Genomic DNA, 57,655 nt, shown 5'->3' with positions numbered 1-57,655 from the left:
TGTTACCGAAGTAACTGTTACTACCTAAGTAATAACGTTTTGATATTCATCAACGAGTGCCCACACAGATTGATAGGTTTAAATTGTTAAAGAGCTCTAGCGTTTTGTGACTTACATCTCAGTCGCTAGGGGTGCGTACTATACCTGCACCACTTAGAGAGTCAAGGGTTATTTTCAAACTCTTATTCTCTACCGATTTCGCAGCGTGACTTTCGTCTCACTCCTTGTCGGTGAGGCGGCATTATAGAGAGTTCGATATAGAGCACAAGAGCTTTTTTAAATAAAAGTTTTGTTCGTCTAAAAAGCCACCACATCCGCATTTTTCGAATAAAAACTAAACATTTGAGACGTATCACAGCAATACATTGGCAAAATGGAAGCCATGAACGTAAGATTCATGTGTCTATTTTGTTAATGGTAGATGCGTATATTTCGTTTATTAATATGTAGTATTCCGATATGAACTCAAAAAAATCGATGTTGTTAATTGTCGCGCTAGCTGTATTGGGCGGCATTGTTTTCTCTCAGGTAGATATATCGCCTGCAATTACCTTTATCCTTGGTGTCTTGGCTTCCGCTTTTGTTGTTAATTTTTCAAGCACCAACTCAAAATCAGAGTCAGAACCTAAGGCTTCAACAAAAACACTTTATGTGGGTAACCTTCCATACAAAGCGAATGAATCACATGTACGTGAATTGTTCTCTGAATATGGTGAAGTATTTGCTGTACGTTTAATGAAAGACAAACGTACTGGTAAAAGAAGAGGTTTTGGATTTGTTGTTATGGCAAGTAATGATGTGAATCATGCTATTTCAGAACTTAACGATAAAGATTACATGCAACGTACTTTAAAAGTACGCGTTGCAAACGATCCTAAACATCCAGAAACGGACGAAGCTGAGCTGAGCTAAACCCTAACTGCTTCAGCATACTATTTAGTGCACTTTCTTTTTTAGGAAGTGCACTACAAAAAGCCTCACGCACTCCCCCTTCTTCAGTACTGCTCTCTATATCCAATAAATCTTGAACCCGCTTAGCAATAGCCTTACCTGAATCAATCAACATCACGTTTTTACCTAGCACTTGCTGAATCTCTGATTTGATCAGTGGGAAATGAGTACACCCTAAAACAGCCACATCAATTGTGTTGATCATTGGTTGAAGGATTTGCTGCAGCTCTTCAAGGTTAATCGCCTCTCCTCGGAGTTTATCTTCGGCCATATCCACCAGCTGAGTAGAACCTAAAAGCTCAACTCTTTTATTACTAGAGAAGTTTTTGATGAGCTCGTGTGTGTATTCACGAGTAATCGTTGCGGGTGTCGCAATAAGACCAACGGCTTTATTGGCAAGTAGCGATGCTGGCTTGATTGCCGGAACAACCCCGACAATAGGGATTGGGTTATTTGCCCTTAGTGTAGGTAACACAATTGTACTTGCTGTATTGCAGGCTATCACCACAATATCAATAACGTGGCTAGCCACAAAACTGGCGACGATGCTTTGAACTCTGTGGATAAGGACTTGCTGGTCTAGCTCACCGTATGGGTAAGCCTCATTATCGAATACATAAGTATAGTTATGATTCGGTAGTAACTGGCTTATCTCTTTATATACGGACAGACCACCAACTCCAGAATCAAAGATCAATATGTTTTTTTGCATGCTTTCCGACACAACCATTACCTGTAATAATTTCCGTTACAATGATACCCCTTCACTTAGTTTTCGCCAATCATCACTCTACATAATGCAAGCTCGGTAGCGTTGATGCACAAAGCGCTCACCCTGCTCTACATTTTCCAGCTCTATCTTAAGCTTTCCTTTAAAGCATGGCGCTGACGTGACTAAAGTATGGAACTCACCATCTTCGCCGCATGGGTCGACGTGACTCGGTAAACTGCCGATTAGCTCAAGTGTGTATTCTTTCCCGCAATAGCTCATGTCTAATGCATCGCTATCGACCGTGACGAGAAAGGTTTCGATTCCTCTCTCTATTATTTCACTCGCAAGTGCCTGACTGCTCTCTCCCATTAGGGGAAACACACACTCCCAACCAGCTGGCTCTATATAACTTCTTCGGTAATCGGCAATGCCATTACAGAACATATCTCCAAACGCGACCGCATCGATTGATAAGCTAGAATCTTTAAGTGCCGAGACAATCGTACTTTGGTAAACCTCATTACTTGGGAAGACTTCCGGTAGCTCAATCATGATTAATGGTAAACCGACCACTCGAGCTTGCATTGCAACGACCTCAATAGGAGTTACCTGGAAAGGAACTTCACCTCCAACATACGTCGTATACAGAGCAACAACTTCATACTCGGTGCTTTCAAGTAGGCGCTCTAACGTTAACGTAGAGTCTTTACCTGACGACCAACTTATGACGACTTTCTTTTTCATTGATATATCCAATAAGAAAAAACCGCCCGAAGGCGGTTTGCATACCAGTTAGAACTGGTATGAAGCATTTAGGTAGTATGCTTGATCTTGCGTTTCATACTTATCCACCGTTTGGTATTGAGTATTAAACAAGTTTTCAACTTTAGCTCGTAGTTTCCATTGTTCGGTCAACTGGTAAGCTAGTGTAAAGTTCACGAGGCTATACGGTTCAAGTTCCACCGTATTTTTTGCATCGTCATAGCGTTTACCTTGATACTGATAGCTCAAATCACCACGCCAGTCATTGTGTTCATAGCTGACCAACCATTTCGCTGCAAAGTTTGCTCTACGAGACAGCTCTTTATCTTGAATGTCTTCTGGTTGACCATAACCAGCAACATTGATTTTGTTGTTATGGTCTAGGAAGTCTAGCGACACTGAGTGTGAAATCACGCCAGTCTCAAACTGCGAGCTTACTTCAATACCACGTATTGTCGCATCAGAATTCTTTAAAGCTTCACCTTTTGACTGATAACTTACCAAATTAGTAATTTTGTTTGAATAACCTACAACGCGTATATCTGATACGTCAGAGAAGAACTCAAATCCAGCCTCAAAACTCAAAGACTCTTCTGGTTTCAAGTCACTCTTACCATAGCCAGGCCAGAATAAGTCATTGTATGTCGGAGCTCGAAAGGCAGTACCACCAGACGCAATCAAACGCCAATTCTGATTAACAAGATAACCAGTTCCTAGCTGCCATGTCGACTTTCCGCCATAGACTTCGTTGTCATCATGACGAACACTTGCTTCAATTTGCAGACCTGAATTGTCATAGAAAGCCGAAGCGAATACTGCATTATTCTTACGACTAGTACCGTCATATTTCTGGTAACTATTGCTGCTCCAAATTTTGGAATCAGCCACGGTGTCTTTAGTTAGGTCAACGCCTGCATTAAGTACAAAGATCTCAGATAACTGATAAGAGTTCAGCCAGTTAAGAGCATGGCGATCAGTGATTAAGTGGCTACCCGGAACTTGACCGCCTTTATTGTTACTATCGTCGCGGTTAGTTGATACAGACAAAGATGAACGATACTTCTCACCATTATATGCAACAAGCGCTGCGTAGTTGAAAAGAATAGATTCTTGCTCATCAGCTGATAGCTTACCTGTTGAAAAGTCCTTATAACTTTCATATTCAGTCACGCCTTTATGATAGAAGCCCATCACTTTGGCAGACCACTCAGGTGAAAAGTTTGTCCCAACCTCAAGCGTTAAGTCTTGACGGCTATAGCCATCTTCATCAGGTTGAGCCGGGCCAGTGCCTACGACATCAAAACCATCTGACGCTTCAGTGTTTACAGACATATTGATCCAAGAGTTCTGACCAACTTTAGAGCTCACACCAGCTGCGCCTTGGCGATAGTTATCAGTACCAGCACCAACTTGAACAGTACCAGAGTCAACATCAGCCCCTGATGAAGTAATAATGTTAATTACACCACCTATTGCATCAGCACCATATACCGCAGCACGAGCACCTTTTACTAACTCGATACGTTCAACGCCGCTTAGAGGAATAGCTGAGAAGTTCGCACTACCAGTTGTCGCACTACCAATTCTCACCCCGTTATAGAGGACAATGCTTTGATTCGATGAGGTACCGCGAACAAAGACTGAACTGTTTTGTCCACGTCCGCCATTTTGCGTTACTTGCACACCAGGTAATAATGCTAAAGCTTCCGTTAGAGATTTGATTTGCAGGTTATCAATTTGCTCTTTAGTCACAATATCGACAGTTGCTGTAACTTGACCCACAGACTGCTCAAAACGGTTAGCCGTAACGACCATGGTTTCGTCAGCAGATGCTTCTTGTGCGTGTAAATTGGAGATAGGTGAAAGCAGCGATGCTACAGCAACCGCTAAAAGGGATTTGTTCATGTTGTGATCCTAAATCGCGTAAAGTCCTACCAAACCACATTGTATGGCTTAGCCGCTGGCAGGTATTCGGACTTAAGAGCACAACCTTTCGGTTACCTAATATTCGACTTCCCACAAAATGCTATTTGCAGTGTCTATGAATACTCGTTCTCTTTTACCGCTGCGCGTCAGTTCTGGATTTTCACCAGATTCCCTCTTCAGCCATCTATACATCCACATGGCACCAGCTTGCCGGAAATAGTATTGACCTATGAATCATTTGTCTAGTCTAAGATAGTTATAAGCTATAGTTTTCGTCGTCTATTTAGACTGAATGGCTCTCAACACTGGACAAGCGCCTGTGATTGAATAAAATCTGCGCTCTTGATTTAAAAGCACGATAGCAAAAGGCATAACAATGGCGAATTTAGAAGTAAACCCGCAACGCTACCAAGAACAACTGGCAGAAAAGACTGAGCGTCTTACTGAAATGTTCTCAGAATATAATGTGCCTGAGCTGGAAGTGTATGAATCTCCAGAACAACACTACCGCATGCGTGCAGAGTTCCGCGTGTGGCATGAAGGTGACGATATGTATTACGTCATGTTCAATCAAGAGACCAAAGAAAAATACCGCGTAGACCAGTTCCCAGCGGCTAGCCGCCTGATCAACGACCTAATGCCTCTATTAACGGATGCAATGAAGGACAACCACTCTCTACGCCACAAACTATTCCAAGTAGACTTCCTTTCTACATTAAGCGGCGAGATTTTGGTGTCACTGCTTTACCACCGCCAATTAGGTGAGCAGTGGATTCAAGATGCTAAAGCACTTAAGCAGCAATTAAACGATGAAGGTTTTAACCTAAACCTGATCGGCCGTGCGCGTAAGATGAAAATCGTGCTGGACCGCGACTACGTTATTGAAAAGCTAGATGTGAATGGTGATAGCTACATCTACCAGCAAGTTGAGAACAGCTTTACTCAACCAAACGGTAAAGTAGCAGAAAAAATGTTGGAGTGGGCAGTCGACTGTACTCAAGACAGCAAAGGCGACTTGCTTGAACTTTACTGTGGTAACGGTAACTTCTCACTAGCACTGGCACAGAACTTCGAACGTGTACTGGCAACAGAACTAGCGAAGCCGTCAGTAGAATCTGCGCAATACAACATCGCAGCCAACAAGATTGAAAATGTTCAGATCATCCGCATGTCTGCGGAAGATTTTACCGTAGCAATGGAAGGCAAGCGTGAATTCCGTCGTCTACAGCAAGCGAACATCGATCTTAAGAGCTACAACTGCAACACTATCTTTGTTGATCCACCGCGTTCAGGTATGGATGTTGACACTTGTAAGATGGTTCAAGGCTACGAGCGCATCATGTACATCTCTTGTAACCCTGAGACATTGAAAGAGAACCTAGACATTCTAAGTGAAACACACGACATCACTCGTTTTGCTCTATTTGACCAGTTCCCTTACACGCACCACATGGAAGCCGGTGTATTCCTAGAGCGTAAAGCGTAAGCCTCGCTCTCTAGGTCGAGGTCGAAGCTAAGCAGCAGATACAAAAAAACGAGCCAATTGGCTCGTTTTTTTATTTATAGATTGGTTTAAGCGGTTTTACCGATAAAGCCTAGCTTCTTACCTACCCAAGCGAGCAGTAGCATCGCGACGATAATCGCAAAGAAGTTTGACCCGGCATCAGGGTGTTGTGCTTTCACAAAAGCCGAGTGGCCAAATGCACCTACAAAGAAACAAGCTAAACCCACTAACGGAATATCTTCAGATACTGGATTTGTTAGGTATTCTTGGTATAGCGCTTGTACAGCCAACACTAAAGCAATCAGCGGGAAAATAGAGAAGCCCACTTCGCTCATTGTTACCCAAGATAACAGTGCATCACCACATACACCAGCTACAACAGCAAGTACGAGTGTCTTTCTTTCAGAACCACGGTTTACAGTATTATTTTCATTCGACATTATTCAATCCCGCCTTTTAATCGGTTACGTTCACGTTCTTTACGATACCAAAAAGCTCCTTTGGCCATCATTCGCAATTGCATGATCAAACGCTCAGCCAATTCATCTCGCTGACGTCGATCTAAATCTAATGCTTCTGCCCCTGAGTTAAAAACCAAGATGACGGAGGCTTCCGCTTGAGTAAAAGCTTCGTCTCTTGTCATTCCTGTTGTAATTAAATATTCGGTTAACTCAGCAGAGAAATGCTGTATCTCACGAGCTACCGCTGCACGAAACTCAAATGAAGTTCCTGAGCGCTCCCGCAATAACAGTCTGAATACGTTTGGGCTGCTTTCAATGAATTCCATAAAGGTTTCAACCGATGTGCGAATCACGCTGCCTTCTTTTACTATGCGTTGCCTAGCTTGACGCATCAACTGACGCAACAATAAGCCACCTTCATCTACCATGGTTAAGCCAAGCTCATCCATATCTTTGAAATGGCGATAAAAGGAAGTCGGAGCTATTCCAGCCTCACGAGCGACTTCTCTCAAGCTTAGATTAGAAAAACTACGATCGGCACTGAGTTGGCTAAATGCCGCATCGATTAAGCTACGACGAGTCTTTTCTTTTTGCTGTGCGCGAATGCCCATTGGTTTCATACTTTATCAACATCTTCTTTTACAGCCTAAACAGGCATGTCTAATACTCTATTCAATATAACGCGAATCACTTACTTATATAAGGCACTCTGGTTATATAAGACACTAAACATACCTCTTTGTTCACGTATCGAAGTAAATACGTTCAAAGAAAACATTTCAATATCCGCACCGTCATTTGGAGACATACGACATACCAAATATTATTTTTTCAGTAGCATGACGTGATCTCACCGACTCTCTGATGCCCTTTTCATGTACCCAAGAACAGAATCAGTTAAAATCTCGCTAAAGCAATGTTAATCAAATATAACAAGGAAGATATCTATGTCGCACTCCAACCACTTTGATGTAATCGTAATTGGTAGTGGCCCCGGAGGAGAAGGGGCAGCGATGGGATTAACCAAAGCCGGGTTGAACGTTGCTATCATTGAAAAAGAGAGCAGCGTTGGGGGTGGTTGTACCCACTGGGGGACCATTCCTTCCAAAGCACTGCGTCATGCCGTAAGTCGTATTATTGAATTCAACAGTAACCCTCTGTTTTGTCAGAACAATAAAAGTATCCACTCAACATTTTCCAATATTCTGGGGCATGCTAAATCGGTCATCGACAAACAGACTCGCTTGCGCCAAGGTTTCTACGATCGCAACCAATGCACGTTAGTCTTCGGTACTGCACGTTTTATCGATACCCACACGATCTCCGTAATGCAAAGCGACGGTACTGAAGAACACTACAGCGCAGACAAATTTGTTATCGCGACAGGTTCTCGTCCTTATCAGCCAGACAACGTCGACTTCATGCATGAACGTGTCTACGACAGCGATTCGATTCTTTCTCTTAAACACGACCCTCAACACATCATCATCTATGGTGCTGGTGTTATCGGCTGTGAATATGCCTCTATATTTCGCGGTTTAGGCGTGAAAACCGATCTCATTAATACTCGCGATCGCCTGTTGTCCTTCTTAGATAACGAAACCTCAGATGCACTTTCTTACCACTTCTGGAACAGTGGCGTTGTTATTCGTAACGATGAGACCTTTGAGAAAATTGAAGGAACAGATGATGGTGTAATCATTCACCTAGAGTCAGGTAAAAAAATGCGTGCCGATTGCCTACTGTATGCCAATGGTCGAACGGGTAATACTGATAAACTGAACCTTGGTGCGGTTGGCTTAGAAGCGGACTCTCGTGGACAAGTATCAGTCAACAGCAACTACCAAACCAGTGTTGAACATGTTTACGCTGTCGGTGATGTGATTGGGTATCCTAGCCTAGCAAGTGCTGCTTATGACCAAGGTCGATTTGTGGCCCAAGCTGTGATGAAAGGTGAAGCAGAACGACACCTTATCGAAGACATCCCAACAGGTATCTACACCATTCCTGAGATCAGCTCTGTCGGTAAAACCGAGCAAGAGCTTACCGCAGCTAAAGTGCCGTATGAAGTGGGACGTTCTTCATTCAAGCACTTAGCTCGCGCTCAAATTGCAGGTAAAGATATTGGTAGCTTGAAGATACTTTTCCATCGTGAAACTAAAGAGATTTTAGGTATCCACGTGTTTGGTGAACGTGCCGCTGAAATCATTCACATTGGTCAGGCGATCATGGAACAAAAAGGCGAAGCCAACACCATCGAATACTTTGTGAATACCACCTTTAACTATCCGACGATGGCCGAGGCGTATCGCGTAGCAGCGCTTAACGGACTTAACCGTTTGTTCTAAACAAAGAACCAACAGGACTATTTGACCACCTGTAGGCCAAGTACATAAACAGCAAGCCAAGAGCTTGCTGTTTTTATTTTTCGTTCCCTGAACTAAGCTATGCAAGCTAAGCGAGAAACTCCCCCTTCTTCCACTGAGAAACAAACAACACTCCAAGACCGATGCCACGCATCGCCATAAAACTCAACATTGCTAGCCACAGCGCATGGTTTTCTAAACCTGAGGCCAAGTAGAAAATTACAAAGAAGCAGCAGGTCGCCACGAACATGCTATTGCGCATATCCTTGCCTTTGGTTGCCCCAACGAAAATACCATCCAATAAGAAGCACCACATCGAAACCAACGGCATTGCAATCAACCATGGCAGATACACCTCAGCCTGGCTCTTCACTGCTGGGATTGTGGTGATCATGTTAATCAAGCTAGACCCCGCAATCGCGAACACAATGGTGAGCACCAAGCAAATGTTGAAGCTCCAAAAAAAGGTGCCAATCAAAGACTGATTTAGCTCATCTTTATCTTTCGCGCCGATCGCTTTACCGACCATGGCTTCCATTGCGTAGGCAAAACCATCCATCCCATAAGAGATGATCATCAAGAAACTCATCAACACTGCATTGGCCGCAACAACATCATCGCCAAAGCTTGCACCTTGGAAGGTCATGAAAGTGAAAGTCGCTTGTAGGCATAGTGAACGAAGGAAGATATCGCGATTCAGTTTTACGAAACGACTCAAACCTTGGCTGGTTTTCTTAAGCAGCTCCCATGGCGATGGTAACTGCTTCTTCACCCAGATCCGGTAAACACAAATCAGGCCAAATGTTAAACCGGCATAATCAGCCATTACAGATGCCAATGCTGCGCCTTCCACTTGCCAGCCGAGGCCAATCACAAATACGATATCTAAAACGATGTTGGTGATATTAGTAATGATCACCATCCACATGGGTGCTTTGGCATTTTGGGTTCCGAGTAACCAACCTAACAGCACAAAGTTAGTCAACGCAGCAGGCGCACTCCATGCTCGGATAGAGAAATATTGCTGACCATAGTGTTTCACTTGGTCACTGGCACTACTCAGAGAGAAAACCGCATCCGCAACAAAGCTATGCAATAGCAAGAAGAAACCAGCAAACCCTAGTGCCATGGTCACGCCTTGCACAAAGACTAAACCAAGTTGCTTGCCATCGTTCGCCCCATAAGATTGCGCGGCCAGTCCCGTCGTCGACATTCGTAAGAAACCGAGCAGCCAAAAGGTCACGCTGATCATTGTGCCACCCAGCGCCACACCACCTAAATACCAAGAATGCTCTAAGTGACCGATAACCGCAGCATCGACTAAGCCCAACAGTGGAACCGTAATATTAGAAAGAACCATCGGGATCGCGAGTAACAGCACTTTTTTGTGCATCGCCTGATTGGATAACGTTTGAAAAATAGTTTGGGGATTAAATAACTTCACGATCACCTCTTAGATTAGAGGCGATAGTTTAACCTAGTGAGTGGGCTTTCACTATGTTGTGGGGAGGTGCTTGCCTTTTATCGATAACGAATACCTCTAACGAGGCAAGCATTCAGATATCTGCCAACAGAACCGCTAGCACTACCACTTAACAAGCACTAACTGCGGCGTTAAACGCTTTTTGACCTGAGAGATTTTACAAAGAAGTCGCTGCCACAATTTCCAACGATTACACTGCTGGTCAAGTGGAGAAAACACTTTTACCCATTGAGCCCATGGCAGCCAATTAAGGACGCTGTCTATCGGAGAAGATAAGCCATGTGCGTATTTTCCAGAACCAAGCTTTTGTCCCAGAGCACTAGAGCTTTTATCTCCAGCTAACACTAAACACGCATGTGCGTGGGTAAAATAACGGCTCAAAGATTGAATAAAGTTCGCCGTCTGTTGTTCATTGCAATCCAACAGAGCATGTTCACACACCACCATCACCGAAGCTTGTTCTGGAATATTAAGTTCATCCAACCAAGTCAGGTCATCCACCGAGCCACACTCTAGACGATAGCGTTCATTCTTGTGGAACAGGCGTTGTCGCCAAACTAGGTTCTCGGTTACATCTAGCTCAACCCAATGACAGCGGCCGTTATCTAAACGGTAGAAACGGGTATCAAGCCCTGCTCCTACGTTAATAATCCAAGCATCTGGGTTATGAGATAAAAACTGTTGAACTTGAGAGTCACAAAGTTGAGTCAGTGTCGCGTAAAGGAGTTGTTGTTGGTCGAGTTCGCCGGTAAGGCATTCAGGTGCGAGTTGGCAACGCTTGCAGGCTTGTGCTGCAATAGGGTCATAAACAAGACCGTCATCGGCTAGACTTTCGCGGCTGCGAAACCAAAGGTGTTGAACAAGATTCGTCGGTACTTGGAATTCTTGATGTGCTGACCCGAGATCAGAAGAAGCCTTTTGATCATAGGTGTGCGACTTACGAATAAGCGGCTTCATTTGAGGTTTGGTTGGGTTTGGCATCATCATCTTCCTTGTATCTCGACAAAGAAGATGATAATGAATATCAATTACAATAACAAGTTATTGAGAGTAAATATCAATAAGCTGTTTGCACTGACTACATCCAGTCCGTGTTACGAATAATACCAACCGCAAGTCCTTCAATAGACAAGTGTTGGGATTCTAAGTCCACGTGAATTGGAGAAAACTCTTCATTTTCAGCATGTAACAGAACGGTAGAACCTTTGCGCTCTAGGCGTTTTACCGTTACATCATCGTCGACACGAGCCACGACAACTTGTCCATCACGCACGTCTTGTGTTTTATGCACGGCCAGTAAATCGCCATCCATAATACCGATGTCTTTCATACTTTCGCCATTTACGCGAAGTAAGAAGTCAGCTTGTGGCTTAAACATACCTGGGTCAACTTGGTAGTGCATTTCTACATGCTCTTGAGCCAAAATAGGCTCGCCAGCGGCAACCTGACCGATTAATGGTAAACCTTGCTCTTCGTTCGCTGCATCTTCAAGCAAAATACGAATACCGCGAGACGCACCCGGGATAATCTCAATCGCTTCTTTACGAGCAAGAGCTTTCAAATGTTCTTCTGCAGCATTTGCAGAGCGGAAGCCAAGTTCACGTGCGATTTCTGCACGAGTCGGTGGCATACCGCAATCCTCGATCTTACTTTTGATAAGGTCAAAAACTTGTTGCTGGCGGGGCGTTAACGGCTTCATGATTCACCTGTCTTTTTATACAGTTGACTGTGAGTATATCCAGTAACTGAACAAAAGCAAAGCAATTGGTTGTTTTTAGTTCATTTTTAGCAAATTACAAAAACAAGATCTCTAACCACACGTAACCAGCTAATACTAAACAGATAAAAACGGCAGCTGAGCCAACATCTTTCGCCATCCCAGAAAGCTCATGATGTTCGCTACCGATTCGGTCAACGACCGCTTCAATCGCGGTATTGATCAACTCGACAACCATCACCAACACGACGGCTGAAATCATCAAGATTCGCTCAACTTGGTTTACATCTAAGTAGAACGCCAACGGAATAAGCACTGCGGCCATGAAGACTTCTTGTCGAAATGCAGCCTCGTTTTTAAACGAGCTCGTGATACCTTGCCATGAAAAGCCCGCCGCTTTGACGATACGTTTGAATCCGGTGTTTGATTTTTTGGTCATTTTTAACTCTATACTCAATCAGTCGATGAATGATTTTCCACAAACTTAACGGCAATATGACTATTTCCATTAAAAGGTTAGACCAGTTTCTGGTATTCTTGCATCGATTAAATTTACGCCTAGGCTTATCCCTATTTCACTCATAGGATTTATCCTTTTCATTATAGAAATAGAGATACGCTTCAGCACATTGAAATAACTATTGAGGCAGTGAACCTATATGTCTTCTGGACAATCTTTTTCACGTTCATTAATGAAGCTACCTTTATCCCTACTGGTAAAGAGCACATCAATCCCTTCAAACCCTGTTGAGGATTTGAACATTGATTTGAGCAAACCGATTGTATACGCCTTACCGTTTCGCTCAAGTGTCGACATTCTTACATTGCAAAAACATGCGCTTGAATTAGGTCTACCCGATCCGTTAAGCAAGCTTGAAATCAATGGCAAATCACTGCAACGCTACGTTTTTATCTCTTCTCGCAAAACGCTACTGCAAGACGATGATTATGTACCAAGCTCATCAATTGAAGTCTTCTCTGAGCTGCTTTCACTGCATGCTGAAGACTCTGAGCTCGACGTTCAAGTTATCCCTGCCACCGTATTATGGGGTCGTAAGCCTGGTAAAGAGAATAACCAGAAGCCTTACCTACAAGCAATGAACGGTTTAGAGAAATCAAAAGCAGTATTGCTCGCAGGCCGTGACTGCCTAGTTCGCTTTAGCCCAGTGGTATCTCTACGATACATGGCCAACTCACATGGCACCGACAGTACCATCGCGCACAAACTGGCGCGCGTGGCACGTATTCACTTCTCCCGCCAAAAGCTAGCTGCATCAGGTCCTAACCTGCCAAGCCGCCAAGCTCTGTTTGACCGCCTACTAAAATCAGAAGCGATCAAAAAAGCAATTGAAGACGAAGCACAAGCTAAGAACATCTCGATCGAGAAAGCGAGCAAAGAAGCTCAGGATATCATGGACGAGATCGCCGCGAACTTCTCTTACTCACTGATCAAACGTGGTGAGAAGATTCTAGGCTGGCTGTGGAATAAGTTGTATCAAGGCCTGCATATCAACAATGCTTCAACGGTTCGTAAACTGGCTCAAGATGGTCACGAGATCGTTTATGTGCCTTGTCATCGTAGTCACATGGATTACTTGCTGCTTTCTTACGTGCTTTACCACGAGGGCATGGTGCCGCCGCATATCGCTGCTGGTATTAACCTGAACTTCTTCCCTGCTGGCCCGATTTTCCGCCACGGTGGTGCGTTCTTCATTCGTCGCAGTTTTAAAGGCAACAAGCTGTACTCGACTATTTTCCGTGAATACCTAGCAGAACTGTTCGCTAAAGGATATTCGGTAGAGTACTTCAGTGAAGGAGGCCGTTCACGTACTGGTCGTTTGCTACAAGCGAAAACCGGTATGTTAGCAATGACGATTCAGGCAATGCTACGCGGCATGAACCGCCCAGTAACGTTAGTACCGGTGTACATCGGCTACGAACACGTAATGGAAGTGGCAACCTACGCCAAAGAGCTACGTGGTAAGCGCAAAGAGAAAGAGAATGCGAGCCTAGTGATTCGAACTATCCGTAAACTACGTAACTTTGGTAAAGGCTACGTGAACTTCGGTGAGCCAATTCAGCTTAACCAATACCTAAACGAGCATGCACCAGAGTGGACCAAAGACATCGATCCAATGGGAGCCAGCAAACCACAATGGATGAACCCAGTGGTTAACGACTTGGCCACCAAAATGATGACACACATAAACGATGCAGCAGCGACCAACGCACTAACACTCTGTGCAACGGCGCTACTTGCTTCGCGACAACGCGCATTGTCTCGTGACTCTTTGGTTTCTCAGATCAATTGCTACCTGTCTCTACTGAAAAATGTACCTTACTCAGACACATTCACGGTACCAAAAGACAGTGCTGAAGATCTGGTAAAACACGCTGAATCATTAAACAAATTCCTAATTGAATCAGACTCAATGGGCGACATTATTTCGCTAGACCGTCACCAGTCAATTCTGATGACCTACTACCGAAACAACATCATTCACTTGTTTGCTCTGCCATCATTAATCGCCCAAATGACCATTCGTCAGCGCGGTTTATCGATTGACGCGATTCAAGAAAACGTTGCTGCTATCTACCCGTTCTTGAAGAAAGAGCTGTTCCTAAGCTACGACGAAGACAAGCTTGAAGACGTAGTGTCTAACATCATTGCAGAGCTGGTTAGCCAAGGTATGCTTGTGGTTTCTGATAACGAGGTCACCATCAACCAATCAAACAGCCAAGCACTGATGCTGTTAGGTCGTACGATTTCAGAGACACTACAGCGCTACTCTATTGCTCTGAACCTGTTGGCAGAGAATCCTGATTTGGATAAATCAGATCTTGAACAAAAGAGCCAAGACATTGCACAGCGACTTGGTCGTCTGCAAGGCATTAATGCACCAGAGTTCTTCGATAAAGGCGTGTTTGCGTCGATGTTCGCAACTCTGAAACAGCAGCAATATCTAGACAACGAGGGTAACTGTGATTTAGAAAAGACTCAGCAATTCGCTAGACTTCTCTACTCCATGCTTTACCCAGAAGTGCGTCTGACGATTCAAGAGAGCATCCACCAAGCAGACTAATAATTCACTTGGTGTCTGTTTTATATGAAGCGGAACACACAATCAAAAAAAGGTACCCAATGGGTACCTTTTTATTTTGTGTTCGTTTCGCTCAAACTCAGAGACTTACCAGAAGGTAATGAATAAGCCTGCTGTCACCGCCATTCCAACATAGTTGTTGTTGAGAAAAGCTTGGAAGCATAAGTCTCGGTCACGATGACGCATCAAATGCTGTTGATACACAAACAAACTACCTGCCACCAACAATGCCCAATAGAAGGTATCACCCAACTGGTAATGCATGCCTAGAGCAATCAGCATCGCCAGTGTCACTAATTGTAAGAAGCCAACGATGAGCTTGTCGAAACGGCCAAATAAAATGGCGGTCGACTTGATACCAATTTTAAGGTCGTCATCTCGATCTACCATCGCATATTGCGTATCGTAGGCTATCGTCCACAACGCATTAATTACGAAAATAAACCACACAATACTTGGCAACTCATTAGTTTGTGCTGCCCATGCCATTGGAATCGCCCAACTAAACGCTAAGCCCAGAAACAACTGAGGAAGGTGCGTAAAACGCTTCATGAAAGGGTAAATAAACGCTAAACCAACCCCGATAAAAGAGAGTTTAATGGTCAACGGATTCATGGTTAGCACCAATAAGAATGAAACCAAAGCTAGCACTAAAAACAGCACAATGGCTTCCTTACTGGAAACTAAACCTGAAGGTAATGGGCGCTGCTTGGTGCGTTTAACATGACCATCTACTTTACGGTCAGCAAAGTCATTGATCACACAGCCAGCTGAACGCATCAACACCACACCGAGTACGAAAACAACCAAGACACCAAAATCAGGCATGCCTTGCGCGGCGATGATCAGCGACCACAGGGTCGGCCAAAGGAGTAACAGGGTACCAATCGGGCGATTCATTCGCGTTAATTGCCAATACGCCTTCGCTTTGGTGGCAAGCATTTACACACTCTCCTTAGAGTAAATGGGGGATGTTGGTAAAAACAGTTCAGCGACAAGCATCGGTTTATGGTTCATCCATAATCGAGAACGACGCGCGAGTAATCGCTCATCGCCTGCAGTAACCCAGCCGACTTGCAGCGCATCTCGCTCCACGTTTTCAGCACTGAAAACGGTTAATCCAAGCGGGACATCACCTTGTTGAGAAAGGTCAGAGTGCTGATGATCTTCTAGCGTGACTCGAGGAATTAAGGTTCGACCTAACACCCACGGCTCATTATCACCCTTTAAAATCACTTTACGCAGTAAGCAATCATACGATGATAAAAGATTTTCTTCGTCCTGTTGTAGTATTGAGCGTTCTACAACTTGGTTATGAAGCAACTCAACAGACAGGTGATGGCAGCACTTGCCCAACTTACGGGAAAGCGATCCTTGCTCCATCAACCACTCTTTGGTGGTTTGATTAGGAAAATTAAAATTTTCTGTGCTTTGCCAATCTACATTCATTAACGAATTTAGATACAATGATATTGACTGATTCATACTAGTATTCAATAGGTGACTTTACACGTACAATAAAGCTTCAACTTTCGAATAAAATTAAAGCGTCCTTCGAATTGTAAACGTATTTAGATTTAGACTGCTCATTGTAACAAGACTAATGCGTTTCGAATATCGCGAATAAACTAAAGAAAAGTCTCAAATATGCACAAACGTTATGTAGCCCAACTATTTATTGCGATTAATTTACTATTTTCAGCATCAAGTTTCGCTGAAGAAGAGTCGGCCCCCAAACTAGCCTACTTCACGCTAGAGCCCGATCTCACCACCAATTTTTACACTAAAGGTAAAAAATTGGGCTATATCCAGGTTCGCCTCGACATAATGGTCGCCAATAGTAATGACTTAGAAGCCATTGAACATCATCAACCATTGATTCGTGATGCGGTGATTGAGTTACTTGGCAAACAAAACGAAGAGACCATTAAGTCTCTATCCGGTCGTGAGGATTTGAGAAAGTCCTTAGTTGAGCACCTCAATAAGATTTTACTTCCTGAAACAGGTAAAACTCTCATTGCTGACTTACTGTTTACCAAATACCTTTATCAGTAATGATAGTGTTTAAAGGCATCCAAATAAAAAAGCGGCTCACCTGGCCGCTTTTTTGTCTCTATCGTTTGACTACTCACTAGAAAAAATGAGTTAGCTTCTTGCCGAGCTCGGTGCTTTCATCGCATCGATAAAGCCAATAATGACACCAGCGGCTAGGCCAGCTAAATGCGCTGTATTGGCGATCGCCATAAATGGCTGCATGTACCCAAGCACTAACCACACCAACATAAAGCCGACAATCTGTCTTGGGATACCTAAACCAAGTTGTGGCGCCTTCGCACCAACAACCCATAAGTAACCAACCAAGGCATACACAACCCCAGACAAACCACCGAAGTTCGCCCCTTCAACCCAATACTGACCTGCACCAGAAAGCGCAGAAGAGACAGCAAAGATCTGAAGTAACTTAAGGCCGCCTAGCTTTTTCTCAATATCTCCACCCAGTTGCCACCACCACAAGATGTTGAATGCGATGTGCATAACCGAGAAATGCAAAACAGCATGACTGAGCCAGCGCCACAATTGCCATTGCTGCCCATCAACTGCTGGGAAGTGCAATGCATTAAAAATCGCTTGCCCGAAGCCTATCTGCTGCAGAGCAAAAATCACCACACATCCCAACATGATACTGAGTGTCACAGGGCCCGCTTTGGCTTTTATCATGCCCATGAAACTAGGCGTATGGTAATGAAAGTTGCTCTTTCTGGTCTCTGCCATGTCCCAAGACGCCGCTTGATAGCGCTTATGATTGGGTTCCGACAAGAAGCGATTGAGCTCAGCTTCGGTTTCAACCTGAAATTGACCATCAATAAGCCAAAGAGCAAAACGCCCTTCCCCCTCAGGAGACATCTGAATAGGGATCTGACGAGACGCCATATAATCAATAAATGCTTGAGCAAGACGTGGGTTGTCTAACACCATCAATCTAATCATTGTTACTTCCTATTCATGCTATGAGAGATGCTTGGAACGACAAAGGGAATTAACCAGCAATTACAGGAAGTTCAGCACGGTGCCAAGCTTCGAAACCGCCATCAACACTATATACCTCTTCAAAGCCTTGGTTCACTAAATATTGTGCTGCACCTTGGCTACTAATACCGTGGTAACACATCACCAAGATAGGTTGTTCGAACTCAACCTCATCCATGAACGACAGCATTGTATCGTTCGTCAGGTGGTAGGCTGTTTTTGAGTGCGCAACCGCGAAAGACTGCGGGTCACGTATATCGACAAGTCGAGCATCACTTTGTTCAATGAGGGCTTGAGCGCCTTTAACGTCGATATGTTTAAACTGGTCCATGACTTTCTCTTTTTATACTGATTTACTTTGCTGCCATTGTAACCTATCCCAAGGCTAACAATCACACCCACTTAATAAGGTTATCCACCAGCGATCACTTTTACACCATTTGTGGATAAATCTGTGAATTGCGTGAATAAAGTGCCTTTTTAAAAATAGATCCACAACATGTAGTAATGATCCTGATCTAACTGTGGGTTAACTGAAACATATCCCCACTCGAAAAACCCCGCCAAAGCCTTACTACACCCTGCTTTTAGACAGCTGACGAATAAATTCCTCACAGAGTTATCCACAAAATAATTTTGCAAATTTCGATCGCAAAAGTTGAGAAATCGATCCAAAACAAAAAGGCCGAGATCTCTCGATCTCGGCCTTTTCAAAATTCAGCTATTTGCTAGCTCTACTATTAGAAGGTAAAAGCTAATAGAAACTAGATGCTATTAGAAATCACCAACGGCTTGTTTCAACTTCTTCATCGCATTCTTTTCTAACTGGCGAACACGCTCAGCAGAGATACTGTAGGTATCCGCTAAGTCTTGCAGTGTTGCCTTATTGTCGTCTAACCAACGTGAGCGAACAATGTGCTGGCTGCGTTCGTCTAAGCTCTTCAATGCAAGCCCCAAACGATTATTAGTATGAGATTCCCAGTTAGCCGCTTCAACCGTTTCAGCCACGTCTGATGCTTTGTCTTCTAAGTAGTAAACTGGAGCAGTATAAGCAGAACCGCCATCGTCATCATCCATAGGCGCTTCAAACGTCGCATCTTGTGCTGCTAAGCGAGATTCCATCTCACGAACTTCCGAAGGCTCAACACCCAGTTCTCGAGCAACCGTCTCAACTTCACCGTTATTAAACCAACCTAAACGCTTTTTAGACTTACGAAGGTTAAAGAACAATTTACGCTGCGCTTTAGTCGTTGCGATCTTAACGATACGCCAGTTACGCAATACGTATTCATGAATCTCAGCTTTGATCCAGTGAACAGCAAAAGAGACTAGACGGACACCAACTTCTGGATTAAAGCGCTTAACAGCCTTCATCAAGCCGATGTTACCTTCTTGGACAAGATCAGCCATTGGCAGCCCGTAGCCAGAGTAGCCTCTTGCAACGTGCACCACGAATCGTAGGTGTGAAAGGATCAAGCCTTTCGCAGCGTCGATCTCACCTTTGTAATGTAATCGCTCTGCAAGTCCACGTTCCTCGTCAGGCGTCAGCATTGGGTAACTGTTCGCTGAGCGGATATAGCTATCTAAACTATCTTGTGTGACTAAAGCCATTTGATACGCTTGGTTTGCCATTCGGTTCCTCATCAATCTCTGATCTGGAGTAATACATCTATTAAAACCCGACAATCTTGAACCTAAAATGAACAGGTTTCAAGGAGGGGGGAAGTAATTATGCATAATCAATTCGTCTATACAAGGCAAAAACTGGTTAAGAACTGCCTATTTTTCGTATAAATATGACTCTATTCACCTAAACTGGTTCAATTTCTTTTAGATGACGCTGTGCAGAAAGCTTCGCAGCTACACTACCAAGCAAGGTTCCGACGATCAAAAGCAGTAAAGATTCATCCCAACTCAGGCCAATTAAGCGGAAGTGGCTATCGTACAGCTGAGCCAAGTCATCCACTGCACTGTTCAGTAATACGGTAATCAATGCCGTCATTACCCACGCGCTAATCGAACCTAAAACACCAAACCACATTCCAGCATAGAGGTATGGTCGAAGAATGTAGCTGTCGGTAGCACCAATCAGCTTCATGGTTTGAATCTCTTCTTTATGCGCCAACACATTAAATCGTAATGTGTTGCCGATAATCAGAAATACTGCGCCCAGCATCAGCACAGTTAAGGTAATCACGATGACAGCTGCAAGTGCTTTGATAGCATCCAGTCGAGCTAACCAGTCTTCATCTAAACGAACATCGGTGACTAACTTTTGCTTCTTAACCTTACCTGCCAGTTCTTTAATTAACGTGTCGCTGTGTACGCTTGGCGTAATCACCAAAACACCTGGCAATGAATAATCATCTAGGATAGTTAGGGCGTCCTCAAAACCAGAATACTGGCTAAGATCTTCAAGACCTTGCTGCGGAGAAATGTACTCAACCAGATCGACTTGGTCCCAACTTTCGATTTCATCCTTAAGCACCATGACTCTCGGCTCAGGGATACCATCCTCTACATAGGCACTAATTTGTGACGGGCTGGTGACATCTTGCGCCACTTCACCAACGTTCTTGCCGAGTAGGTACAAACAAGCGGGCATAGCTAAAGCCATTGAAATCACCGCAAGCGTCAGCAAGTTACCCAACGGACGCTGCCACATTTGCGAGAACGATGACTTGGCTTGTTTCCAATGAACAACAAAGAAACCGTCGCTTGAAGCCCGGTTTACTGCTCGATTGGATTGAGGTTTCTTAATGCGCTTATTCGCGGCCATAATCTTCAACCTCACTCAAAAAGCCTTGGTTTAATTCCAGATGACGATATTGAGGGCGAGTGTTCACTAACCCGATATCGTGCGTCGCTAGCATGATCGTGACACCCGCACGGTTGAACTCTTCAAACAAGCGTAATACACGACTCGATAGTTCAGGATCTAGATTACCAGTTGGTTCATCCGCTAAAAGCAGAGTTGGACGGTTAACCACAGCGCGAGCAATACCGACCCGTTGTTGTTCACCTCCAGAGAGCTGGCTTGGCAAACAACGGGCTTTATCTAATAAACCGGTTTTGTCCAACGCGGCGCTGACTCGACGTTTAATTTCGTTTTCAGAAATAGATTCAATACGCATAGGCAGAGCGACGTTATCGAAGATCGAGCGATCCATAAGTAGGCGGTGATCTTGAAAGACAATCCCGATGTTACGGCGTAAAAAGGGAATGTCTTTGGCTGGGATACGAGTAATATCGTGATCGTTAAACCAAACACGTCCGTCAGTTGGACGCTCTATCGCGCAGATCAACTTCAGCAAGGTACTTTTACCAGCACCAGAGTGCCCGCCTAAAAATGCCATCTCTCCTCGTTTGAGATGAAAGTCCACTTTTTGGAGCGCTTGTCGTCCGCCTCGGTAGGCTTTGCTCACTTGCTGAAATTTGATCACCGAAAATTCCTCTTACGATCACTCATATCAAATTTAAAACGGTAGCAGGTTAAGGATAAACCACTTTGCTACACGCGTTACTCTTCGCGGCTAAATAGTGCTTCAATAAAGTCTTTCGACTCAAATGGACGCAGGTCGTCAATGCCTTCACCCACGCCAATGTAACGGATTGGAATCTGGAACTGGTCAGCAATTGAGAAAATTACGCCACCTTTCGCTGTACCATCTAGCTTAGTTAGCGTAATACCCGTTACTGGTGCCACGTCACTAAACAACTTCGCTTGGCTAATCGCATTCTGACCGGTACCTGCATCTAGCGTTAACATGATTTCGTGCGGTGCAGAATCATCGATCTTCTTCATTACACGAACAATCTTGCGTAGCTCTTCCATCAAGTTGCTCTTGTTCTGCAAACGGCCTGCAGTATCTGCAATCACAACATCAACACCACGCGCTTTCGCCGCTTCAATCGCATCGTAGATAACAGACGCGCTATCGGCACCAGTGTGCTGAGCGATAACCGGAACATCATTACGCTGCCCCCAAACTTGAAGTTGTTCAACCGCTGCCGCACGGAAGGTATCACCCGCCGCCAGCATCACTTTCTTGCCTTCACTTTGGAATTGTTTCGCCAGCTTACCGATAGTGGTTGTTTTGCCCACGCCATTCACACCCACCATTAAGATAACATAAGGTGTTTTAGTGGTATCAACAACCAGTGGCTGTTCCACTTGGCTCAAGATTTCTGACATCTCTTCTTTAAGCAGACCATAAAGCGCTTCACCGTCTTTTAGGTCATTACGGGATGCTTTTTCTGTTAGGTTTTCAATGATCTTCACGGTGGTATTCATACCCACGTCGGCGATCAGAAGTTGCTCTTCTAATTCTTCAAACAGGTCTTCATCGATTTGCTTGCCTTTGAACAAACCAAAGAAGCCCGCACCAATGTTTGCTTTAGTACGGCTTAGGCTACGCTTAAGTCGTGCAAAGAAGCTTTCTGTCGGCTTCTCTTGAACTTCTTCAACCTTAGATTGAGAAGCAATCACTTCTTCCTGTTCTGCTTCTGCTTCTGCTTCTGCTTCTGCTTCTGCTGCGACAGGCTGCTGATCTTGTTGAGCCTCTTCAAGCGTTTGCTCTGACTCCGCAAGTTCAGATTCAACAGACTTAGGTTCCGTTGATTTAGCGTCTTCAACTTCAGGTGCGACCTGTTCAGCCTCAACTTGTGATTCAACTTCAGTTTGATCTTCAACGTTTTCTACGTTCGCTTCATTCTGAGTTTTTGGGCTTTGTTCTTCTTCACCAAAACCAAGCCACGATAATAATCCGCGCTTCTTTTTTTCCGTCATCAGAGGAGTTTCCTAGATCTACTAATTAGCTGTATTGACTTAATACACGTCGACTCTTTGCTATTGTTATACAATACAAGCTTGTACAAACGAATAGTAAAGAAAAATGACAAAGCAGTGATAAGTTTGCTTTTAGCTTGATACACTTTGTCATTGTAAATTTATTTAATACTCGAACCCACTTAAATTGGGCTCGGTATAGTATCACTTTATTAGCGGTCAAAAAATCTATGGTAAGACGTCGCCAGCAAAACACATCACAAAAAAAGCCATCCGGAGGCTTTGTTCGAATTATTAGTGGCTCATGGAGAGGTAGAAAGCTGCCTGTTCATGATTTAGAAGGATTACGCCCAACCATTGACCGAGTCAAAGAAACACTCTTTAACTGGGTGGCACAAGATATCCCACATTCGACCTGCTTGGATGTATTCGCCGGTTCTGGTGGTCTAGGTTTTGAAGCCGCTTCTCGCCAAGCAAAAATGGTGACACTGCTCGAAATGAATCAAAAAGCGGCCAAACAGCTTTCTGATAACGCGAAAGAGCTCAAAGCAGACAACATCAATGTAGTCAACACTGATGCTATCTCTTTTCTTAAGAAGCCAGGTACTCCTTACGATATGGTCTTTCTCGATCCTCCATTTCGTAAAGGCTTACTCGCAGAAACAGTACAACTGCTTGAGAGCAACGGTTGGCTTGCAGACAACGCCATCATTTACGTCGAGACAGAGAAAGAGCTAAAACTCGAAGCTATGCCAGAAAACTGGGAATTACATCGCGATAAGACCACGGGCCAGTCGAGCTACCGACTGTTCAATCGAATCACTGAAGAATAGGAGTTATTGAATGAAGTTCTTGCTTCCACTAGCAAAAGCAGCCATCGCCTTTGTTTGGTTTATCTTAATCGCCAATATTTTCTACCCATTCCCGGGTAATGCTGCGATTGCGCTTTATATCATGACAGCATTCTTATTCTTCATGCACGGCCTGCAGATGATGATTTTCATCGGTGCTTTTGGCGATAAGATCGAAATGTCACGTTGGGAGAAGTGGTCAATATTGATTTTCGGTGTCTTTGCCCTACTCGATATCCGACGCAAACACATGATGTAATAAAGCTTAAGCTTAGATATAAAACGCTTAGCGACAGAAAACATCATGACAGAAACAATTGATACAAAAGCGCCGCTCATTTGAGCGGCGTTTTTTTTATTCAGCGATGATACTGATGTTAGCCCATGTAGCCCTTTACGCCATCTAGGAACATTTGCGTCGACAGCATAACCAACAACAAGCCCATCAAGCGTTCGATGGCTTTAAGGCCTCTCTCACCCAACACTCGCAGGAAGAAGCCATTAAACATCAGAATAAAGAAGGTCGCACCCCAAGCCAGCATCACCGCGCCTGAAAGCTCTAACATATTGTCAGGGTGCTGGGTCGACAACAGAATCAATGCCGCAATCACTGAAGGGCCAGCAATCATAGGAATCGCCATCGGCACAATAAACGGTTCTTCACCCGCCGCGAGGCCAGTAATACTACCCGCACTTGGGAAAATCATCTTAATCGCGATGATAAAAAGAATAATACCGCCAGAGATACTCAAGGTTTCAGGCTGCACATGCAGGAAGTTCATGATGCTTTGACCAGCAAACAAGAACAGCAGCAGGATAATCAGCGCAAACATTAGTTCACGAACAAGAACAATACGGCGACGCTTCGGATCAATATGCTTAAGGATAGAAAGCACGATTGGTAAGTTGCCAAGCGGATCCATAATAAGAAACAGCATGGTCGCTGCAGATAAAATTTCCATAAGTTTGTCTCGAAATCGTAAGTGCGCGGAGTATAGCAGCCTCAAGATTGATTTTCGAACACAGTAACAAACTTAGGAATTTACGTTATTGAAAGGGTATTTATGAGAGCCAAACGAGGGAGAAATGGTCGGAGTGGAGCCGAGAATATCGCATCCACTCGCTAATCACAGTTCACTGTTCACCGGCGACAAGAACTGATGGTCATTCAAGATCAGTGATTACAAACACGTTCGCGATTAGTGCAAAGCTTGTCATCAATGATCACGACCTTTTCCATTTTCAGGAAAAACTTCAGTAGGCCATCCAAATCCAGACCGTTCAGCTTACACGTATGAAAGCGAGCTTCAGCGCCATAGGTTTGAGCAAGCTCTTGCGTCAACTCTTCACGAGTCAGCGGCTTTTCACTCAGTAGATTTAAAACGTTGTGTGCATGAATTTCGGTAGTCATAACTCTATCTCATGTTTAATGAAGTAGACGTAGAGTACCTACTTTCATCTGAGCTGCCTTGATGTAGCTCAGAGTTAAGCTAGCTCTACCCTAAATGGTGAGGGAAGCAACGATGAGAGCGTGTGCAAGAAAATAACTGCCCGTTACCCAAAAGTAAGCGCCCTTGATTGGGCTGCGATAGAAATTTAGGGCGTACGCCAATGCGGAAAGCAGCAGCACGCAGCAACCAACAAAACCAACAGCATGTGATAGCTGAGGCTCAAGTAACCAGACTTCACCAGAGGCCCAAGCAAGCTGAATGAGCACAATACCCATGATAACCACTGGAAAAACGAGTTTGTCTAAGCGAGGGAGTAATAGGAAGAAAGCAACGATACATGCAGCTAACAGCAGCGCGAACAACCACCAGACCATTTCTCCTGATAGCTGTAACCAAAATGCTTTGCTGTAACAAAGTTGAGCCAACAGGAAACACACAAAATGCAGAAGACGTTTTTGAGTAACAGTATGAAGCACATCTGCGATCGCGGATATCGCTAACCCAGCGACTACCCAATAGGTAAAATCAACGACAACAGATTGAGTTAGAGCAATAGTCGCCAATAATACAAAGGTAAAGACCTTATACAATAAAGCCTGACCGATATGCCCATGTTTCGTTCCTGTTATTGCTCCAATACCAGACAAGGAAACCGCCAACCAACTCCACATATCATTTGCCCTATTGCTTTTAATCGTCGCCAGTCTAGGCACACGGGTGTTGATGTAAAGCCTCAGCCCTTCAAAATTGGATCTTGATTACGCTTCCACTAAAAAGAGCATCTTTAGATTGAAGTCGTCACAATACCCGCAGCGATAGTGATTATTCCTTTTAAAATAGACTCATTGTTCGGAAAACTCATATAAATTGACGCTAGAGAACCCAAACTTAAATTCCAATCACTTCTATCCTACCAACGCCACAATATGTCGCTATATATTGCAAATACCACATAACTAAAAGTTCAAAATAAAATACATAAATACATTAAAAACAAACACTTAAAATCAAAAGCAGACTTATATAGAACTTTCCAACACTATACAAACCTAGACTTACAAAGTGCGTAAATTACCTTTATAAAAACCACTTTGTCAGGTTTAGCTAAGCTTCCTGTCAAAAAACCATCACAAAAATCAAACCTAAAACCTATAAAGCTTAATTAAACAAACCTAGACACCACCAAGCCCCATTAATACAGTTTAACAACCTTTAACAATATAAATTACACAAAATGACCATTACAAAACAACAACTTAAAACAAATGAGAACAAAAAAAAATCATAACGAACAAAATAAGAGCTCCCCAAAACACACAGTAAAACATAGCAAAAGTGATAGAAAACCCAATAGTTTTCTATCACTTTTAAAGGCTTCGAAAGTAATTCTTGATCTAAAGCCATAAGTAGTGCTATTCTTTAAAACATAGCGAGAGACAACCAAATTTAGGAGTAGTGTTATGATTTCATCTTCGCAAAGACAAGGACTTGTAATGATCGCGGTAGTTGTAGGTCTAATGACACTACCGATGATGTACTAAGCAAGTTACAGATAAAAAAAGGGACGCCATTAGCGTCCCTTTTTTTGTTCAATTTTTTCATTTCGAAAACAGATGCAGTGTTAACACATCCCAGTTCGCATAATAGAAACCAGCAGCAGCTAAAGTCATTGCCATCATCAGTAAGATTGCAACTCGCCAAATAAAACGACCACTACGTGGAGTCAACTCCTTCTCACAGTCGTTACACATCATGATGAACTTATGCTGGTCTTCCAACTTAGCCTCATGCTCATTGACTACCTTATTACGACACGTTGCGATATAACGCAGCTTACTCACCGTATCGTGCGGTAGCCTTTCTTCACAGCTTGACACAAGCTCATGCAATCCTTCGCCTTCAGCATGATATTGAAGCCTCAATAATTTCTCTATATTACGAGTTCTTGTCACCACTTTTTCAATATCGGTCATATTAGCCCTCCCACTCCACACTATAATTCTAGTCGAGCATTTCCCTATTCTTATACAAAATCACTGTTATTTACGAGAGAAAGAGACAATAAATAACAATGCTTTATCCCAAACTGGCCTCTAAATGTGATATCTGCCGAAAAATAATCAGCTTGGCTTACAACAGTTCACGAATAACGGCTTGAAACACATATCCCTATTGCTTGAAAGATTAGAATAACCATCACGACTACATGGAGGTTACATGCCTAATTCACTCTTTTTTGCCATCTTTGCACTCGCCGGTCTAGCGGCTTGGGTATTTCTTGGTTTCTATCGAAAGCACTCACAAGGTGAAAATGCGCCAGAAAAGAAAGTGAACGTCACTGTGTTGGACAAACAATCCATCGACCTTCCTGATGCAGAACCTGGCCAAGAAGATCAAGAGTATTGGATTTACGTTCAACGTGGTGTGGTTGGTCCAAAACGAGAGTTCCAAGTCGGAATCCACTACTTCCACGCCCTGAACCCTGGCGACAAAGGTACCTTAACCTACCAAGGCGATAAGTTTTTACACTTTGCATTGAAGCGCTAAACATTAGGTACTTCAACTGTATCTTCTAAGCAATCCATCAGAAAGCCTTAGCACCCACCGCTAAGGCAATAACCAACGTGTTTTCTCTGACTTAGAGACCAACCAGCTCATCCATAACGCGCCAGCTCCGCTGATCACGATCCATAATGGAATAACCCAAGCAGGGTGTCCTTGGTACCAACCGAACTCTTTCATTGGCCATAAGAAAATCGGGTGCAGCAGATAAATACCTAAGCTGTGTTTACTGATAAAACCAACCACTTGATTGCTCTTCTCAGACAAGCCTTCACCATAGTAACGGCACACCATGAACACCATGCTCGCCGCTAATACGGTGTTCAACGTCTTGTAAGATAACCAACGCCCTACCGTGTATTCTTCTGCGACCAAACTTGCATCAACCACCATATAAACCGTGGTCAGTAACGCTAATCCACCAAGTAACACACTCACGCCGACAGTCATCTTGTTAAGTGGAACCATCTTATACAGCAGGTAACCCAACGGTAAGTACCCGGTGTACAACCACAACTCGTGACTCCAAGGGCCATCGATTTTCAATAAGAACAATAACGTTGTGAACAACCATACCGCCGTAAAGGCATAGACAGATCTATCACCGTACTTTCTGACCATGATCTGTAAAAAAGGAATCACAAAGTAGAGTGGGATGAAGTAATAGAAGAAACCAAGGTGATAGTACGTGTAGTGATGATAACTATTGAGCAAAACCTCCCAACTGACGTCCGCATCAAAACCCATTAGCGACCAACCTGATAGGTAGGTATAGAAAAGCGACCAAACAATGAATGGGATCAGTACCTTACCCAGACGGCGCTTGAGGTAGTATTTGGCGTCAAACGGGCGCTGATCACTCAGCATCAATGCACCAGAAATCAAGATGAACACAGGCACTGCCCAGCGGCTGAAACCATTCACCGTAATGGCAGTCAGCCACTCACCGAAAGGAATGGTGCTTAATTCATTACGATAAGGCGCCAAAACATGAATCGCGATAACAGCTATGGCCGCGACACATCGTGCTAAATCAAAAAAGAGAACTCGCTGCTTCATGTAAATGCCTGATTAATATTCAATCATTCAACTATAGCAATAAAAAAGCTGACCGGAATAAATACCAAGTCAGCTTAGTGTTAAAGAAGATACTTATCGCGAATTTAACTTATTCGACTCTAGGTTATCCGACTTAAGCTCATGCGGCTGAAGCTTATGCAGCTGAGATTTGCGGCACTTTAGGTAAACGCAGAGAGATCACCGTCGTTATCGCTAAGAATGCGAAGGATACCCACAGACACGCAGACAAACCGGCCATTTGGAATACCAAGCCCGACAATATCGTGCCAATCAAGCGACCCATCGCGTTTGCCATGTAGTAGAAACCGACATCAAGAGACACCCCATCGCCTTTCGCATAACTCACAATCAGGTATGAGTGAAGCGATGAATTCACCGCAAAGATGGCACCAAATACCATCAATCCACCGATGATAACTAGCTCTGGTTGCCAGCCAATTTGCACCGCATAAGCAATACCGGCAGTCACAATAGCCAATGCACCCGCCCACAACAGCGCGGCATGACCATCAGGCACCTTGCCTTGCGCTTTACCGGTAATCTTAGGCGCAATACCCTGCACAAAGCCGTATGCAATGGTCCAAGCTGCTAAGAAACCACCCACCCATGAGTGGTCCCAACCAAACACACTGCCTAGATAAATCGGCAAAGCAATCACAAACCACACATCACGAGCACCAAACAGGAACATACGCGCTGCAGATAGGATGTTGATGGATTCAGACTTAGAGAAGATCTGTTTGAACTTAGGTTTAGTTTTCGCTTTACCCATGTCCGCTTCTAAGCTCAACACACTGCCAACGAAGACCAATGCCAACACGGCTGCCATCGCAAGCACAGCGTATTGGAAGCCAATCGTTGAAAGCAGCAAACCACCAATAAAGAAGCCAGCCCCTTTAAGCGCATTCTTAGATCCGGTCAGAATCGCAATCCACTTATAAAGCGCGCCCTGTTGTTCATCAGGAACCAGAGTCTTAATCGAACTCTTGGCACTCATCTTATTGAGGTCTTTAGCGATACCAGACAAGGCTTGCGCCGCCATTACCCAAGGAATAGTCAGCATTGCCGTTGGTACCGCGAGCATACCCAATGCAATAACTTGCATCCCTAACCCGATGTTCATGGTCTTATTGAGGCCAAGACGCGCCCCTAACCAACCACCAATTAGGTTCGTCACCACACCAAAGAATTCATAAAAAAGGAACAGTGAGGCGATCTCTAACGAACTGTAGCCAAGGTCATAGAAATACAAGACCACCAGCATACGAAGTGCACCATCAGTAATGGTGAAGTTCCAGTAATTGAAGGTCACCAGCATGTATTGGCGAACGCTCTTACTTAGATTTGAAAACATAACGCTATCTCTGCAATCTAAACAAAAAGAGCTTTTAGATCATAGGTGTCCAAAAGCTCTAATTCTTACTTTCCACTTAACTTATACTCAAAATAATTGGAGTGGCAGCTAGGCAACAAGCAAGTTCAGCCCTATGAGCATAGGTGTTCTATGTGATTAGGGCGGCCGGCGATCCGGTGAACTTGTGTAGTTAACAACGCTGCTGGTTCAAGTATGAAGAGCTACGCAGAAGCTACGCCATTAATGTATTCAACCTGAATGGCTTTAGTGAATGCGCCCGGACGCAGTGCCTGCACCTCTTGAACAATCTTGTTCATGTCCCAGCTCTTCTCTAACAACAGGTGTGCAGCCAGCAAACCCGTACGGCCAGAACCGCCCATGCAGTGCATTGCTACCTTGCCGCCGTTATCCACGATTTGGTGTAAAACTGGACTAGTCGCCCGCCACTTCGCAGCAAAATCGGTACCCGGTGCACAATCGTCTTCAATTTCTATTTGGAACCATTGCATGCCTAGTGCTTGCGCTTTCTCGCCTAACTTTGAAACGTTCTTGCTCGACAGTTCTTCACTATCTAGCGCCGTCACAATCGCTTCCACGCCTTGCGCTTTAAGTTGCGCTAGAGATGCATCGAGGTCAGTGCCTTTAGTGCCTGGGCACGGAGTAAGCACTAACGCACCTGTTTTTAAATCTAGCTGCCATGTTGGGTGTGCTTGAGAATTCGTCATCGTCATTAATCTCTTAAAATTCTTTTGTATATAGACCGATACTCAAAATAATTGGAGTTGCAGCTAGGCAACCAGTAAGTTCAGCCCTATGAGCATAGGGGGTCTATGTGATTAGGGCGGCCGGCGCTCCGGTGAACTTACGCAGTTAACAACGCTTGCAGCTTCAAGTATGAAGAGTATTAAGCTAGGCCAACTGTACGTACTAGCTCAGCAGTACGTGTTGCGTAACCCATCTCGTTGTCGTACCAAGCGTAGATCTTAACCATGCGCTTACCGACTAGCATGGTTGATAGCGCATCTACGATCGTTGAGCGTTGGTCGCCTTTGTAATCGATAGAAACCAGGGGACGCTCTTCAAAGCCAAGAATGCCTTTCAGTTCATTCTCAGACGCTTCTTTCAGCATCGCGTTGACTTCTTCAGCTGTGGTGTCTTGCTTCACTTCGAAGATGATGTCGGTCAGAGAAGCGTTCGCTAGTGGTACACGAACCGCGTGGCCATTAATACGATTTTCAAGCTCCGGGAAAATCTCAACAATCGCTTTTGCACTGCCCGTTGTTGTCGGGATAAGACTCATGCCACATGCACGTGCACGGCGTAAGTCTTTATGGGGCGCATCAAGAATAGTTTGCGTATTGGTGAGATCGTGAATAGTGGTAAAGGCTGCGTTCTCGATGCCTAACTTCTCGTTAATCACCTTCACAACAGGCGCAAGACAGTTAGTCGTACAAGATGCCGCAGTCACAATCTTATGTACCGCTGGATCGAAGATAGCGTCATTCACACCGACAACGATGTTTGCAATGCCTTCTTCTTTCACTGGCGCCGATACAACAACACGCTTCACACCTTGCTCAAGGTATTTGTTTAGGAAAGATGCCTTACGGTGAACACCGGTCGCTTCAAGGACAACATCGCAACCAGACCAATCGATCGCATCGATATCGCGCTCTTGCGTAGTTCTAATGCGTTGGCCGTTGATGATCATCTCATCGCCTTCAACCGTGACTTCGTGGTTCCAGCGACCTTGAACCGAATCGAACTCAAGAAGGTGCGCCAGTGTTGCTGTATCGCCTGCTACATCGTTAATTTGAACAAACTCTAGCTCAGCCCAGTCGAATGCTGCGCGAAGTGCTAGACGGCCGATACGGCCAAAACCATTAATACCTACTTTGACTGTCATACTCTTTTCTCTCAGTTAATTGCCTTCATATTTGAAGTCGCAGTGTTGTTGACTATGCCTAGCTGCAATCTCAACGATTTTGGCAATAAATTTAAATGTATTTAAACGCAACATTGAGGGCGTGAAGTCATGGCTTCTAGGCGCTCAATATCCTGTTGGTATTCAGTTTTCAAACAGTTCGATGCTATAAGGTCATCAATTAACTTTAGCATCCAACCCGGTAAATCTTGTGACAGACGGTAGAACACCCACTGCCCTTGGCGAACGTCAGTTAAAATTCCGTTTGAACGCAACTGCGCAAGATGGCGGGAAATCTTTGGCTGACTTTCTTGTAATGCCTGAGTCAACTCACCAACAGATAGGCACTCTTGGCGCACAATCAACATTAAGCAACGCACTCGCGTTTCATCAGACAGTAATTTAAAAAATTGGTGAGGAAGCATAACTACATACTCATATATGGATATGCATATATATTAGTTATAAAAAAACGCACGTCAAGGCGTGCGTTTTCATTGTCATAAAAGTTTAACGAAAAATATCAGAGTTTGTTGGTAACAATATGGCTCCAACGTCGAGCTTCAGTGAGTTCTGTTTTCACTTGTTCCACGTTCAAACCTAGATCAGCACAGTGATCATCAATCTTTTGCCAATCAGCATGTTCGAAACTTTCTTCAAGCGCTAATAATGCGCCATATGGACCTTCTCTGCGCAGCAAGGCGACCTTAATACTTGTGCATAACGGTAATTGTTCAATTAAGTTCTCTAACGACAGATCGAGCAACGCATCAAGCAATGAGAACAAACCAATCATAAAGGCTTGTTCAGTATGCCCTTTAAATACTTGGTAACGAGACATCCGTTGGCAAAACTGCGCACGCTGCAAAGACAGGCCATACAGCTCTTTGGGCTTTTTATCAGAGACATAAGACGCTACTGCTAGCGAGACAAACATTTTCAATTTCTCTTGCCCTAAATAAACCAAGGCCTGACGAAATGAAGAGATGGTGACCTCAAGGCGGGGTGACATAGTGTTCACAAAGCGCAGAAGCTTATAGGATAAGGCAATATCTTTCGCGACGATGCTTTCAACACGTTGGAAGTCGACATCCGGCTTACAGACCTCTTGGAATAGCTCCATCGCTATCACTTGCTCTGGGCTAATATACTTAGTCTTTATGATTTCGGGCTTACTAAAGAAATAGCCTTGGAAAAACTTAAACCCTGCTTCTTTCGCTTGTTGGAACTCTTGTTCCGTTTCAACCCGCTCAGCAAGAAAACTATATTTCTTCCCTTCGTGCTTTTTGACTAACTCACACGCCGCATCCAACCCCATCTGCATGATATCAAGCTTAACAATATGCGTATATTGAAGGAAACGTTCCCACTCAGGTGTCGAAGTAAAGTCATCTAGGGCAATCATATACCCTGCTTGATAAAGCTCTTTGATTACCTCTAATAGCTCATCTGTCGGTTGGCAGGTTTCAAGAATCTCAACTACGACCTTATCTTTCGGTAAGCTCATTGGAAGACGACGAATCAAGCTTTGATACGGAAAATTAATGAAGCAGCGTGAAGATGGGATCGAAGGGTTAAGCCCAACGGACAAGAAGTTTTCAACGATCAGGCGATACGTTGCTCGATTAGACTCAATATGCGCGGGGTAGGCATTCCTATCACCGTCACGAAACAGCAGCTCATAACCAAGCGTGTTCTTGTTACGGTTTAAGATAGGTTGTCGAGCAACGTACGTAGCGGTCATTTATTGATAACTCTAATTGATTTAACTATAACTCTATTACTTTCATTAAGCTTTGGCAGCAGCCAGCAAAGCGCCGCAACCCATGAACATACCACCAAATATTTTATTTATCTTACCCATTATGCGATCTGAGCGAATAAAACGTCCCATTTGTGAAGCTAATGAGGTGTAACCCAACATAACCACGCTATCAATAAATACAGTGGTCACTCCAAGCACCAACAACTGCGGTGCTTGCGGTTGTGTCGGATCGATAAATTGCGGAAACAGAGCAACTAAGAACACGATAGATTTTGGGTTAGTCAAATTGATAAGCACTGCATTTCTGAGCAGCTTGCCACTCGATAGCGTTGATTTTTCTTCTGAAGCCACCAAGCTAGACTTATCACGCCACTTTTGAATGCCTAACCATAGAAGATAAACCACGCCCACCCATTTGATGATGGTAAATGCCAAGGCGGATTTTGCCACTAGTGCACCAATACCCGCTCCCACCAGCATAATATGAAATGCAAGACCGAGCTGTAAGCCAACGATCGACGCAAGTGACTTCTTGGTGCCATAGCTGAGCCCATTGCTGATTGAGTTAACGGTACCTGAGCCCGGTGCCAAACTAAACAAAATCGCCGTGACGACATAAGCAAGCCAAACATGAGTATCCATTTGCATTTCCTTACTAGTTCTTTAATCTAACAACATTAGTAGCGATGACGCTCTCACATGCATCAGTTCAGGTAATTTCCCATGGAAAACCACAGTGCCACCCTGTTTTCATACACGCAAGAACCTGAGTTCGAGCAAGCGATTAAACACCCGATCTCCACCCTTTGGCAACAACGAAAGGATGGTTATGTTACATCATCTGGTAAAAAAAGGTTGTACTGGTGTAGCTTAACTTCTCCGACACACACCAAAGCTATTGTTATTTCAAATGGTCGCATCGAGTGCTGCTTAAAATACCAAGAGCTCTTTTATGATTTCTATCAGCAAGGTTATGACGTTTATTCATTTGACCACCAAGGTCAAGGTCAGTCGGAACGTATGGTAACAGACTCTGACATTGGTCACATTCACGAGTTTGATGATTACGTATCAGATATGTCTGACATTATTGCCAGTTTTGATCTTAGCAAGTATTCCAATCGCTACCTGCTCGCACATTCGATGGGCAGTACAATCGCCACTCGCTACTTGCAAACTCATCCCAACCACCCGTTTGACAAAGTCACTCTGTGCGCTCCGATGTTTGGGATCAATACTGAATGGTACTTCAAGCCTATCGCAATGCTTGTTGGGCAAGCTCTCACCGCTTTCTATGCCAAGCCGACTTATGCCCCCGGGCAACAGGCGTATTACTCTAAGCCCTTCGAAAATAACTTATTAAGCCACAGTAAGGTGCGCTATCAGTGGTTCCGTTGCTTATATGACGGTTCCCCTTCTTTGCAGGTTGGCGGACCAAGTACTCGCTGGGTATGGCAAGGGTTAATGGCAGCCAAGCAGGCAATACAACAAACTCGTCAAATCAAGATCCCACTGCTATTGATTCAGGCAGGGGAAGAGAAGATTGTGAGTAACGATGCTCAAGTGAAGTTCATCAATAAGCTGAAAAAAACCAACTCTGATTGCCAGTTTAAGGTGATTGAGGGTTCTAAGCATGAGGTGCTGTTTGAGCAAGATGAATACCGTAATCACACACTGGATGCTATCAATCAGTTTTTTACCTAGATCGAATAAGCTAATAAGCTGAGTAACCGACCAAGAAGATAAGCGCTAAAGAGGAAGAGAAGTAAGTGAGCTTTGCCCTCTTTTCTTGCATGAAATTGGCATACAATTTCCACCTAGAGATATTGTGGTTAAAACGATGCTAGCGTTGGCTAGTATTGATATTTGCTAAGCATTTTGCAATGAGGGTTAAATGACTATTCCTGCACTTAAAGATTCCGTGAAAATTGTTGCTTCTGATTTAGATGGTACGCTTTTGGCTCCCAACCATCAGCTAAGCGACTTTACCAAACTAACGCTTAAGAAGTTACACGAGCAAGGTTACACCTTTATCTTCGCTACGGGTCGCCATCACGTCGACGTAGCAGGGATTCGTCAAATTGCAGGGATTCCGGCATACATGATCACGTCAAACGGTGCTCGCGTACACGACCAGAACGATCAACTGATGTATAGCCAGGACGTCCCTCAGAAATTAGTTCAACCGGTTATTGATATTGTTCGCCAAGATCCAAATATCTTTATTCATATGTACCAGAATGAAGATTGGCTACTCGACCGTGAAGACGAAATGCTCGCTAAGTTCCATAGTGAGTCTGGCTTTAGCTACAAGCGATTTGAAGCTGATAATGCCCCAAGCGACGGCATTGCTAAAGTCTTCTTCACACATCCAGAGCAAGACCACGAATATCTGGTCACGTTTGAGCAAAAGCTAAAAGGTGCGTTTGGAGACAAACTGAACATCGCCTTCTCAACACCTTGGTGTTTAGAAGTGATGGCCGCTGAAGTATCTAAAGGCCACGCCTTAGACGCTGTTGCGAAATCATTGAACCTAACACTGGATAACTGTGTTGCCTTTGGTGATGGCATGAATGACGCAGAGATGCTGGCGATGGCGGGTAAAGGTCTAATCATGGGCACATCACATGAAAAAGTGATGAAAGCTCTACCAGACAATGAAGTGATTGGCAGCAACGCAGACGACGCCGTTGCTCACTATCTAGAAAAGCACCTGCTCTAATCTCGTCTCGTCGAAAAGATCTGAATAAATAAAAAGGCAGCCAACTGGCTGCCTTTTTTGAACCTTACGTAAAAAGCTCTCTCTAACGCTATCGAGAACCCTGTATTTCTTTGCTTAATATTGCCTGCCACTCTTGTTCGGTAACCGGCATGATCGATAATCGGTTGCCCCGTTTAACCAGTGGCATTTCTGACAGTTCAGGCATGGCTTTAAGTGTTGCCAAAGGAATCAAGCGTTCAGTCACTCGCACAAACTCAACATCAACCATTATCCAGCGCGGATTATCGGGCGAAGACTTAGGGTCGTAGTAATTACTCTCTGGGTCGAACTGAAAGTGGTCTGGGTAGGCTTCTCTGGTTACTTTCGCGATCCCCGCCACGCCAACTTTTTTACATGATGAATGGTATATCATCACCAAGTCTCCAAGCTTGACGTCATCACGCATCATGTTTCGAGCCTGATAGTTGCGTACACCCTCCCAACAAGAGGTTTTTTGTACTCTTAGAGTCTGAATAGAGAAGGTGTCGGGTTCTGTTTTAAATAACCAATATGCCATAATAAATCCAATTAACGGTTGCTCCGAGGAAGATATAACATGAAGGTAATGAAAAACCCAGTGACATGGCTAGTCGCGTTCGCTCTACAAGGCTGTGTTACGGCACCTGATACGCCGCAACAACCGGAACGGCCCCCAGCAACCTTGGATGAGCCACTGAGCATTCAACCGCAAGCCTTCATAATGCGTGGTCAGGTGGTGGTTGGTCATGAAAGCCGAACCTTCACTCCTTGCGGTAGCCAACAACAATACTGGTTAGACTTATCTCCAGAGTTAGCGCTAGAAGCACAAGGGCTCTCAACGAGACCTTACCAAGCCTTATATGGCGAGCTGATTGGTCACCTAACCGTGCCGAGCCAAACGGGGTATAACGCAGACTTCACAGCCCGTTTTGTGGTTGACCAAGTGAACATCCTAACCGCAGAGAACCCAGAGCGCTGCGACCAACCACTGCGTTCAACACGTGTATTCGGCAATGAACCTTTCTGGTCAGCAAGCTTCGATAAGGACCAGCTCAAATACACTAAGATGGGCGAACAGCCACAGATCCTCGATATTGAATCAAGCCGCACCACACTAAGCAGTCGTGATTACCAATTAGAAGGTAAAGCAGCGCAAGGCAAACTCAACCTTACAAAAGAGAGTTGCAGCGACGGCATGAGCGATTCTATCTATGGATGGCATGCCAAGCTTAACCTCAATGACAGTAACTATAATGGCTGTGCAACGGTCTCTAACCAAGATCCAACACTGGACTGGAGCGGGCTCTACTTCGCTAGCTCAACGCAAAACTCAGGGTTCTCTATCAACCTTGAACTCAACAATGACCACAGTGCTATCACGACTTATTCATACAGCAATGGAGACCCTTCTATTGTTGAGCAGGGCTTCTGGCAGCAACTGAACCAAAATCAGGTACAAGTGGTTATGACTCGCCACCAGCAACAGTATTTGATCTCCGAGCGTATCTTCACACTCGATAATGGCAAGCTAATCGCTGAAAAAGAGAAAGTGGGCAACGTGATCTATCCGATTGCCAATGGCGGTCTGGTGCTATTCGAAGCTAAGAGTGCGCAAGCGCAAGCAAACACCCCCGCTAACGTTGATCTAACCGCTAAGCAGGTCAACTCCAGTGATCAACTTGATCCAAAAGTCGACCAAGCGATCCGCGAGTATTTTAAGATCAACAACAGCTCACCTGACGATACCAAGTACCGCTGGTTAACCTACGACCTCAACGGTGACGGCAAGGAAGAGTTGTTTGCTCAACTGGACTGGTGTGGCTCGGGTGGCTGTACACTGCTGATTTTCGAAAACCATCAAGATAACTGGCGCTTCAATAGCCGAGTGACACTGGTTAAGGGCGACATACGCTTAGGTAAATCGCAAAACCACGGCTGGCAGGATCTGATCTTCAATGTCAGTGGCGGTGGAGCAACACCTGCGAAGCACACACTGTCTTACACCGGTGTTAGCTACCCACTGAATCCAAGTGTCGCTCCAGTTGCAAATGATGCTGATATCAGCGACGTGGTTCTGTTTGCTGATGGCATATCACCAGCGCAAAGCGGAGTTAAGCTATAACCATGAGTAATCAACAAGCTTGCCCTGGTTGTGGCTTCACTCACCAGTGCGTTTGTCATCTAATACCGACGGTTGAAAGCCAAACTGATCTTGTACTATTGACTCATGAGAATGAGCTGTCGCGAGACACCAACACCGGAAAGCTGCTTCAGCAATCTCTTGAGCAGTGTCAGTCCTTGGTATGGCAAAGGAAAACACCACCAGCGGAGCTAATGGCACTGCTTGAAGATGAAACACGACAACCGTTTCTGTTATTCCCAAGTGATCAAAGCATCGAGTGTCAGCAAGCTGTGATGACCCAAGCCCAGAATCGTAAACCGCTATTCATCATATTGGATGGCACATGGCAAGAAGCGAAGAAGATGCTTAACAAGAGCTCGTGGTTACAAACCGTCCCACAAGTTCATCTGGACATCACCAGCGAATCCTCTTACACCTTGCGCCGCAATCAAGACAGTGGCCATTTGTGTACTTGCGAAGTGGGCATTGAATTGCTCAAATCTTTAGGTGAAAGCGAACCTGCCAAGCTCATTGATGACTACTACCAACAGTATCTAAAAGTATTCCACGCCGACAAATGTGGCCATGCTCTCAAATAGTTCAAGCAAGAGCGCGGGAAGACAACAGACACATTTCAGAACGGGACAGATACTGAAAACAAAAAGGGTGAACCATGAGCTCACCCTTTTTACATCGTACTTTAATCTATTGAACCATTTAGTGTTTCACGTGAAACGCACACTCTAGCTGTTCGTTGAAAAGAGATTTTACTCTCCCTATCAGAATAAGCGTTGAGGCTGACCAAAGTAGTAACCTTGCAGGTAATCGACACCCATATCCTCTGCGATTCGACACACCTGTTCATTATGTACGAACTCCGCAACTGTTTTAGCGTTCAGTATCTGGCACAAACTCACCAGTTGCTGAGCGATCTTGCGCTGTTTCTTATCTTTATCAATATTCCGAATTAGACTGCCATCAAGCTTGATCACCTGTGGCTCTAGCTTCAATATCTCATCAATATTCGAATAGCCCGAACCAAAGTCATCAACAATAATATTCACACCAAGGTCACGGAAGTGGTTACACACCTCGATCAAGCGACCGTAATCCTGAATTTGTTCCGTTTCTAACACCTCTAAGCCAATACGCTGTGGGTGACTGATTTTTTTGATGGCCTGCTCAAGGTGAAGAATGGTTTTCTCATTGCTGAAATCTTGTGGCGCTAGATTAATTGAGAACGAATCGGTTCGCTGACTCATAAAATCAAAGGTACGCGTTATCATCTGGCGACTCAGACGTGTATAGAGGTGCGTTCCTTCTATGATTGGCAAGAACTTACCCGGCACAATCAGTTGTCCATCTTCTTCAATTCGAACCAAGCACTCGTAACTTTCTACCTGATGGCTGTGCGCAGAGACAATAGGTTGGGAACACGCCACAATATTCTGATTAAGCACCGCGCGACTGACACACGACAGCCAACCAAGCTGCTCTTGGCGATGCTTCTCCAATTGAATGAGCGTCTTGGCGCTCACTAGATGCTTGTTCTGACTCACGGCGCTGCGCCTAGCATCAATCGCCTTCAACAACAAATCATCAATCGAGGTCGTAGGAAAATCTCGACGGCTGGCTATGCCCGCACAGATGGATACCGACAGATAATCAATATCAGGCAACCCCGTTGGTTCAAAATTCACATGTTCCGTTTGGTCTGCAAATTCAGAAAAACGCTGATGAATATGTTCTTGCCCCACCCAGCTATCAAAGACCACCGCCCACTCACCGATACCAATGCTATAGAGCTGACACCCCTCATCAAAGAACTGCCACAGCGCCTTTTGAAAATACTCGCTTAAATCATGCAGAAGCTTGTCACCGACTCGATAGCCATACTTCTCATTGATTTGGCCAAATGTCGTGACTTTCAAAGCCAACAAATGACTATCGGTACTCATTTTTGACAGTTTTTCACGCAGCACGCTTCGATTAGGTAAACCTGTACGGCGATCAATTCGGTAGCTCGCGGTCAATGCGGTCGCTTGCTGTTGAATCTTACTCGCCATGCTGTTGTTCATGTCATCGACATCAAGCAGAGCATTTCGTATCAATGAAAACAGAGGGGAAATATTGGTCGCGGGTTGTGTCTCTAATGGCAATACCGCCTTGCCTTCACCTTCCCTAAGCGCAAGATAAGTGAGGCTATGATGCAAAATTCGTTGCTGGTCATTATCTTGATAGAGCTCTCCCATGCAGTACACGCCATAGGTGTCCGCTAATGCTTGGAAAACCTCAACCTCTTGGTTGCCATCAATGAAATCAATGCGCGAAGTGCAGTTATAGATAAAAAACTGTTCTGGTTTATGGGAAGTAATCTGTTGAACGCCCAGTCGGATTTGTTCTAGGGTCAATGAAGGGTGGTCATAACAAAACCGCACCTCATCACCAACCTGAAACGACCCACTGAATTCTATCTCTCCGCCCTCTGTCACCTTGAGCGGTAAGTGAGTGTTCTGGTCTTTTGGTTCACCGACCATCAAGGGGAAGTTATACAGTTGCTCAAAAGGGATTTCGAGACCGTCAGCAAGGTAACGATTATAGACTTCTCGGACAGGTATACCGTCCAATTCAGCTAGCCGATTATCTTGAGCGCCAGTCACTCGGAAGGTACGACCAATAGGATTCCATTCGCAGTAATACCCCTTAGTAATTGCGAGTTCAACACTGTGCAGTGCTAACATGACATAGGCATTTTCATAGCAAATACCATCGAGCATCACCCATCGTCCATGCTCTGTAATGGTCGATGCACCGCCACAAACAGGTAATGAATATATCGACTGCTCAAACGCTGAAAATAGATCTTGGTTATTTATCTGCAAGCGATCGGCGAAACAGAGAATGCTTTGAGTATCAGCATTACATTCAAGCTGCTGCCACATCGCTTGGCTATCCCGTCGAGGCTGCTCGCTATATTCGACAACACCACAAGTGTAAGACGTCGCCTCAAAGCGAGTAACAATAACATAGAGACCTTTATGCAGGATCACACCTTGGCTGATGTAGTGATTAGCGCTACAACCAATCAATTTGGCGTTGGGGAAAGTCGACTGAATTACTTGGCAGGCAGCCAACACCGAATCTTTCTCGAAAGAAGAAAACACCTGAATCAGTAGATTGTCATGTGGATGAAAATCTATCTTTTGCAATTCACGCTGGGTGCACTTAATATCTTGTATCTGGAAAGAGGTCGATTGCATATTCACATTAATCGTTACGTTAATGATTTGTTATTGTGCTTATTATAGATAAAGCTTGCACGGAATACTTACAATCGTCTTATAAATAATGTGACGCTAGTTAGACATCATTCATTCCACTAAAGAGCCATCATCAGTGCCAGTGAAGCACTTTAAAAGCAAGTAACGTTAAGGTCGGAGGGTTTTAATAACTAAAACAGTCGCTTAGGCTCACCAAAGTAATAACCTTGCAGATAATCGACACCCATTTGCTCTGCAATTTCACAAACCTGTTGGTTATGGACAAATTCGGCAACTGTTTTGGCGTTAAACACCTGACACAAGCGTACTAATTGAGAGGCGATATTCCTTTGCTTTGGGTCTTTGTCGATATTGCGAATCAAGCTACCGTCGAGCTTTATGATCTGCGGCTCAAGTTTAATGATCTCATCAATATTGGAATAACCAGAACCAAAGTCATCAACAATGATTCTCGCCCCAAGAGCACGGAAGTGATCACACACTTCTATCATGCGGCCATAATCTTTGATCTGTTCAGACTCGAGAACCTCTAGACCAAGTCGAGTGGGGTCGTTCATACCACTAATCGCTGACTCGAGAACTTCAAGCGTCTTATCGCTCAGTAAGTCTTGTGGGGATAGGTTGATTGAAAAAGAACTCTGCTTATTTGCCATGTAGCCAATGGTGTTTCGAATCATGTGCCGGCTAAGGCGAGTATAGAGATGCGTGTCAGCAATAATGGGTAAGAACTTACCAGGGAGTACAATGGTACCGTCCGACTCCATGATTCTGACCAAGCACTCTTGGCCAATCATTTCGTGAGTACCAGACGCCACAATCGGCTGTGAGTAGGTGATAATGTTCTGATCTAAGATTGCGCGGCTTACACAGCTCAGCCAGCCTAGTTGTTCTTTACGATCTTCCTCACTCACCTGAATGTTTTTTGCATTAGTGATGTGAGTATTGTTCCGCACCCCGTAGCGTCGAGCTTCAATCGCTTTCAACAAGATCTCATCACCGCTATCAGCTAAGAAATCACAGCGACTAGCGAAACCACCACACAGAGAAACCGAAAGGTAGTCTATGTCGGTTAATCCATATGGCTCAAAATTAATATGCTCAATACCATCAGCAAACTCGACGAAACGTTGCTCTATCTTCACGCTATCGACACTCGCGTTAAAGATAATTGCCCACTCACCGACACCAATACTGAACAGTTCAACCTTTACCTTGGATTCCTTAGCCACACTAAGGTGCAATCGGTCGACAAAATGATTCGACAGATCAAGCAGTAATTGGTCACCCACTTGATAACCGTATTTTTCGTTAACTTGATGAAAATTAGTCAGCTTCAGCGTCAACAGATGTTCATTGAATAAAATCGTATTGAGGCGTTCTTTTAATACAATACGGTTGGGTAGCCCAGTGCGAGAGTCAATACGGTAGCTTTCAGTTAAGCGACGTGCCTGTTGATGGAGTTTGTTCTCCATCTGAGTGTTCATACTGTCGAGGTCTGCGACCGCATTTCTGACTAAGTTGAGTAGTGGCGATACCGTTGAGTCTCGCTTGAAATCTTCGCAACGAAACTCATTAATCTCGTCCGACTCTCTCATCGCAATATAGGTAAGGCTGTGATGCAGTATCTCTTGGCGATCGTCGTTGCGATATAGTTCGCCCATGCAGTATGCACCACACGCGTTTACTATCCCTTCAAATGGTTTGAGCTCAAGTTTACTGTCGATAAATTCTAGTCGAGATACACAGTTATAGATGATCACAGATTCAGGCTGATGCACGGCAAGCATCTCAGCGCCGTGACGCACTTTTTCTGCGGTCAAAGAAGGATGGTTATAACAAAACTGGGCCTCTTCGCCGACATGCCAAGGGCTATCAAACTCAATACTACCATCATCATTAATACGTAGAGGCGTCGAGATGCACTTCTTTCTGCCGAGCTCTCGATACAGGGGGAAGCTCATCAACTGACTAAAAGGGAGATCTTTACCATCAGCAAGGTAATGTTTGAACACCTCGATAGCCGGCTTGTCATTCAACGCATATAAACGATTTCCAACTGCGTGTGTCACTCGCAATTTCATCCCAATAGGATTCCACTCAGAATACGCGTCCGACCAAATCTTTAAGCTAGGGTTAGTCAATGCAACCGCAACACAAGCATGTTGGTAGGTTTGCTCATTATGCATAACCCAACGGCCATATTCATTCTCGTGGCACAGCCCACCAGCAACTGGTAATGCGTAAGGTAAACTCTCAAAGGCGCTATAAATAGGATAGTCACGCCCTTCAACCTGATCGCACAAGCTGATAACCGTTTTGGTTTCTTCTGTAAGGTTTAATTGAGAAGCGAGATCTTGGCTATCTTGATTTGGGTTTCCGGTAAACGTCTGAACTGTAGACGTTAAATGGGTATCGTTAAATTCACTGACGACGACTAAGGTACATTCATGCTTCAGGCTGTTATCACAGATAACATAACGGGCGCTCTGACCGATTAACGTCGCATGCCCTATGCGATTGAGGGCTGCATTGGCAATTCGACGAGCGATATCAGAGGACTGAGCAGAGAAAATTTGAATAAGGTACTGTTTGCTGTCACACCACTCTCGCTGATCAAATTGAGACTTAAATAACTCCTCAGTATTTGCGAGAAATGTAAATGTTTGCATGCCAACCCTTGTTCGAAATCGAGTGAAATGAGAACCCGTACTACTATGAATCAAAATTCCGATCAAAAGTAGTCGCCAATTATCCTAGCCTAAACAGGCATTTAATTGTGACTAATGTAACAATTCAATATCATAAATGCGACACATTAAGCTTACTACGGCAATTAAGTTAATCGCATAAGTTCACTAAGTAGCTCTATTTCAACATCAGGCAGCACTGTTGCCTTCGGGGAATCATATAAATTGGAACCAGTATCATTAAACCAGCATGCTTGGAAACCATTTGTCTTAGCTCCATAGACATCGGTTTTAAGATGGTCACCAACATGGAGAATATTCTCAGCGTCACAATTTAGGTATTGCTGAGCTTTATCAAACATATCTGGGTAGGGTTTTGCTCTGCCGTCAGGACCGGCTTTAAGGATTAACTGGAAGTACTGCCCCAAGCCAATTTTATGTGGGTCGACATTGCCATTAGTAATCGCAACTAAAGGAATACATAGGCTCAGCTCAGTCATCACTCGATGCGTTTCTTGTGGCACATCGACTTGATTACGCAGCCACAAGGCATGTTCTATGCCTTCACGAGCCGCTTGTTCTGCTTGCTGCTGAGAATACCCCAGTTGTAACAAACCACGCTTAATCTGTGTTTCTCGCCACACGGTGACATCATGCTTTAACGCTGGGTTTTCAGAGGCGACTTGCTGTTTGATACCTTGCCACTCTTCTAACGAAAGAGAAGCAGACACAGGATGCTTTTGATAAAGCCACTGCGCCATCTCTTTCTCAACCTTCATGATCACAGGCCAGTTGTCGTACAAGGTATCATCCAAATCAAAGGTCATGGCTTTGATGGGCTTTAACCCTCGATAAATTCGCATAGTTAAACCTTTAATCTAATCTTTATTCTTCTTACGAGCTCTTGGATGAGCTTGGTCATAAGCTTGTGCTAAATGTTGGAAATCTAAGTGAGTGTACACTTGGGTTGTCGAGATGTTTTCATGCCCGAGCAACTCTTGAACCGCACGAAGGTTTTGGCTCGACTCCAGTACATGTGTTGCAAAGGAGTGACGCAGTTTATGCGGGCTGATGTGACTCGCGACAGATTGCTTCTTGCCCCACTCTTCCATGCGCTTTTGCACGCTGCGATGAGAGATACGAGTCCCTAACTTCGAGACAAACAGTGCAGGCTCACCCGGCGAAGCTAGTTCACCACGAACTTTGAGCCATTTATCAACCCATTCTTTCGCTAAACCAGAAAAAGGCGCTTTGCGTTCTTTGTCGCCTTTACCAATCACTCGGATTTCGCCTTGTCGACCCAAGACATCTTTAAGATTGATACCGACCAGCTCAGCCAAACGTAATCCAGCACCATACATCACTTCCATCATCGCTCGGTCACGAATTGACAGTGGGTCGTCCTCATTCACATCAAGCAACTGACCGACTTCATCAACATCGAGGTTTTTAGGCAAAGGACGTTGTTTACGAGGTGCTGAAACCCCTTTGGCTGGATTGGCGGTCATTTCGCCACGCAAGACAAGGAAATCAAAGAAGCTGCGCAGTGAAGATAAGCGAGTCGCAATACTGCTCGCTTTCATTCCTTCGCGCATGCCTTTACTTGCAAGTTGTCTTACCCACGCCGCATCGACTTGAGACCAATCCTTTAGTCCAAGAGTGACTAAATGAGCGGCCATGGTTTCAAGTTGTTGTTTGTAGTTACGTTGGGTGTGTAAGCTGAGTCCCTTCTCACTTCTAAGATATTCATAGAAGCGAGAAAGCGGCTTTTGAAGGCTATTAGGAAGAGGTATTTTGGGCTCTAGGCTCATTATTTATCTGCCAAGGTAAGGTGTCCGCCAAATGAGCGACAACAAGTGCTAAATGGCGTAAAAAGAGCGTGTCCATATGAGGCTGGAAGTGTCCGCCATCTTCACTAGAAAAAGCGAGTACACCCAGTGGAGATCGCTTAGCAAGGGGTAGCACTACATAAGAGCCTAGCTCTGGAACTGGATAATCACCAAACAAATCGTGTCTGTCTGCCTTTCTCAATCGCCCTAGATAAGCATCTTTGCCATTGAAATGGTTAAGTGAAAATTTCGAGTAACGCTCTTCATTCAGCTGATAAAAACCTAATTGTGAGAGAACTCGTACATGAGCCTTAAGCCCTAGTTCCAACGCTTTTTGTTCAACAGCCTTGATAACCTGAATGAAGTCACTGCATTTCAACACTTGAGTTTGCAGATCCATGAATTCATAGAAAGTTTTATCGTTATTCGCCGCTAGTGACATCAGGCCAGTGATCTCTTCTTCCAGCTCTTCGATTCTATGACGCTGACGTTTAAGCTGAATCTCAACCAGAGAAACAGCGCCCTGCTCAACATTATTAATAGCAAGGCGATCAACCAAATCTTTCCTGTTTTGAAAGAAATCTGGGTTATCTCGTAAATATTCCGCAACCACCTCTGCAGTCAGAGTGTCGCCTTCAACGTAAGACAAAACCTATCCTTTATTTTTTATAAATCTATTTGTTATATCGTTATTAGCAAGAAAGCTGACCATCAAACACATGCGTTGCTGGACCAGTCATCAACAGAGGTTTCCCAGGGCCTTGCCAGCTAATGTGTAAGTCACCACCAGGTAGACGAACCTTCACATTCTCAGCCAGTAAGCCTTGTGTTATACCAACAGCAACTGCACCACATGCGCCACTGCCACACGCCTGAGTTTCACCCGCACCACGTTCGTAGACGCGCAAGCGAACCTCTTCACGGTTAACCACTTGCATAAAGCCAGCATTAACACGCTCAGGAAAACGTTCGTGAGATTCAAGCAGCGGACCTAAGGTATCCACATCTGCTGTATCGACGTCATCAACTACGGTAACCACATGTGGGTTACCCATGCTAACAGCACCACAGAACAAGGTGTGTACATCCGTTCTTAGGATATACGTCTTTTCTGGCTGCTTCGCCTTAAATGGAATCTTGCCCGGTTCGAACTCAGGAATGCCCATGTTGACAGTGATTAAATCATTGTCTTCAATCTTAAGAACCATTTTCCCTTTCTTGGTGCTCACGTTGATGCTGTACTTATTCGTTAAGCCTTTCATGCGAACGAATCGAGCAAAACAACGTGCACCATTGCCACACTGCTCAACTTCACTGCCATCTGCATTAAATATGCGATAATGGAAGTCAGTTTCAGGATCATAGGGAGCTTCAACTACAAGTAGCTGGTCAAAACCCACACCAGTGTGACGATCCGCCAAACGACGGATCAAATCTGGAGAAAAGAAAATATTTTGAGTAATGCAGTCCACGACCATGAAATCATTGCCCAAACCATGCATTTTAGAAAAGTGGAAGTGCATAACGCTTAAAATTACTCCGGAAGAATGTTTTCAAGTTCCCACAGACTCGTAAGCTCTTCACGCTGACGAACCAAATGAGTTTTATCGCCATCAACCATCACTTCTGCCGCACGCGAACGAGTGTTGTAGTTAGATGACATAGCGAAGCCATAAGCACCTGCTGAACGAACAGCCAATAAATCGCCCTCTTCAAGAACAAGGTCACGATCTTTACCTAGGAAGTCACCCGTTTCACATATAGGGCCAACTAAATCGTAAGTCACAGCTTCACCCTGACGCGGGCTAACTGGAACAATATCTTGCCAAGCTTGGTAAAGTGCAGGGCGCATCAGGTCGTTCATTGCCGCATCGATAATGGCAAAGTTCTTATGCTCTGTTGGCTTAAGGAACTCGACTTTTGTTAATAATACACCAGCGTTAGCCGCAATCGCTCTTCCTGGCTCGAAAATCAGCTCTAGATCAGAATGATTGTCTAGGCGAGCCAACAAGGCTTTCGCGTAGTCAGAGGGCTGTGGTGGTAATTCATCACGATAAACCACCCCCAAACCTCCGCCAACATCAAGATGCTTGATGTTGATATCGTTAGCTCGTAGTTGATCGATCAACGCAAGCAAGCGATCAGTGGCATCGATGAAAGGTTCGATATCCGTTAACTGAGAGCCGATATGGCAATCAATACCATGGATAGACAAGTTATCGAGTGTTTTAGCAAACGCATAAACAGCAGGAGCACGATCGAAGGCGATACCAAACTTGTTATCACGCAGACCCGTAGAGATATAAGGGTGAGTATTGGCATCAACATCAGGGTTGATTCTCAGTGAAATCGGCGCTTTAACTCCAAGTTCACCGGCCACTTTATTCAGTCGCTCCAGTTCTGGCTCAGACTCTACGTTGAAACATTTAATGTTCAACTCAAGCGCTCGCTTCATTTCTGCGGCTGTTTTGCCGACACCAGAGAAAACAACTTTCGCCGGATCGCCACCTGCAGCAACCACACGCTCTAGCTCACCACCAGAAACGATGTCAAAACCAGAACCCAAACGAGCTAAGGTATTCAACACGCCTAGATTCGAGTTAGCTTTAACGGCGTAACACACCAAATGCGGGTGCTCACCTACCGATGAGTCAAATGCGTTCCAGTGACGTTCTAATGTGGCACGAGAATATACATACAGCGGTGTACCATATTGCTCTGCTAGTTGTGAAAGTGCGACGTCCTCAGCCCAAAGCTGGCCATCTTCCTGATAGTTGAAGTAATCCAAAGTTCTTATCCCTTATAAATAACGATTTCTGCGTGTTTCACTTATTGTGATTGTTCAGTCTGTTGAACTTCATCAGGATCATACAAAGGACCCGTTTGACCACAACCAGAAAGTCCAATAACGGACACCATAAACAAAGCGGTAATTAGTTTTTTCATTTTGCACATCGTGATTATTAACTCAATGCCCCCTATAATCGCACCACACTCAGGAAAAGCAATAGGATAGAAAGGATGAACGAGACTGAATTTCATAAGCTGGTCGATATACAGATGCAAAACATCGAAGAAGCGATCGATGAATCAGAGGCAGATATTGATTATGAAGTGACTGGTAACGTAATGACGTTGGAGTTTGAAAACCGCAGCCAAATTATCATCAATCGCCAAGAACCAATGCGTGAGATCTGGTTAGCGTCTAAATCTGGCGGCTTTCACTTCAAGCTAGTTGACGACAAGTGGACATGTTCAAAGACGGGCATGGCGTTGTTTGAGATGGTCAAAGAAGAGTGCGAAAAGCACGCAGATGAAGAGATTAATTGGGTCTAATCATTTGTAAGCAAAACTAAAAAGGAGTGAATCAATCACTCCTTTTTCAATATCAATCAGTCTTGGTAAGACTAGATATTGACTATCTTTGAGCTCCGAGAAGCTAAAGTCGCATCGTTACGATATGGCACCACATAAGAGTTACCTTCTTCAGGGTGAACAATTTGGTAGTACTGAGGTAGGTTAAAGTTAATCAACTTAGACGACACCTTCGACTCATCTTTTACTGAAGTGTAGAAAGAATTCACGCTTGCGATCATCTCATCTTTTTCACCGCTGTACTGGTGATACACCTCAACCTGATTCGACTCGTCCAATACATAAATATTGAAACCTTTGTCGGTATCCTCAAAGAAAAATTGAATTAAACCTTCACTCGCAAAACCATCAACCACTTCTGGTAGCTGATACTCTTGCTCTTTATCGAGCATCAGTAAAGGTGAGCCCTTCAGCTTATTCGTCGAGATACTACGATAGAAATCGACCGAGTTTTCCAACATCTGTACCGATACACCACGACGTTCAAAGAACAGACCAAACATTTTGTTTGCCAGGCGAATAGCCTTAAATCGGCGGCGTTTCTCTGGCTCAATCGGTTTTAATCGCAAGTCGATACACTCGGCAAGCAGTTGATACACCATATTACGCATCACACCGCGTAGGTTTTTGCTGTAACAGAACACATCGACCGACTCTGGCGGCAACGCATCCTGGTGCATTTTACCCAGTACCGTCTTCAGCGCGTCCAACATCGCGGTTTCGCCTTGGAAATGAAGTGTACGAACTTCATGCCAAGAGTTCCGATAAACCAGATCAACACTACCGACTAAGCTCTTACCTTCTTCACCAAAACTGAAAATATCGGCATTCTTAAGATCCACTTTTAATGCGCGACCACTTAATTCAGACGTCGGGTCATTTTCAAAGTTGATGAACATCGCCAGTTGGCTTATCTCACACGGGCTCGCCAGTGCCTGCATACTCGGACGACGCTTACGCAAAGAGAAGGTATTACGTAGATCGCTCACCATTTGATAAAATTTATCGATATCAATATGAGCATCTCGAACCACAGAGTGCAAACGCGTCGACTCTGTAATTAGGCCATTAAAGAACGACCAAGCAACCAATTTACTCAAGTACTCATGGTGTTCAAGTGAAGGCTGACCGAGAATGCGATGTGCAATCAAAGGCTGTTTGTACAAGTACCAACCTGCTTTATTTGACTGACCCTGACGAACTTCGATAAAGCTCAAATCTGGCTCATGGAGATCCGGGGATATTTGTGGATTCAGTAGCGTCACTTTGCCTGGTAACACCTCAAACGCAGCATAAAGCTTACGTGCCAAGATACTGATATCTTGCGGGCTGATAGCTGAAGTGATGTCGTTGCGACGTGCAAATTGAATCAGATTACGATAGCTCAGCATCAAGGCATCAAGCAGCGCATGGTGTACCACTTTAACCTGCTCAACCTTCCAGTTACGGCGGTTGTCGAGCTCAGCAATGGTTTCATGTCCCCAGTTCCAAGATTTAGTCATCTCGGTTAAGGCTTCACGACGCCATGCGACAGAACCAATACCCGCATCTCGTGACAACTTCTCGTGGGTTTTAAGATAGAAGCAGCGTCTCACCAAATCCAATCGAGTATGGTCGTTGATACGTTCTAGGTAGCGAGTGACCTTTTCAAGCATCAGATAGTAGCTATCCATGCCATACAGATCAGGTTCATCTGCGAAGAAACGACGCTTGGTGTCAATACTAAGAAGCTGGGTGTTTGGGTATTCCCATGAATAAGCTTCTAACAGGATCGCCTTCAACACCGATTTATACGGTGAGTCGATACTCTTATAGAGCTGCCATAGGTTTGAACCAAAGTACTCTTCAGCAGGAATACTGTTCAGCTTGCCGAAATCGATCCACTGCGAGCAATCAAGATAACCATCGTTACATAAACCTTGGACATACTCGTCGTAGCACTCCTCCATTTCTGGCGGGATGATTTGCCACAACAAACGCTGGCCAGCCAAACGAACGGCTGAGCGGTAGAACTCATCAAGCAGTAGTAAGTGCTGTGAAGAACCACAGTTATCACCGGTCATCTCTTCAGAATGATTCGAGCGGAAACGCTCTTCATCCATCAAAAAGAAGTTCGCTTCAACCCCTAAGGTTTCAGCCCAATCAGTAATAAGCAGGCATTTATTGGTCAGGCTATCGCGAGATGCGCCATCCATATCTGGAGATACACCCACCCAGATATCAAGATCACTTGAGGTACTTTGACCAATAGACGAAGTACTACCCATGGTGTACAAACCCAAGATTGCTGGTTCAGCGGCCTCGGTAAGTTTTCCGCCCAGAGTTAATTCAGTATCAGAGACAAATTGCTTTTGGAATTCATTGGGCGTGAAGCTACGAATTCCAAAAGGAACTTGTTGGTCATAATAACCAGGCATCATCGGGTGATTGAAGTGAAGCAGCGCGGGGATAAGGTTAAAAACTCGCTGGCCCTGCACATTCATCAACGCCAACGCACGATCAATGCGCTGCTGATTTAGATTGTCTAATCGTTGAATCAAAGTTTGAGTGTAAGCCTGCAAGGTAAGTCCTTGGTTTGAGATTAAGTGTACTTCTGTTTAGTTACTGAACGAAAGCAGCAACAAAACGTGATCAATTTAACACTTTTACCCTTATCGGTAAAGCAAAGGACGCCGTCATACTTACGAATCCCTTGATGACTGAAAGTAAAACTCGCGGCGCCGTAGTGTCCTCTTTATTGACTATTTCTAATAATAGCCCATGTTTCAAATGAGATACCAATCACACTATTTTGGTGAACTCATGAAATTCCCTCTGCTATCAAAGTATCGAATGATCAAACAGTAAGAATTTTCGCCTCACAATGGTAGGATTAGCCTATTACAGAATCTATATCGGAAACACCATGACAAATTCAGCACCAATCCGTATCGCGACCAGAAAAAGCCCTCTTGCCCTTTGGCAGGCATACTTTGTAAGGGATGCACTGCAAGCTGCTCACCCTGGTTTAGAGGTTGAGTTGGTAACTATGGTGACCAAAGGTGACATCATCCTAGACACGCCACTTGCTAAAGTAGGCGGTAAAGGGCTATTCGTTAAAGAACTTGAAGTAGCAATGCTAGAAGGTCGTGCTGATCTAGCGGTTCACTCAATGAAAGACGTACCGGTCGACTTCCCTGAAGGTCTAGGTCTAGTAACTATTTGTGAGCGCGAAGATCCTCGTGATGCTTTCGTATCAAATACTTACAACAACATCGATGAGTTACCACAAGGTGCAGTTGTAGGTACATGCAGCCTGCGTCGTCAATGTCAGTTGCTAGAATACCGCCCAGATCTCATCATCAAAGAACTGCGTGGCAACGTTGGTACTCGTCTAGGTAAACTCGATGATGGTCAATACGATGCTATCGTGTTGGCAGCAGCTGGCCTTAAGCGATTAGAGCTAGAAGAGCGTATCCGTAGCTTTATCGAACCTGAACAGTCTCTACCTGCTGTAGGGCAAGGCGCTGTTGGTATTGAGTGTCGTCTAGATGATGAACGTCTAATCAAGCTTCTTGAGCCACTGAACCACAAAGACACAGCCGATCGTGTGCTATGCGAACGTGCAATGAACCTAACTCTAGAAGGTGGTTGTCAGGTTCCTATCGGTAGCTACTCATTATTAGATGGCGATAATATCTGGCTACGTGCATTAGTAGGCGAACCAGATGGTTCTAAAATGGTTCGTGGTGAGATCTCTGGCCTTCGCAAAGATGCAGAAGCACTTGGCGTTACTCTGGCAAATCAATTGCTGGATGATGGCGCGAGAGAAATCTTAACCAAGCTATACGCAGACCAAGAATAACTATGACAGTGTTGGTGACTCGTCCCGGTTCAGAGGGACAATCGCTTTGCCAACAACTAGCGGATGAAGGGATTCAAGCAATCCATCATCCGCTTATTCGTATCGTTGATAATCCACACTCATCGGATTTAAGCACCCAGCTTAATAACAGCGATATCATTATTGCAGTCAGTCACCACGCCGTGACCGCTGCCCAAAACATCCTTTCGAAAACTTCATCTATTTGGCCAACTTCGCCGCTTTATCTTGGCGTTGGTCAAAAAACTGCGCACGTTTTAAGCAAAGTTAGTAAACAAAAAGTAAACTATCCCAAAGTGAGTGATAGTGAACATCTTCTCAAACTTACTGAACTTAATGGCGTAGATAATAAATCCATTTTGATACTGCGTGGAAATGGTGGGCGTGAGCTCATTAGAGATTCTCTACTCAATCGAGGTGCACAAGTCTCTTATTGTGAGACCTACCGTAGAGAATATATTCCTATTAGCGACCACAATACCTATCAAACATGGATAAACAACAAAACGTCCAAAGTTGTCATCACTAGTCAGGAACAATTGGAGTATCTCTGCTCAATTACCCCTGATGAGTATTTGGCTTGGCTTTCAACAAGACATTTATTTGTCCCAAGCCAGCGCATAGTAGAACGAGCACAACAACTCGGCTTCTCAAACGTGACCAATACTCACAGTGCTACGAACCAAATATTACTGGCTGCTCTCCGGCCCTAGCTAGAACAGGAAATAAGCATGACAAGCGAAAAAAATAATGAGCATATTGAACCTGAAAAGAAACAAGACACTCAGCCAGTAGTTGTTGAAAACGAAAAAGCTGACTCTACAGAGACAAAACAGCCTGAACATAAAGAGCAAATAGAGAAAGCGGAAAAGCAAGGTAAGCGCGGTGTCAAACTAGGCGCTATTGCGATCGCTATTTCTATTATTTTTAGCGGCGGCATCGCATTTCAAATGCAGCAAAAGAGCGCTGAGTACTCGGCTCAAATAGCCGCTCTTCAAGCACAACTTCAAAATACTCAATCTGCAGTAAATAAAGACCTACAAACCATCAAGCAAGAGACCATCCAAGAAGCATCACATGCGGTGGAGAAAACTCAAGTCGTGCAATCTCAGCAACAGAAGAGCATTCAAAGCCTACAGCTAGCGGTTGCTGATGTTAAAGGTCGCCGTCCAAATGACTGGTTGCTTGCTGAAGCTGATTACCTTGTGAAACTTGCTGGTCGTAAACTGTTCCTAGAACATGATGCCGTTAGTGCCACCAAACTAATGGAAAGCGCAGATCAACGTATCGCCGCACTGAATGACCCAAGCTTGGTCTCTCTTCGTCAATCAATGACCAATGACATTACTAAGCTTCGCACTATCCCTCTAATCGACCGTGATGGCTTAGTTCTTCGTATCACAAGCCTACAACAACAAGTCGATACTCTACCGCTTGCCAATGCGATTCTTCCAGAAGCTGCGGTTGTTGAGAAAAAAGCCGTATCGCAAGATATCAATGATTGGCAGAACAACCTGATGACGTCGATGAAAGATTTTTCAGAAAACTTCATCACATTCCGCAGTCGTGATGGTGAAGTTATTCCTCTACTCTCTCCTGAACAACACTTTTACCTGCGTGAGAATATCAAGGGCAAACTAGAGACCGCAATTCGCGCAGTCTACAAAGAGCAAGGCGAAGTCTATAGCGCAGCTCTTAAGACAGCTAACGAGTGGTCGAAGTCGTACCTAAACCAAGATAACAACTCAGTAATCGAGTTTGAAAAGGCGATTAAGCAGCTGAGCGAGCAGAATATTTCTGTGAAATACCCTGTAAAACTTGAGTCTCAAAATGAGTTGTCAGATGTTATACGTGAGCGCCTACGTCGTGAAGTCACTGTTATGACCACGGAGGAAAAATAATGATTCGTTGGATTTTTCTTTTTCTCGTTCTCGGAGCTGGGTTAATTGTTGGTACTCAGTTCTCTGGTCAACAAGGCTACGTTCTGATCTCAATTGCGAATAAGACCATTGAGATGAGCGTGACAACACTGGTTATCTTTGTCATTGCTCTTCTAGCGGCTCTATTCGGCTTAGAGTACCTATTTAAAAAGCTTATGTACGCAAGCTCGACAACTTGGAATTGGTTCAGTGTTCGTAAGCTGAAGCGCTCTCGTCGTTATACCAATGAAGGCATCATCAAGCTGCTTGAAGGTGACTGGAAAGGCGCTGAGAAGAAAGTAACTCGCTGGGCTAATCATCACGACATGCCTCTACTTTGTTATTTAGTCGCTTCTCAAGCGGCACACGAGCAAGGTAATACAAGTGAGCGTGATAAGTACATCGAGCTTGCTAGCCAACAGGACGACTCTCTACTGGCGGTAGAGCTAACTAAAGCTAAACAGCAAATCAGCGAGTCAAACTACGAAGCTGCATTCGATACACTTTCTACCCTAAAAGGCACATACCCTAATAACACTGCTGTGCTTGGCCTGTTAAAAGCCACTTACTTGCAACTGAAGTTATGGCAGCCTTTGCTAGAGTTAACGCCTAAATTAGTTAAGAACAAGCTTCTAACAGCTGATGAACAACGTGAATTAGAACAGAAAGCACAATGTGGATTACTTCATGATGTAGCTCAACAACAAGGTAGCGAAGGTTTAATCAGCCATTGGAACAAGCTTTCAAGAAAGCAGAAACAAAGCTCTCACCTTGTTTCCTGCTTTGTGAAGCAACTGATCGCTCGTAAAGCTGACTCAGAAGCCTTCACAGTGATCAAAGAGAACATTGCAAAGAATGGTTCAAATGAGCTCTACATGTTGCTTCCAGAGCTGAACTTAGCCGATCACCACCCAGTAGTGGTCATGCTAGAACGTTCAATCAGTAAAGACAGTGGTAATGCCGAAGCACACAGCGCTCTGGCTCAGTTCTACCTAAGAGAGCAGAAGTGGGCGGAAGCACAAAACCACTTCGAAAAAGCCCTAGCACTTCGTTCAAATGTCTCAGATTACGGATACCTATCTGACGCACTAGAGAAGCAAAACTTAACGAAAGCAGCTCACGAGGTTTCTCGTAAAGCGCTCGCTCTCGTTCAACCAGCGTAATTCAAAACGACTCAAACTAAGCCGATGTCTAGCATCGGCTTTTTTGTATCTGTTATTTACCCCTAGATAACTTCTACAACACATCTCATCGAACCCTACGCGTCCAACGCTACGCCACCAAACTAACTATTAAATTACGCAATGGAGCCTCTCAAACACACAGAGAACTACTTTAATTGTGTCTGTATGTAGTTTTGCGATTTTTATAAACAAGCCCTAAGAAGAGGCTCGAGAGGAATCATAAAGAAAAGTGACGCCTCTAAGCTGAAGAGTAAAAGGAGCTCACTTTGAGAGAAGACATTTAAAGATATTCACCAACAGACCGAAAGCCACGTTAAATCACGCTGAATTAGCAATTAAATGGCCATCAATATTCCAACTATAAAACGCTAAAGCCGGGGCTTCACGTAACTGCTTAATAGGTTCATCTATTAAGCAGTAGAGATATAGCAAGAGTTGCCGAACCAGCAAAACCTTGTGACTAGAGACGAGACATCTTTATCAACCAGTTCAAATTAGTAAGAAGTAAACCTCACTAAGACATTCTCTAAAGGTTAACCATTGAATCGATAGCCACAAATATCAACTAACGTAATCAAGCGCTTCTAGAAAGAGCAGGACTTTTATAATAAGTGTTGGAATATCAGAGCTCGAGCTCAACGGACAACGCTTCTACAAAACTCGAAGTTGAATAATAAGATTCATATGCCGGAAACGACGAAAGCCTAGTCGTCAGACTAGGCTTTCTAATATGTGCAGGAATAGCGTGAAGTGTAGGGTCTCGATGCCTTTACAGCACTCATACAATCTACAAGCAAAACTCTTTTCTTCAAATATAAAAAAGCCCTGCTATTTCTAGCAGGGCTTTTCTAATAAGTGGCGGAGTGGACG

The 57,655-nt window shown here is 44.4% G+C and carries 55 protein-coding genes and 1 riboswitch; of the genes, 17 read left to right on the top strand and 38 right to left on the bottom strand.

Annotated features, from left to right (window positions below; translation table 11 throughout):
* The first annotated feature begins 459 nt into the window (after positions 1-459).
* A complete protein-coding gene (locus AB4180_RS16390; RefSeq protein WP_009848258.1) occupies positions 460-912 on the top strand; it encodes an RNA-binding protein in 453 nt (150 codons plus the stop codon).
* Here the strand turns inward: AB4180_RS16390 and murI are convergent.
* The 3 genes from murI to AB4180_RS16375 are packed head-to-tail and all read right to left on the bottom strand — an operon-like array spanning position 875 to position 4,330.
* Positions 875-1,681 carry a glutamate racemase gene (gene murI, locus AB4180_RS16385; protein ID WP_102249630.1) on the bottom strand — a complete coding sequence of 269 codons (807 nt, stop codon included), beginning with the start codon at positions 1,679-1,681 and terminating at the stop codon, positions 875-877. The genes AB4180_RS16390 and murI overlap by 38 nt on opposite strands.
* A gap of 60 nt (positions 1,682-1,741) precedes the next feature.
* Positions 1,742-2,407, bottom strand: a complete 666-nt coding sequence (locus tag AB4180_RS16380) for an ATPase (protein WP_102249631.1) — start codon at positions 2,405-2,407, stop codon at positions 1,742-1,744.
* A 48-nt stretch (positions 2,408-2,455) separates the two neighbouring features.
* Positions 2,456-4,330, bottom strand: a complete 1,875-nt coding sequence (locus tag AB4180_RS16375) for a TonB-dependent receptor domain-containing protein (RefSeq protein WP_017100862.1) — start codon at positions 4,328-4,330, stop codon at positions 2,456-2,458.
* Positions 4,331-4,369: 39 nt separating this feature from the next.
* Positions 4,370-4,573, bottom strand: a riboswitch (cobalamin riboswitch).
* Positions 4,574-4,727: 154 nt separating this feature from the next.
* On the opposite strand from AB4180_RS16375, the gene trmA reads away from it, so the two are divergent.
* Positions 4,728-5,837, top strand: a complete 1,110-nt coding sequence (trmA, locus tag AB4180_RS16370; protein ID WP_009848254.1) for a tRNA (uridine(54)-C5)-methyltransferase TrmA — start codon at positions 4,728-4,730, stop codon at positions 5,835-5,837.
* Between the two features lie 86 nt (positions 5,838-5,923).
* Here trmA and AB4180_RS16365 read toward each other — a convergent pair whose 3' ends face one another.
* Together AB4180_RS16365 and fabR are read right to left on the bottom strand one after the other, a co-directional pair.
* Entirely contained in the window at positions 5,924-6,295 is a 372-nt protein-coding gene (locus AB4180_RS16365; RefSeq protein ID WP_004736696.1) for a YijD family membrane protein, read from the bottom strand.
* Complete coding sequence (gene fabR / locus AB4180_RS16360; RefSeq protein ID WP_010438693.1) at positions 6,295-6,936, bottom strand: HTH-type transcriptional repressor FabR; 642 nt, start codon at positions 6,934-6,936, stop codon at positions 6,295-6,297. The genes AB4180_RS16365 and fabR overlap by 1 nt, the downstream gene beginning before the upstream one ends.
* A gap of 327 nt (positions 6,937-7,263) precedes the next feature.
* On the opposite strand from fabR, the gene sthA reads away from it, so the two are divergent.
* On the top strand, positions 7,264-8,664 hold the full coding sequence (gene sthA / locus AB4180_RS16355; RefSeq protein WP_017103565.1) for a Si-specific NAD(P)(+) transhydrogenase: 1,401 nt from the start codon (positions 7,264-7,266) through the stop codon (positions 8,662-8,664).
* Between the two features lie 106 nt (positions 8,665-8,770).
* Here sthA and dinF read toward each other — a convergent pair whose 3' ends face one another.
* The 4 genes from dinF to AB4180_RS16335 form a co-directional block, all read right to left on the bottom strand.
* On the bottom strand, positions 8,771-10,126 hold the full coding sequence (dinF, locus tag AB4180_RS16350) for an MATE family efflux transporter DinF (protein WP_198592255.1): 1,356 nt from the start codon (positions 10,124-10,126) through the stop codon (positions 8,771-8,773).
* Between the two features lie 141 nt (positions 10,127-10,267).
* Positions 10,268-11,146, bottom strand: coding sequence for a class I SAM-dependent methyltransferase (locus AB4180_RS16345; protein WP_102249632.1), 879 nt, complete (start codon positions 11,144-11,146; stop codon positions 10,268-10,270).
* 97 nt (positions 11,147-11,243) lie between these two features.
* On the bottom strand, positions 11,244-11,864 hold the full coding sequence (lexA, locus tag AB4180_RS16340) for a transcriptional repressor LexA (RefSeq protein ID WP_009848249.1): 621 nt from the start codon (positions 11,862-11,864) through the stop codon (positions 11,244-11,246).
* A gap of 94 nt (positions 11,865-11,958) precedes the next feature.
* Entirely contained in the window at positions 11,959-12,321 is a 363-nt protein-coding gene (locus tag AB4180_RS16335; RefSeq protein ID WP_029223019.1) for a diacylglycerol kinase, read from the bottom strand.
* A 220-nt stretch (positions 12,322-12,541) separates the two neighbouring features.
* Here AB4180_RS16335 and plsB point away from each other — a divergent pair, with 220 nt between their 5' ends.
* Positions 12,542-14,965, top strand: coding sequence for a glycerol-3-phosphate 1-O-acyltransferase PlsB (gene plsB, locus AB4180_RS16330; RefSeq protein WP_102249633.1), 2,424 nt, complete (start codon positions 12,542-12,544; stop codon positions 14,963-14,965).
* A gap of 105 nt (positions 14,966-15,070) precedes the next feature.
* Here plsB and ubiA read toward each other — a convergent pair whose 3' ends face one another.
* The gene (gene ubiA, locus AB4180_RS16325; protein WP_102249634.1) at positions 15,071-15,925 is read right to left on the bottom strand and encodes a 4-hydroxybenzoate octaprenyltransferase; all 855 of its coding nucleotides are present in this window, start codon (positions 15,923-15,925) and stop codon (positions 15,071-15,073) included.
* Positions 15,926-16,468, bottom strand: coding sequence for a chorismate lyase (locus tag AB4180_RS16320; RefSeq protein WP_198592256.1), 543 nt, complete (start codon positions 16,466-16,468; stop codon positions 15,926-15,928). It abuts the gene before it with no gap.
* Positions 16,469-16,630: 162 nt separating this feature from the next.
* On the opposite strand from AB4180_RS16320, the gene AB4180_RS16315 reads away from it, so the two are divergent.
* On the top strand, positions 16,631-17,038 hold the full coding sequence (locus tag AB4180_RS16315) for a flagellar basal body-associated protein FliL (RefSeq protein WP_102249636.1): 408 nt from the start codon (positions 16,631-16,633) through the stop codon (positions 17,036-17,038).
* 90 nt (positions 17,039-17,128) lie between these two features.
* Here AB4180_RS16315 and glpG read toward each other — a convergent pair whose 3' ends face one another.
* The 6 genes from glpG to ftsY all read right to left on the bottom strand — a co-directional run bounded on the left by glpG (position 17,129) and on the right by ftsY (position 22,799).
* Positions 17,129-17,971, bottom strand: coding sequence for a rhomboid family intramembrane serine protease GlpG (glpG, locus tag AB4180_RS16310; protein WP_102249637.1), 843 nt, complete (start codon positions 17,969-17,971; stop codon positions 17,129-17,131).
* A gap of 49 nt (positions 17,972-18,020) precedes the next feature.
* Entirely contained in the window at positions 18,021-18,341 is a 321-nt protein-coding gene (gene glpE / locus AB4180_RS16305) for a thiosulfate sulfurtransferase GlpE (protein WP_102249638.1), read from the bottom strand.
* A 443-nt stretch (positions 18,342-18,784) separates the two neighbouring features.
* Positions 18,785-19,642: an RNA polymerase sigma factor RpoH gene (gene rpoH / locus AB4180_RS16300; protein ID WP_029223159.1), complete on the bottom strand. Its 858-nt coding sequence runs from the start codon at positions 19,640-19,642 to the stop codon at positions 18,785-18,787.
* Between the two features lie 178 nt (positions 19,643-19,820).
* Complete coding sequence (ftsX, locus tag AB4180_RS16295) at positions 19,821-20,789, bottom strand: permease-like cell division protein FtsX (protein ID WP_009848238.1); 969 nt, start codon at positions 20,787-20,789, stop codon at positions 19,821-19,823.
* Entirely contained in the window at positions 20,776-21,453 is a 678-nt protein-coding gene (gene ftsE / locus AB4180_RS16290; RefSeq protein ID WP_009848236.1) for a cell division ATP-binding protein FtsE, read from the bottom strand. Before ftsE ends, ftsX begins: the two co-directional genes overlap by 14 nt.
* Before the next feature lie 77 nt (positions 21,454-21,530).
* Entirely contained in the window at positions 21,531-22,799 is a 1,269-nt protein-coding gene (gene ftsY, locus AB4180_RS16285; protein WP_012605029.1) for a signal recognition particle-docking protein FtsY, read from the bottom strand.
* Positions 22,800-23,029: 230 nt separating this feature from the next.
* Between ftsY and rsmD the strand changes: the two genes are divergently transcribed.
* Together rsmD and AB4180_RS16275 are read left to right on the top strand one after the other, a co-directional pair.
* Positions 23,030-23,632 (top strand): 16S rRNA (guanine(966)-N(2))-methyltransferase RsmD, encoded by a 603-nt coding sequence (gene rsmD / locus AB4180_RS16280; RefSeq protein WP_017061036.1) that lies wholly within the window; start codon positions 23,030-23,032, stop codon positions 23,630-23,632.
* Positions 23,633-23,642: 10 nt separating this feature from the next.
* A complete protein-coding gene (locus AB4180_RS16275; protein ID WP_102249639.1) occupies positions 23,643-23,909 on the top strand; it encodes a DUF1145 domain-containing protein in 267 nt (88 codons plus the stop codon).
* Positions 23,910-24,027: 118 nt separating this feature from the next.
* Here the strand turns inward: AB4180_RS16275 and AB4180_RS16270 are convergent, their stop codons facing one another.
* The 4 genes from AB4180_RS16270 to AB4180_RS16255 all read right to left on the bottom strand — a co-directional run bounded on the left by AB4180_RS16270 (position 24,028) and on the right by AB4180_RS16255 (position 27,074).
* Positions 24,028-24,612 carry a YhgN family NAAT transporter gene (locus AB4180_RS16270; RefSeq protein WP_009848232.1) on the bottom strand — a complete coding sequence of 195 codons (585 nt, stop codon included), beginning with the start codon at positions 24,610-24,612 and terminating at the stop codon, positions 24,028-24,030.
* 212 nt (positions 24,613-24,824) lie between these two features.
* Positions 24,825-25,061, bottom strand: a complete 237-nt coding sequence (locus AB4180_RS16265) for a YecH family metal-binding protein (protein ID WP_009848231.1) — start codon at positions 25,059-25,061, stop codon at positions 24,825-24,827.
* Between the two features lie 90 nt (positions 25,062-25,151).
* Entirely contained in the window at positions 25,152-25,772 is a 621-nt protein-coding gene (locus tag AB4180_RS16260; RefSeq protein ID WP_029223157.1) for a lysoplasmalogenase, read from the bottom strand.
* Between the two features lie 927 nt (positions 25,773-26,699).
* Positions 26,700-27,074: a hypothetical protein gene (locus AB4180_RS16255; protein WP_009848229.1), complete on the bottom strand. Its 375-nt coding sequence runs from the start codon at positions 27,072-27,074 to the stop codon at positions 26,700-26,702.
* Positions 27,075-27,318: 244 nt separating this feature from the next.
* On the opposite strand from AB4180_RS16255, the gene AB4180_RS16250 reads away from it, so the two are divergent.
* Positions 27,319-27,648 carry a DUF2500 domain-containing protein gene (locus AB4180_RS16250; protein WP_009848228.1) on the top strand — a complete coding sequence of 110 codons (330 nt, stop codon included), beginning with the start codon at positions 27,319-27,321 and terminating at the stop codon, positions 27,646-27,648.
* Between the two features lie 60 nt (positions 27,649-27,708).
* Here the strand turns inward: AB4180_RS16250 and AB4180_RS16245 are convergent, their stop codons facing one another.
* From AB4180_RS16245 to rhtB, 7 genes are all read right to left on the bottom strand, one after another.
* Positions 27,709-28,722, bottom strand: a complete 1,014-nt coding sequence (locus tag AB4180_RS16245) for an acyltransferase (RefSeq protein WP_102249640.1) — start codon at positions 28,720-28,722, stop codon at positions 27,709-27,711.
* Positions 28,723-28,876: 154 nt separating this feature from the next.
* Positions 28,877-30,097: an organoarsenical effux MFS transporter ArsJ gene (gene arsJ / locus AB4180_RS16240; protein ID WP_102249641.1), complete on the bottom strand. Its 1,221-nt coding sequence runs from the start codon at positions 30,095-30,097 to the stop codon at positions 28,877-28,879.
* A gap of 221 nt (positions 30,098-30,318) precedes the next feature.
* Positions 30,319-30,828, bottom strand: coding sequence for a cyclin-dependent kinase inhibitor 3 family protein (locus AB4180_RS16235; RefSeq protein WP_198592257.1), 510 nt, complete (start codon positions 30,826-30,828; stop codon positions 30,319-30,321).
* A 173-nt stretch (positions 30,829-31,001) separates the two neighbouring features.
* Positions 31,002-32,003, bottom strand: coding sequence for an ArsJ-associated glyceraldehyde-3-phosphate dehydrogenase (locus AB4180_RS16230; RefSeq protein WP_102249642.1), 1,002 nt, complete (start codon positions 32,001-32,003; stop codon positions 31,002-31,004).
* A gap of 101 nt (positions 32,004-32,104) precedes the next feature.
* The gene (locus AB4180_RS16225; protein WP_009848223.1) at positions 32,105-32,446 is read right to left on the bottom strand and encodes a metalloregulator ArsR/SmtB family transcription factor; all 342 of its coding nucleotides are present in this window, start codon (positions 32,444-32,446) and stop codon (positions 32,105-32,107) included.
* Between the two features lie 98 nt (positions 32,447-32,544).
* Entirely contained in the window at positions 32,545-33,765 is a 1,221-nt protein-coding gene (locus tag AB4180_RS16220; RefSeq protein ID WP_009848222.1) for an EAL and HDOD domain-containing protein, read from the bottom strand.
* Between the two features lie 45 nt (positions 33,766-33,810).
* A complete protein-coding gene (gene rhtB, locus AB4180_RS16215) occupies positions 33,811-34,428 on the bottom strand; it encodes a homoserine/homoserine lactone efflux protein (protein ID WP_009848221.1) in 618 nt (205 codons plus the stop codon).
* Positions 34,429-34,509: 81 nt separating this feature from the next.
* On the opposite strand from rhtB, the gene AB4180_RS16210 reads away from it, so the two are divergent.
* Positions 34,510-35,490, top strand: a complete 981-nt coding sequence (locus tag AB4180_RS16210; protein WP_017100568.1) for an alpha/beta fold hydrolase — start codon at positions 34,510-34,512, stop codon at positions 35,488-35,490.
* A gap of 190 nt (positions 35,491-35,680) precedes the next feature.
* Complete coding sequence (locus tag AB4180_RS16205) at positions 35,681-36,508, top strand: Cof-type HAD-IIB family hydrolase (RefSeq protein ID WP_017100567.1); 828 nt, start codon at positions 35,681-35,683, stop codon at positions 36,506-36,508.
* An 88-nt stretch (positions 36,509-36,596) separates the two neighbouring features.
* Here AB4180_RS16205 and AB4180_RS16200 read toward each other — a convergent pair whose 3' ends face one another.
* The gene (locus AB4180_RS16200) at positions 36,597-37,064 is read right to left on the bottom strand and encodes an EVE domain-containing protein (protein WP_102249643.1); all 468 of its coding nucleotides are present in this window, start codon (positions 37,062-37,064) and stop codon (positions 36,597-36,599) included.
* 39 nt (positions 37,065-37,103) lie between these two features.
* Here AB4180_RS16200 and AB4180_RS16195 point away from each other — a divergent pair, with 39 nt between their 5' ends.
* The gene (locus AB4180_RS16195) at positions 37,104-38,648 is read left to right on the top strand and encodes a COG3650 family protein (RefSeq protein WP_102249644.1); all 1,545 of its coding nucleotides are present in this window, start codon (positions 37,104-37,106) and stop codon (positions 38,646-38,648) included.
* Positions 38,649-38,650: 2 nt separating this feature from the next.
* On the top strand, positions 38,651-39,247 hold the full coding sequence (locus tag AB4180_RS16190; protein WP_102249645.1) for a tRNA-uridine aminocarboxypropyltransferase: 597 nt from the start codon (positions 38,651-38,653) through the stop codon (positions 39,245-39,247).
* Between the two features lie 180 nt (positions 39,248-39,427).
* Here AB4180_RS16190 and AB4180_RS16185 read toward each other — a convergent pair whose 3' ends face one another.
* The 8 genes from AB4180_RS16185 to lptM form a co-directional block, all read right to left on the bottom strand.
* Complete coding sequence (locus AB4180_RS16185) at positions 39,428-41,908, bottom strand: EAL domain-containing protein (RefSeq protein ID WP_102249646.1); 2,481 nt, start codon at positions 41,906-41,908, stop codon at positions 39,428-39,430.
* Positions 41,909-42,099: 191 nt separating this feature from the next.
* Complete coding sequence (locus tag AB4180_RS16180; RefSeq protein ID WP_065679907.1) at positions 42,100-44,598, bottom strand: EAL domain-containing protein; 2,499 nt, start codon at positions 44,596-44,598, stop codon at positions 42,100-42,102.
* A 164-nt stretch (positions 44,599-44,762) separates the two neighbouring features.
* A complete protein-coding gene (gene yigB / locus AB4180_RS16175) occupies positions 44,763-45,479 on the bottom strand; it encodes a 5-amino-6-(5-phospho-D-ribitylamino)uracil phosphatase YigB (protein WP_102249647.1) in 717 nt (238 codons plus the stop codon).
* Positions 45,480-45,494: 15 nt separating this feature from the next.
* Entirely contained in the window at positions 45,495-46,427 is a 933-nt protein-coding gene (xerC, locus tag AB4180_RS16170; RefSeq protein WP_086048531.1) for a tyrosine recombinase XerC, read from the bottom strand.
* On the bottom strand, positions 46,396-47,094 hold the full coding sequence (locus tag AB4180_RS16165) for a DUF484 family protein (protein ID WP_012605049.1): 699 nt from the start codon (positions 47,092-47,094) through the stop codon (positions 46,396-46,398). Before AB4180_RS16165 ends, xerC begins: the two co-directional genes overlap by 32 nt.
* Positions 47,095-47,137: 43 nt before the next feature.
* Complete coding sequence (gene dapF / locus AB4180_RS16160) at positions 47,138-47,968, bottom strand: diaminopimelate epimerase (protein WP_009848210.1); 831 nt, start codon at positions 47,966-47,968, stop codon at positions 47,138-47,140.
* An 11-nt stretch (positions 47,969-47,979) separates the two neighbouring features.
* Positions 47,980-49,233 (bottom strand): diaminopimelate decarboxylase, encoded by a 1,254-nt coding sequence (gene lysA / locus AB4180_RS16155; protein ID WP_009848209.1) that lies wholly within the window; start codon positions 49,231-49,233, stop codon positions 47,980-47,982.
* Between the two features lie 41 nt (positions 49,234-49,274).
* Complete coding sequence (lptM, locus tag AB4180_RS22810) at positions 49,275-49,391, bottom strand: lipoprotein (protein WP_407829960.1); 117 nt, start codon at positions 49,389-49,391, stop codon at positions 49,275-49,277.
* A 75-nt stretch (positions 49,392-49,466) separates the two neighbouring features.
* On the opposite strand from lptM, the gene cyaY reads away from it, so the two are divergent.
* Positions 49,467-49,781, top strand: a complete 315-nt coding sequence (gene cyaY, locus AB4180_RS16145) for an iron donor protein CyaY (protein WP_009848207.1) — start codon at positions 49,467-49,469, stop codon at positions 49,779-49,781.
* A 71-nt stretch (positions 49,782-49,852) separates the two neighbouring features.
* Here the strand turns inward: cyaY and AB4180_RS16140 are convergent, their stop codons facing one another.
* A complete protein-coding gene (locus tag AB4180_RS16140; RefSeq protein ID WP_102249648.1) occupies positions 49,853-52,381 on the bottom strand; it encodes a class I adenylate cyclase in 2,529 nt (842 codons plus the stop codon).
* Between the two features lie 344 nt (positions 52,382-52,725).
* Here AB4180_RS16140 and hemC point away from each other — a divergent pair, with 344 nt between their 5' ends.
* From hemC to AB4180_RS16120, 4 genes are read left to right on the top strand one after another with little or no spacing between them, the layout of a single operon-like run.
* Positions 52,726-53,664, top strand: coding sequence for a hydroxymethylbilane synthase (hemC, locus tag AB4180_RS16135; RefSeq protein ID WP_009848205.1), 939 nt, complete (start codon positions 52,726-52,728; stop codon positions 53,662-53,664).
* 2 nt (positions 53,665-53,666) lie between these two features.
* Positions 53,667-54,395 carry a uroporphyrinogen-III synthase gene (locus AB4180_RS16130; protein WP_102249649.1) on the top strand — a complete coding sequence of 243 codons (729 nt, stop codon included), beginning with the start codon at positions 53,667-53,669 and terminating at the stop codon, positions 54,393-54,395.
* Between the two features lie 18 nt (positions 54,396-54,413).
* Positions 54,414-55,583 carry a uroporphyrinogen-III C-methyltransferase gene (locus tag AB4180_RS16125; protein WP_102249650.1) on the top strand — a complete coding sequence of 390 codons (1,170 nt, stop codon included), beginning with the start codon at positions 54,414-54,416 and terminating at the stop codon, positions 55,581-55,583.
* Positions 55,583-56,764 carry a heme biosynthesis protein HemY gene (locus AB4180_RS16120; RefSeq protein ID WP_102249651.1) on the top strand — a complete coding sequence of 394 codons (1,182 nt, stop codon included), beginning with the start codon at positions 55,583-55,585 and terminating at the stop codon, positions 56,762-56,764. The genes AB4180_RS16125 and AB4180_RS16120 overlap by 1 nt, the downstream gene beginning before the upstream one ends.
* Positions 56,765-57,655 lie beyond the last annotated feature (891 nt).

The organism is Vibrio sp. 10N.286.49.C3, from assembly GCF_041469545.1.
Taxonomy (GTDB): Bacteria; Pseudomonadota; Gammaproteobacteria; order Enterobacterales; family Vibrionaceae; genus Vibrio; species Vibrio tasmaniensis_A.
This window is presented reverse-complemented; position numbering and strand designations above follow the sequence as displayed.

Coding starts and splice junctions, on each gene's coding strand:
- AB4180_RS16390 (WP_009848258.1), top strand. CDS start 460: ATGAACTCAAAAAAATCGATGTTGTTAATTGTCGCGCTAGCTGTATTG.
- murI (WP_102249630.1), bottom strand. CDS start 1,681: ATGGTTGTGTCGGAAAGCATGCAAAAAAACATATTGATCTTTGATTCT.
- AB4180_RS16380 (WP_102249631.1), bottom strand. CDS start 2,407: ATGAAAAAGAAAGTCGTCATAAGTTGGTCGTCAGGTAAAGACTCTACG.
- AB4180_RS16375 (WP_017100862.1), bottom strand. CDS start 4,330: ATGAACAAATCCCTTTTAGCGGTTGCTGTAGCATCGCTGCTTTCACCT.
- trmA (WP_009848254.1), top strand. CDS start 4,728: ATGGCGAATTTAGAAGTAAACCCGCAACGCTACCAAGAACAACTGGCA.
- AB4180_RS16365 (WP_004736696.1), bottom strand. CDS start 6,295: ATGTCGAATGAAAATAATACTGTAAACCGTGGTTCTGAAAGAAAGACA.
- fabR (WP_010438693.1), bottom strand. CDS start 6,936: ATGAAACCAATGGGCATTCGCGCACAGCAAAAAGAAAAGACTCGTCGT.
- sthA (WP_017103565.1), top strand. CDS start 7,264: ATGTCGCACTCCAACCACTTTGATGTAATCGTAATTGGTAGTGGCCCC.
- AB4180_RS16345 (WP_102249632.1), bottom strand. CDS start 11,146: ATGCCAAACCCAACCAAACCTCAAATGAAGCCGCTTATTCGTAAGTCG.
- lexA (WP_009848249.1), bottom strand. CDS start 11,864: ATGAAGCCGTTAACGCCCCGCCAGCAACAAGTTTTTGACCTTATCAAA.
- AB4180_RS16335 (WP_029223019.1), bottom strand. CDS start 12,321: ATGACCAAAAAATCAAACACCGGATTCAAACGTATCGTCAAAGCGGCG.
- plsB (WP_102249633.1), top strand. CDS start 12,542: ATGTCTTCTGGACAATCTTTTTCACGTTCATTAATGAAGCTACCTTTA.
- ubiA (WP_102249634.1), bottom strand. CDS start 15,925: ATGCTTGCCACCAAAGCGAAGGCGTATTGGCAATTAACGCGAATGAAT.
- AB4180_RS16320 (WP_198592256.1), bottom strand. CDS start 16,468: ATGAATCAGTCAATATCATTGTATCTAAATTCGTTAATGAATGTAGAT.
- AB4180_RS16315 (WP_102249636.1), top strand. CDS start 16,631: ATGCACAAACGTTATGTAGCCCAACTATTTATTGCGATTAATTTACTA.
- glpG (WP_102249637.1), bottom strand. CDS start 17,971: ATGATTAGATTGATGGTGTTAGACAACCCACGTCTTGCTCAAGCATTT.
- glpE (WP_102249638.1), bottom strand. CDS start 18,341: ATGGACCAGTTTAAACATATCGACGTTAAAGGCGCTCAAGCCCTCATT.
- rpoH (WP_029223159.1), bottom strand. CDS start 19,642: ATGGCAAACCAAGCGTATCAAATGGCTTTAGTCACACAAGATAGTTTA.
- ftsX (WP_009848238.1), bottom strand. CDS start 20,789: ATGGCCGCGAATAAGCGCATTAAGAAACCTCAATCCAATCGAGCAGTA.
- ftsY (WP_012605029.1), bottom strand. CDS start 22,799: ATGACGGAAAAAAAGAAGCGCGGATTATTATCGTGGCTTGGTTTTGGT.
- rsmD (WP_017061036.1), top strand. CDS start 23,030: ATGGTAAGACGTCGCCAGCAAAACACATCACAAAAAAAGCCATCCGGA.
- AB4180_RS16275 (WP_102249639.1), top strand. CDS start 23,643: ATGAAGTTCTTGCTTCCACTAGCAAAAGCAGCCATCGCCTTTGTTTGG.
- AB4180_RS16270 (WP_009848232.1), bottom strand. CDS start 24,612: ATGGAAATTTTATCTGCAGCGACCATGCTGTTTCTTATTATGGATCCG.
- AB4180_RS16265 (WP_009848231.1), bottom strand. CDS start 25,061: ATGACTACCGAAATTCATGCACACAACGTTTTAAATCTACTGAGTGAA.
- AB4180_RS16260 (WP_029223157.1), bottom strand. CDS start 25,772: ATGTGGAGTTGGTTGGCGGTTTCCTTGTCTGGTATTGGAGCAATAACA.
- AB4180_RS16255 (WP_009848229.1), bottom strand. CDS start 27,074: ATGACCGATATTGAAAAAGTGGTGACAAGAACTCGTAATATAGAGAAA.
- AB4180_RS16250 (WP_009848228.1), top strand. CDS start 27,319: ATGCCTAATTCACTCTTTTTTGCCATCTTTGCACTCGCCGGTCTAGCG.
- AB4180_RS16245 (WP_102249640.1), bottom strand. CDS start 28,722: ATGAAGCAGCGAGTTCTCTTTTTTGATTTAGCACGATGTGTCGCGGCC.
- arsJ (WP_102249641.1), bottom strand. CDS start 30,097: ATGTTTTCAAATCTAAGTAAGAGCGTTCGCCAATACATGCTGGTGACC.
- AB4180_RS16235 (WP_198592257.1), bottom strand. CDS start 30,828: ATGACGATGACGAATTCTCAAGCACACCCAACATGGCAGCTAGATTTA.
- AB4180_RS16230 (WP_102249642.1), bottom strand. CDS start 32,003: ATGACAGTCAAAGTAGGTATTAATGGTTTTGGCCGTATCGGCCGTCTA.
- AB4180_RS16225 (WP_009848223.1), bottom strand. CDS start 32,446: ATGCTTCCTCACCAATTTTTTAAATTACTGTCTGATGAAACGCGAGTG.
- AB4180_RS16220 (WP_009848222.1), bottom strand. CDS start 33,765: ATGACCGCTACGTACGTTGCTCGACAACCTATCTTAAACCGTAACAAG.
- rhtB (WP_009848221.1), bottom strand. CDS start 34,428: ATGGATACTCATGTTTGGCTTGCTTATGTCGTCACGGCGATTTTGTTT.
- AB4180_RS16210 (WP_017100568.1), top strand. CDS start 34,510: ATGGAAAACCACAGTGCCACCCTGTTTTCATACACGCAAGAACCTGAG.
- AB4180_RS16205 (WP_017100567.1), top strand. CDS start 35,681: ATGACTATTCCTGCACTTAAAGATTCCGTGAAAATTGTTGCTTCTGAT.
- AB4180_RS16200 (WP_102249643.1), bottom strand. CDS start 37,064: ATGGCATATTGGTTATTTAAAACAGAACCCGACACCTTCTCTATTCAG.
- AB4180_RS16195 (WP_102249644.1), top strand. CDS start 37,104: ATGAAGGTAATGAAAAACCCAGTGACATGGCTAGTCGCGTTCGCTCTA.
- AB4180_RS16190 (WP_102249645.1), top strand. CDS start 38,651: ATGAGTAATCAACAAGCTTGCCCTGGTTGTGGCTTCACTCACCAGTGC.
- AB4180_RS16185 (WP_102249646.1), bottom strand. CDS start 41,908: ATGCAATCGACCTCTTTCCAGATACAAGATATTAAGTGCACCCAGCGT.
- AB4180_RS16180 (WP_065679907.1), bottom strand. CDS start 44,598: ATGCAAACATTTACATTTCTCGCAAATACTGAGGAGTTATTTAAGTCT.
- yigB (WP_102249647.1), bottom strand. CDS start 45,479: ATGCGAATTTATCGAGGGTTAAAGCCCATCAAAGCCATGACCTTTGAT.
- xerC (WP_086048531.1), bottom strand. CDS start 46,427: ATGAGCCTAGAGCCCAAAATACCTCTTCCTAATAGCCTTCAAAAGCCG.
- dapF (WP_009848210.1), bottom strand. CDS start 47,968: ATGCACTTCCACTTTTCTAAAATGCATGGTTTGGGCAATGATTTCATG.
- lptM (WP_407829960.1), bottom strand. CDS start 49,391: ATGAAAAAACTAATTACCGCTTTGTTTATGGTGTCCGTTATTGGACTT.
- cyaY (WP_009848207.1), top strand. CDS start 49,467: ATGAACGAGACTGAATTTCATAAGCTGGTCGATATACAGATGCAAAAC.
- hemC (WP_009848205.1), top strand. CDS start 52,726: ATGACAAATTCAGCACCAATCCGTATCGCGACCAGAAAAAGCCCTCTT.
- AB4180_RS16130 (WP_102249649.1), top strand. CDS start 53,667: ATGACAGTGTTGGTGACTCGTCCCGGTTCAGAGGGACAATCGCTTTGC.
- AB4180_RS16125 (WP_102249650.1), top strand. CDS start 54,414: ATGACAAGCGAAAAAAATAATGAGCATATTGAACCTGAAAAGAAACAA.
- AB4180_RS16120 (WP_102249651.1), top strand. CDS start 55,583: ATGATTCGTTGGATTTTTCTTTTTCTCGTTCTCGGAGCTGGGTTAATT.